This window comes from Afipia massiliensis, assembly GCF_014203115.1.
Lineage (GTDB): Bacteria > Pseudomonadota > Alphaproteobacteria > Rhizobiales > Xanthobacteraceae > Afipia > Afipia massiliensis.
The window spans coordinates 558,233-613,847 of record NZ_JACHIJ010000003.1; the positions used below are offsets into that span (position 1 = coordinate 558,233).

60 protein-coding genes (2 of these 60 cut by a window edge) are annotated in these 55,615 nt (G+C 61.6%); 33 read left to right on the forward strand and 27 right to left on the reverse strand.

Features of this window, described 5'->3' with window-relative positions; all coding sequences use genetic code 11:
- A protein-coding gene (metH, locus tag HNQ36_RS12240) for a methionine synthase (protein WP_184085397.1) crosses the window boundary here: on the reverse strand, positions 1–1,265 show its beginning. The gene continues 2,587 nt to the left of window position 1, outside the view; only the first 1,265 of its 3,852 coding nucleotides appear in the window; its start codon is at positions 1,263–1,265; its stop codon lies beyond the left edge, outside the window.
- A gap of 4 nt (positions 1,266–1,269) precedes the next feature.
- The gene (gene metF, locus HNQ36_RS12245) at positions 1,270–2,181 is read right to left on the reverse strand and encodes a methylenetetrahydrofolate reductase [NAD(P)H] (RefSeq protein ID WP_046829757.1); all 912 of its coding nucleotides are present in this window, start codon (positions 2,179–2,181) and stop codon (positions 1,270–1,272) included.
- A gap of 437 nt (positions 2,182–2,618) precedes the next feature.
- On the opposite strand from metF, the gene HNQ36_RS12250 reads away from it, so the two are divergent.
- A complete protein-coding gene (locus tag HNQ36_RS12250) occupies positions 2,619–3,638 on the forward strand; it encodes an LLM class flavin-dependent oxidoreductase (protein ID WP_184085399.1) in 1,020 nt (339 codons plus the stop codon).
- A 6-nt stretch (positions 3,639–3,644) separates the two neighbouring features.
- Here HNQ36_RS12250 and HNQ36_RS12255 read toward each other — a convergent pair whose 3' ends face one another.
- Positions 3,645–4,508 (reverse strand): prephenate dehydratase, encoded by an 864-nt coding sequence (locus tag HNQ36_RS12255; protein ID WP_019199853.1) that lies wholly within the window; start codon positions 4,506–4,508, stop codon positions 3,645–3,647.
- Positions 4,505–5,251, reverse strand: a complete 747-nt coding sequence (locus HNQ36_RS12260; protein WP_184085401.1) for a 3-deoxy-manno-octulosonate cytidylyltransferase — start codon at positions 5,249–5,251, stop codon at positions 4,505–4,507. Before HNQ36_RS12260 ends, HNQ36_RS12255 begins: the two co-directional genes overlap by 4 nt.
- A gap of 207 nt (positions 5,252–5,458) precedes the next feature.
- Here HNQ36_RS12260 and HNQ36_RS12265 point away from each other — a divergent pair, with 207 nt between their 5' ends.
- From HNQ36_RS12265 to HNQ36_RS12290, 6 genes are all read left to right on the forward strand, one after another.
- The gene (locus HNQ36_RS12265; RefSeq protein ID WP_046828646.1) at positions 5,459–6,007 is read left to right on the forward strand and encodes a c-type cytochrome; all 549 of its coding nucleotides are present in this window, start codon (positions 5,459–5,461) and stop codon (positions 6,005–6,007) included.
- A 203-nt stretch (positions 6,008–6,210) separates the two neighbouring features.
- Entirely contained in the window at positions 6,211–8,100 is a 1,890-nt protein-coding gene (locus tag HNQ36_RS12270) for an extracellular solute-binding protein (protein ID WP_184085403.1), read from the forward strand.
- A complete protein-coding gene (locus HNQ36_RS12275; RefSeq protein ID WP_184085405.1) occupies positions 8,097–10,022 on the forward strand; it encodes an extracellular solute-binding protein in 1,926 nt (641 codons plus the stop codon). The genes HNQ36_RS12270 and HNQ36_RS12275 overlap by 4 nt, the downstream gene beginning before the upstream one ends.
- 3 nt (positions 10,023–10,025) lie before the next feature.
- Positions 10,026–11,135 (forward strand): microcin C ABC transporter permease YejB, encoded by a 1,110-nt coding sequence (locus HNQ36_RS12280; RefSeq protein ID WP_184085407.1) that lies wholly within the window; start codon positions 10,026–10,028, stop codon positions 11,133–11,135.
- Positions 11,132–12,310 (forward strand): ABC transporter permease, encoded by a 1,179-nt coding sequence (locus HNQ36_RS12285; RefSeq protein ID WP_184085409.1) that lies wholly within the window; start codon positions 11,132–11,134, stop codon positions 12,308–12,310. The genes HNQ36_RS12280 and HNQ36_RS12285 overlap by 4 nt, the downstream gene beginning before the upstream one ends.
- A gap of 11 nt (positions 12,311–12,321) precedes the next feature.
- A complete protein-coding gene (locus HNQ36_RS12290) occupies positions 12,322–13,959 on the forward strand; it encodes an ABC transporter ATP-binding protein (RefSeq protein ID WP_184085959.1) in 1,638 nt (545 codons plus the stop codon).
- A gap of 126 nt (positions 13,960–14,085) precedes the next feature.
- On the opposite strand, the gene HNQ36_RS12295 is transcribed toward HNQ36_RS12290, so the two are convergent.
- Positions 14,086–14,946 (reverse strand): C40 family peptidase, encoded by an 861-nt coding sequence (locus HNQ36_RS12295; protein ID WP_184085411.1) that lies wholly within the window; start codon positions 14,944–14,946, stop codon positions 14,086–14,088.
- Positions 14,939–16,321 carry a leucyl aminopeptidase family protein gene (locus tag HNQ36_RS12300; protein WP_184085413.1) on the reverse strand — a complete coding sequence of 461 codons (1,383 nt, stop codon included), beginning with the start codon at positions 16,319–16,321 and terminating at the stop codon, positions 14,939–14,941. The genes HNQ36_RS12295 and HNQ36_RS12300 overlap by 8 nt, the downstream gene beginning before the upstream one ends.
- Positions 16,322–16,539: 218 nt before the next feature.
- On the opposite strand from HNQ36_RS12300, the gene HNQ36_RS12305 reads away from it, so the two are divergent.
- Positions 16,540–17,337 (forward strand): tetratricopeptide repeat protein, encoded by a 798-nt coding sequence (locus HNQ36_RS12305; RefSeq protein ID WP_184085415.1) that lies wholly within the window; start codon positions 16,540–16,542, stop codon positions 17,335–17,337.
- Positions 17,338–17,435: 98 nt separating this feature from the next.
- Here the strand turns inward: HNQ36_RS12305 and HNQ36_RS12310 are convergent, their stop codons facing one another.
- From HNQ36_RS12310 to HNQ36_RS12335, 6 genes are read right to left on the reverse strand one after another with little or no spacing between them, the layout of a single operon-like run.
- Positions 17,436–18,413, reverse strand: a complete 978-nt coding sequence (locus HNQ36_RS12310; RefSeq protein ID WP_046828655.1) for a type II secretion system F family protein — start codon at positions 18,411–18,413, stop codon at positions 17,436–17,438.
- A 9-nt stretch (positions 18,414–18,422) separates the two neighbouring features.
- On the reverse strand, positions 18,423–19,394 hold the full coding sequence (locus tag HNQ36_RS12315) for a type II secretion system F family protein (protein ID WP_184085417.1): 972 nt from the start codon (positions 19,392–19,394) through the stop codon (positions 18,423–18,425).
- A 9-nt stretch (positions 19,395–19,403) separates the two neighbouring features.
- Positions 19,404–20,858 carry an ATPase, T2SS/T4P/T4SS family gene (locus HNQ36_RS12320; protein ID WP_184085419.1) on the reverse strand — a complete coding sequence of 485 codons (1,455 nt, stop codon included), beginning with the start codon at positions 20,856–20,858 and terminating at the stop codon, positions 19,404–19,406.
- A gap of 22 nt (positions 20,859–20,880) precedes the next feature.
- Positions 20,881–22,143, reverse strand: a complete 1,263-nt coding sequence (locus tag HNQ36_RS12325; protein WP_184085421.1) for a CpaE/TadZ family protein — start codon at positions 22,141–22,143, stop codon at positions 20,881–20,883.
- Positions 22,140–22,877, reverse strand: coding sequence for a CpaD family pilus assembly protein (locus tag HNQ36_RS12330; protein ID WP_184085423.1), 738 nt, complete (start codon positions 22,875–22,877; stop codon positions 22,140–22,142). The genes HNQ36_RS12325 and HNQ36_RS12330 overlap by 4 nt, the downstream gene beginning before the upstream one ends.
- 21 nt (positions 22,878–22,898) lie before the next feature.
- The gene (locus tag HNQ36_RS12335) at positions 22,899–24,374 is read right to left on the reverse strand and encodes a type II and III secretion system protein family protein (RefSeq protein WP_184085425.1); all 1,476 of its coding nucleotides are present in this window, start codon (positions 24,372–24,374) and stop codon (positions 22,899–22,901) included.
- 104 nt (positions 24,375–24,478) lie between these two features.
- Here HNQ36_RS12335 and HNQ36_RS12340 point away from each other — a divergent pair, with 104 nt between their 5' ends.
- Positions 24,479–24,709: a hypothetical protein gene (locus tag HNQ36_RS12340; RefSeq protein WP_184085428.1), complete on the forward strand. Its 231-nt coding sequence runs from the start codon at positions 24,479–24,481 to the stop codon at positions 24,707–24,709.
- 43 nt (positions 24,710–24,752) lie between these two features.
- On the opposite strand, the gene HNQ36_RS12345 is transcribed toward HNQ36_RS12340, so the two are convergent.
- The 3 genes from HNQ36_RS12345 to HNQ36_RS12360 form a co-directional block, all read right to left on the reverse strand.
- Positions 24,753–25,277 (reverse strand): A24 family peptidase, encoded by a 525-nt coding sequence (locus HNQ36_RS12345; protein WP_184085430.1) that lies wholly within the window; start codon positions 25,275–25,277, stop codon positions 24,753–24,755.
- 324 nt (positions 25,278–25,601) lie between these two features.
- Positions 25,602–25,766, reverse strand: coding sequence for a Flp family type IVb pilin (locus tag HNQ36_RS12355; RefSeq protein ID WP_083992638.1), 165 nt, complete (start codon positions 25,764–25,766; stop codon positions 25,602–25,604).
- 248 nt (positions 25,767–26,014) lie between these two features.
- Positions 26,015–26,179, reverse strand: coding sequence for a Flp family type IVb pilin (locus tag HNQ36_RS12360; protein ID WP_083992639.1), 165 nt, complete (start codon positions 26,177–26,179; stop codon positions 26,015–26,017).
- A gap of 337 nt (positions 26,180–26,516) precedes the next feature.
- On the opposite strand from HNQ36_RS12360, the gene cpaB reads away from it, so the two are divergent.
- The 3 genes from cpaB (at position 26,517) to HNQ36_RS12375 (ending at position 28,658) form a co-directional block, all read left to right on the forward strand.
- Complete coding sequence (gene cpaB / locus HNQ36_RS12365) at positions 26,517–27,311, forward strand: Flp pilus assembly protein CpaB (RefSeq protein WP_184085434.1); 795 nt, start codon at positions 26,517–26,519, stop codon at positions 27,309–27,311.
- Between the two features lie 164 nt (positions 27,312–27,475).
- Positions 27,476–28,045: a TadE/TadG family type IV pilus assembly protein gene (locus HNQ36_RS12370; protein WP_184085436.1), complete on the forward strand. Its 570-nt coding sequence runs from the start codon at positions 27,476–27,478 to the stop codon at positions 28,043–28,045.
- A gap of 13 nt (positions 28,046–28,058) precedes the next feature.
- Positions 28,059–28,658, forward strand: a complete 600-nt coding sequence (locus HNQ36_RS12375; RefSeq protein ID WP_246395360.1) for a TadE/TadG family type IV pilus assembly protein — start codon at positions 28,059–28,061, stop codon at positions 28,656–28,658.
- Between the two features lie 156 nt (positions 28,659–28,814).
- Here HNQ36_RS12375 and HNQ36_RS12380 read toward each other — a convergent pair whose 3' ends face one another.
- The 3 genes from HNQ36_RS12380 to HNQ36_RS12390 all read right to left on the reverse strand — a co-directional run bounded on the left by HNQ36_RS12380 (position 28,815) and on the right by HNQ36_RS12390 (position 31,060).
- On the reverse strand, positions 28,815–29,027 hold the full coding sequence (locus HNQ36_RS12380; RefSeq protein WP_002714433.1) for a cold-shock protein: 213 nt from the start codon (positions 29,025–29,027) through the stop codon (positions 28,815–28,817).
- Positions 29,028–29,307: 280 nt separating this feature from the next.
- Positions 29,308–29,589 carry a translation initiation factor IF-1 gene (gene infA / locus HNQ36_RS12385; protein ID WP_019199878.1) on the reverse strand — a complete coding sequence of 94 codons (282 nt, stop codon included), beginning with the start codon at positions 29,587–29,589 and terminating at the stop codon, positions 29,308–29,310.
- A gap of 40 nt (positions 29,590–29,629) precedes the next feature.
- Positions 29,630–31,060, reverse strand: a complete 1,431-nt coding sequence (locus HNQ36_RS12390) for a DEAD/DEAH box helicase (RefSeq protein WP_184085438.1) — start codon at positions 31,058–31,060, stop codon at positions 29,630–29,632.
- Between the two features lie 533 nt (positions 31,061–31,593).
- Here HNQ36_RS12390 and urtA point away from each other — a divergent pair.
- The 16 genes from urtA to HNQ36_RS12470 all read left to right on the forward strand — a co-directional run bounded on the left by urtA (position 31,594) and on the right by HNQ36_RS12470 (position 45,856).
- Positions 31,594–32,913, forward strand: a complete 1,320-nt coding sequence (gene urtA, locus HNQ36_RS12395) for an urea ABC transporter substrate-binding protein (protein ID WP_184085440.1) — start codon at positions 31,594–31,596, stop codon at positions 32,911–32,913.
- Between the two features lie 162 nt (positions 32,914–33,075).
- Positions 33,076–34,632, forward strand: coding sequence for an urea ABC transporter permease subunit UrtB (gene urtB, locus HNQ36_RS12400; RefSeq protein WP_430641369.1), 1,557 nt, complete (start codon positions 33,076–33,078; stop codon positions 34,630–34,632).
- Complete coding sequence (urtC, locus tag HNQ36_RS12405) at positions 34,629–35,810, forward strand: urea ABC transporter permease subunit UrtC (protein WP_184085444.1); 1,182 nt, start codon at positions 34,629–34,631, stop codon at positions 35,808–35,810. Before urtB ends, urtC begins: the two co-directional genes overlap by 4 nt.
- A 4-nt stretch (positions 35,811–35,814) precedes the next feature.
- Entirely contained in the window at positions 35,815–36,576 is a 762-nt protein-coding gene (gene urtD, locus HNQ36_RS12410; protein WP_184085446.1) for an urea ABC transporter ATP-binding protein UrtD, read from the forward strand.
- 142 nt (positions 36,577–36,718) lie between these two features.
- On the forward strand, positions 36,719–37,414 hold the full coding sequence (urtE, locus tag HNQ36_RS12415) for an urea ABC transporter ATP-binding subunit UrtE (protein WP_184085448.1): 696 nt from the start codon (positions 36,719–36,721) through the stop codon (positions 37,412–37,414).
- Positions 37,415–37,556: 142 nt separating this feature from the next.
- Positions 37,557–38,393, forward strand: a complete 837-nt coding sequence (locus HNQ36_RS12420) for an urease accessory protein UreD (RefSeq protein ID WP_184085450.1) — start codon at positions 37,557–37,559, stop codon at positions 38,391–38,393.
- 45 nt (positions 38,394–38,438) lie between these two features.
- A complete protein-coding gene (locus HNQ36_RS12425) occupies positions 38,439–38,741 on the forward strand; it encodes an urease subunit gamma (protein WP_184085452.1) in 303 nt (100 codons plus the stop codon).
- A 9-nt stretch (positions 38,742–38,750) separates the two neighbouring features.
- On the forward strand, positions 38,751–39,056 hold the full coding sequence (locus tag HNQ36_RS12430; protein ID WP_184085454.1) for an urease subunit beta: 306 nt from the start codon (positions 38,751–38,753) through the stop codon (positions 39,054–39,056).
- A complete protein-coding gene (locus HNQ36_RS12435) occupies positions 39,053–39,406 on the forward strand; it encodes a GFA family protein (RefSeq protein WP_184085456.1) in 354 nt (117 codons plus the stop codon). The genes HNQ36_RS12430 and HNQ36_RS12435 overlap by 4 nt, the downstream gene beginning before the upstream one ends.
- 24 nt (positions 39,407–39,430) lie before the next feature.
- Complete coding sequence (gene ureC / locus HNQ36_RS12440; protein ID WP_184085458.1) at positions 39,431–41,146, forward strand: urease subunit alpha; 1,716 nt, start codon at positions 39,431–39,433, stop codon at positions 41,144–41,146.
- Positions 41,147–41,187: 41 nt separating this feature from the next.
- Complete coding sequence (locus HNQ36_RS12445) at positions 41,188–41,487, forward strand: putative quinol monooxygenase (RefSeq protein WP_184085460.1); 300 nt, start codon at positions 41,188–41,190, stop codon at positions 41,485–41,487.
- Positions 41,484–41,783, forward strand: a complete 300-nt coding sequence (locus tag HNQ36_RS12450) for a putative quinol monooxygenase (protein ID WP_184085462.1) — start codon at positions 41,484–41,486, stop codon at positions 41,781–41,783. The genes HNQ36_RS12445 and HNQ36_RS12450 overlap by 4 nt, the downstream gene beginning before the upstream one ends.
- A gap of 10 nt (positions 41,784–41,793) precedes the next feature.
- Positions 41,794–42,396 (forward strand): urease accessory protein UreE, encoded by a 603-nt coding sequence (locus tag HNQ36_RS12455; RefSeq protein ID WP_184085464.1) that lies wholly within the window; start codon positions 41,794–41,796, stop codon positions 42,394–42,396.
- Entirely contained in the window at positions 42,377–43,108 is a 732-nt protein-coding gene (locus tag HNQ36_RS12460; RefSeq protein WP_184085963.1) for an urease accessory protein UreF, read from the forward strand. Before HNQ36_RS12455 ends, HNQ36_RS12460 begins: the two co-directional genes overlap by 20 nt.
- A gap of 13 nt (positions 43,109–43,121) precedes the next feature.
- The gene (gene ureG / locus HNQ36_RS12465; protein ID WP_184085466.1) at positions 43,122–43,763 is read left to right on the forward strand and encodes an urease accessory protein UreG; all 642 of its coding nucleotides are present in this window, start codon (positions 43,122–43,124) and stop codon (positions 43,761–43,763) included.
- 440 nt (positions 43,764–44,203) lie between these two features.
- The gene (locus HNQ36_RS12470; RefSeq protein WP_184085468.1) at positions 44,204–45,856 is read left to right on the forward strand and encodes an HWE histidine kinase domain-containing protein; all 1,653 of its coding nucleotides are present in this window, start codon (positions 44,204–44,206) and stop codon (positions 45,854–45,856) included.
- A 231-nt stretch (positions 45,857–46,087) separates the two neighbouring features.
- On the opposite strand, the gene HNQ36_RS12475 is transcribed toward HNQ36_RS12470, so the two are convergent.
- Positions 46,088–46,636 carry a sigma-70 family RNA polymerase sigma factor gene (locus tag HNQ36_RS12475; RefSeq protein ID WP_046828680.1) on the reverse strand — a complete coding sequence of 183 codons (549 nt, stop codon included), beginning with the start codon at positions 46,634–46,636 and terminating at the stop codon, positions 46,088–46,090.
- Positions 46,636–46,863, reverse strand: a complete 228-nt coding sequence (locus HNQ36_RS12480) for a NepR family anti-sigma factor (protein WP_184085470.1) — start codon at positions 46,861–46,863, stop codon at positions 46,636–46,638. The genes HNQ36_RS12475 and HNQ36_RS12480 overlap by 1 nt, the downstream gene beginning before the upstream one ends.
- A 248-nt stretch (positions 46,864–47,111) precedes the next feature.
- Here HNQ36_RS12480 and HNQ36_RS12485 point away from each other — a divergent pair, with 248 nt between their 5' ends.
- Both HNQ36_RS12485 and HNQ36_RS12490 read left to right on the forward strand, forming a co-directional pair.
- Positions 47,112–47,915: a response regulator gene (locus tag HNQ36_RS12485; protein WP_184085471.1), complete on the forward strand. Its 804-nt coding sequence runs from the start codon at positions 47,112–47,114 to the stop codon at positions 47,913–47,915.
- Between the two features lie 327 nt (positions 47,916–48,242).
- The gene (locus HNQ36_RS12490; RefSeq protein WP_184085473.1) at positions 48,243–48,698 is read left to right on the forward strand and encodes a hypothetical protein; all 456 of its coding nucleotides are present in this window, start codon (positions 48,243–48,245) and stop codon (positions 48,696–48,698) included.
- A 69-nt stretch (positions 48,699–48,767) separates the two neighbouring features.
- On the opposite strand, the gene HNQ36_RS12495 is transcribed toward HNQ36_RS12490, so the two are convergent.
- From HNQ36_RS12495 to HNQ36_RS12510, 4 genes are all read right to left on the reverse strand, one after another.
- Positions 48,768–49,205 carry a hypothetical protein gene (locus HNQ36_RS12495; RefSeq protein ID WP_184085475.1) on the reverse strand — a complete coding sequence of 146 codons (438 nt, stop codon included), beginning with the start codon at positions 49,203–49,205 and terminating at the stop codon, positions 48,768–48,770.
- Between the two features lie 81 nt (positions 49,206–49,286).
- On the reverse strand, positions 49,287–49,658 hold the full coding sequence (locus HNQ36_RS12500) for an ElaB/YgaM/YqjD family protein (RefSeq protein ID WP_184085477.1): 372 nt from the start codon (positions 49,656–49,658) through the stop codon (positions 49,287–49,289).
- A 66-nt stretch (positions 49,659–49,724) separates the two neighbouring features.
- A complete protein-coding gene (locus tag HNQ36_RS12505; RefSeq protein ID WP_184085479.1) occupies positions 49,725–50,843 on the reverse strand; it encodes an AI-2E family transporter in 1,119 nt (372 codons plus the stop codon).
- Between the two features lies 1 nt (position 50,844).
- Positions 50,845–51,003, reverse strand: coding sequence for a DUF3309 family protein (locus HNQ36_RS12510; protein WP_019199906.1), 159 nt, complete (start codon positions 51,001–51,003; stop codon positions 50,845–50,847).
- Positions 51,004–51,217: 214 nt separating this feature from the next.
- Here HNQ36_RS12510 and HNQ36_RS12515 point away from each other — a divergent pair, with 214 nt between their 5' ends.
- The 3 genes from HNQ36_RS12515 (at position 51,218) to HNQ36_RS12525 (ending at position 53,049) form a co-directional block, all read left to right on the forward strand.
- On the forward strand, positions 51,218–52,054 hold the full coding sequence (locus HNQ36_RS12515; RefSeq protein WP_184085481.1) for a L,D-transpeptidase: 837 nt from the start codon (positions 51,218–51,220) through the stop codon (positions 52,052–52,054).
- 52 nt (positions 52,055–52,106) lie between these two features.
- Positions 52,107–52,769, forward strand: a complete 663-nt coding sequence (locus HNQ36_RS12520; RefSeq protein ID WP_184085483.1) for a DUF2865 domain-containing protein — start codon at positions 52,107–52,109, stop codon at positions 52,767–52,769.
- A 118-nt stretch (positions 52,770–52,887) separates the two neighbouring features.
- On the forward strand, positions 52,888–53,049 hold the full coding sequence (locus tag HNQ36_RS12525) for a Thivi_2564 family membrane protein (RefSeq protein WP_002714461.1): 162 nt from the start codon (positions 52,888–52,890) through the stop codon (positions 53,047–53,049).
- A gap of 87 nt (positions 53,050–53,136) precedes the next feature.
- Here the strand turns inward: HNQ36_RS12525 and HNQ36_RS12530 are convergent, their stop codons facing one another.
- From HNQ36_RS12530 to HNQ36_RS12540, 3 genes are all read right to left on the reverse strand, one after another.
- A complete protein-coding gene (locus HNQ36_RS12530; RefSeq protein ID WP_019199909.1) occupies positions 53,137–53,337 on the reverse strand; it encodes a CsbD family protein in 201 nt (66 codons plus the stop codon).
- Between the two features lie 70 nt (positions 53,338–53,407).
- Positions 53,408–55,078 (reverse strand): methyl-accepting chemotaxis protein, encoded by a 1,671-nt coding sequence (locus tag HNQ36_RS12535; RefSeq protein WP_184085485.1) that lies wholly within the window; start codon positions 55,076–55,078, stop codon positions 53,408–53,410.
- A 209-nt stretch (positions 55,079–55,287) separates the two neighbouring features.
- Positions 55,288–55,615, reverse strand: the 3' end of a protein-coding gene (locus tag HNQ36_RS12540; protein ID WP_184085487.1) for a malate synthase G. It continues 1,835 nt past the right edge of the window; the window shows 328 of its 2,163 coding nt (coding positions 1,836–2,163); the start codon falls outside the window, past its right edge — the gene reads right to left on this strand; it ends in the stop codon at positions 55,288–55,290.

Here is a 55,615-nt window from a genome sequence, read left to right on the forward strand (position 1 = left end):
AGATTAAGAAAGTCGATCATCGCCTGCTTGGAGTCGAGCAGGCCTTCGTCCATGTTGATGTCGATGACCTGCGCGCCGTTCTCGACCTGATCGCGCGCCACCTGAAGTGCTGCAGTGTAATCGCCTTCCTTGATCAGCTTGCGGAAGCGGGCCGAGCCGGTGACGTTGGTGCGCTCGCCGACGTTGACGAACGGGATGTCGGAGGTGAGGTTGAACGGCTCAAGGCCTGACAGCCGCAGCAGCGGCGGAATTTCCGGCACGACGCGAGGCTTGTGCGGCGCGCAGGCGTTTGCGATGGCCCTGATGTGATCCGGCGTGGTGCCGCAGCAGCCGCCGACCACGTTGACCAGACCAGCCTGCGCGAATTCACCGACGAGGCGCGCCATGTATTCGGGTGACTCGTCATACTGGCCGAACTCGTTCGGCAAGCCCGCGTTCGGATAGGCGCAGACCAGCGCATCGGCGACGCGGCCGATATCGGCGATGTGCGCGCGCAGGTCTTCCGCGCCGAGCGCGCAGTTGAAGCCGATGGTGATCGGGTTGGCGTGTTGCACCGAATACCAGAAGGCTTCCGGCAACTGGCCGGAGAGCAGCCGTCCCGATTTGTCGGTGATGGTGCCGGAGATCATCACCGGCACATGGATGCCGCGTGCCTCGGAGATTTCAGCGATAGCGTAAAGCGCGGCCTTCGCGTTCAGGGTGTCAAAGATGGTTTCGACCAGCAGCAGATCAGCGCCGCCGTCGAGCAATCCGTTGATCTGTTCGCTGTATGAAACGCGCAGGTCGTCGAACGTCACCGCGCGGAATCCGGGATTGCCGACGTCCGGCGAGATCGAGGCGGTGCGGTTGGTCGGGCCGAGCGCGCCGGCGACGAAACGCGGTTTGCCGTCCTTTGCGGTGGCGCGGTTGGCGGCGTTGCGCGCCAGTTTGGCGCCGTCGCGATTCAGCTCATAGGCGAGATCGACCATATCGTAGTCGGCCTGCGCGATGGAGGTCGACGAGAAGGTGTTGGTCGCGACGATGTCCGCGCCGGCGTCGAGATAGGCGAAATGGATGTCCTCGATCGCTTGTGGCTGGGTGAGGATCAGCAGATCGTTGTTGCCTTTGACGTCGCGGTGGAAATCCTTGAAGCGCTCACCGCGGAACGCAGCTTCGTCAAATTGCAGGCCCTGGATCATGGTGCCCATCGCGCCGTCGAGCACGAGGATGCGTTCGCGGGCAAGCGCGCGGAATTGGTCGGCGGTCGGAGATGTTTTCACGGTCATGGGATCACGCAGCTTTCTGCGCACCGTTGGGACGAATTCCCAGAAGGTGGCTGATGGCGAACACAAGATCCGCACGGTTCATCGTATAAAAATGAAAATTCTCGACGCCATGCTTGGCGAGCTTCTGCACCTGGCCGGCGGCGACGGTCGCCGCCACCAGCTTGCGCGTTTCGGCATCGTCATCGAGGCCTTCGAACTTGTCGGCCAGCCAGGACGGCACGGTCGTGCCCGCACGGGTGACGAAATTGCGCGCCTGCTTGAAGTTGTGCATCGGCATGATGCCCGGCACGACCGGAATATCGATGCCACGCGCGCGAACGCGGTCGAGGTAGCGAAAATAGAGATCGTTATCGAAGAAAACCTGGGTGATGGCGCGGCTGGCGCCCGCGTCCACCTTGGCTTTCAGCGCGTCGATATCGGCATCGAAGTCAGCGCTCTCGGGATGCTTTTCCGGATAGGCCGACACCGTGACGTCGATATCGGGATAACGCTTCTTGATGCTGGCGACGAGATCGGCCGACGTCTGGTAGCCGTCGGGGTGAGCAGCGTAAGCCGTGCCGATACCGGTGGTGGGATCGCCGCGCAATGCCACGATGTGACGGACGCCGACCTCATGATAGCGCGCGACGACATCGTCAATGTCCGCCTTGGTCGCCGCGACACAAGTGAGATGGGCAGCGGGCGTGAGTTTGGTCTCAGAGAGGATGCGCGCAATGGTCGAATGGGTGCGCTCACGGGTCGAGCCGCCCGCGCCGTATGTCACCGAAACGAAGTTCGGCGTCAGCGGCGCAAGCCGGTTGATGACCTCCCAGAGGTTGTGCTCCATCTCTTCGGTCTTCGGCGGAAAGAACTCGAAGGAAATCGCCGGACGTTTTTGCCCCTGCGATCCGGTCGGGGCGGATGTTTCGCTCGTCACGCTTCTCAACTCCACATGTCGTAAGGCGGTGCGCGGGCCGGATTGGGCTGCGGCCTCCGCGGCGCGGTGTGCCTCCGTTTCGCCCTTTGGGCCGGACCTCATCACCGTTTCGCCTTTACGGGCCAAAGTAAGCGAAACCAGCCATTTCCAACAGCCCATCCACCGGAGATTTCGTATGGGAAATTGCCCACTATAGCTATTTTACCAGAAGGAATTTACCGTCCAGCGGAGCGCTAATGGCAAAGAATTTGGCCGTTTACGCCGTATTTCCAGCTTATTCGCCGATTTTCAAGCCAAATCGAACGAGCGGGCGTGGGCAGATATCTGTAGATTTGATTAATCTGTCATATAGTTGCCCACACATCTGCGGCAAGCCGGCTGGGTGACATGCGCGCCAGCGGTTTGACCGCTGCCCGCGAGCCACTAGCTTGGGCCGCATGACCCCGCTTTCCATCCTCGACCTTTCGGTCGTCACCACCGGCACCAGACCTTCCCAGTCGCTGCGCAACAGCATCGATCTGGCGCAGCATGCCGACCGTCTCGGCTACACGCGCTACTGGCTGGCGGAGCATCACAGCCTCGCCTCGGTGGCGTCTCCCGCGCCCGAGATCATGATCGGACAGATCGCAGCGGCGACGCAGCGTATTCGCGTCGGCTCCGGCGGCGTGATGCTGCCGAACCATGCGCCGCTGATGGTCGCCGAACGATTCAAGATGCTGGAAGCGCTGTTTCCCGGCCGCATCGATCTCGGACTCGGTCGCGCGCCCGGCACGGATCAAACCACGATGCATGCGCTGCGCCAGCGGTTCGATCCGCGCGGCGGCGATGACTTCATCGAACGCCTGATCGAGTTGACGTTATGGGAAACGCGCAACTTCCCTGAGGGGCATCCATATCACAACGTGATCGCCATGCCGGACGATGCACCGCTGCCGCCGATCTGGCTGCTCGGGTCGAGCGACTACAGCGCGCAACTCTCAGCGCAGGTCGGCATGGGCTTCGCGTTCGCGCATCATTTCGCCTCGCACGACGCAGCCGACGCGATGATTCACTATCGCGCGCATTTCAAACCGTCGCATTGGCGCACTGTCCCGCATGCTATTCTGGCGATTGCCGTGATCATGGCCGAGACGGATGAAGAAGCGGACCTGTTGGCGTCCTCGGCCGATCTCAATCGCCTGCTGCGCGACCGCGGGCAATATCGTCCGTTGCCGAGCATCGAGGAGGCGCAGGCCTATCCGTATTCCGACGCCGAACGCGCCAGCATTGCGCGCAACCGCTCGCGGCTGTTCGTCGGCTCAAAGCAAACGGTAATGCAGAACATCTCGCCGCTGATCGAGGCCAGCAAGCCGGACGAGGTGATGGTGATCACGGCGACCTACGATCACGACGCGCGCAAGCGCTCGTACAGCCTGCTGGCGGATGCGTTCGGACTCGGCAGGCAGGCGGCGGCCTAATTAGCCTTATTCCGCGCCCTTTTCCGTGAACGCAACGCGGAACGGATGGGCCGGATAAACGCCGACGATCCGCAATTCCTTGGAGAAGAATTTCAGTTCTTCCAGCGCATAGGCGAGGTTCTTGTCGTCGGGATGGCCGTCGACATCGGCATAGAACTGCGTGGCGAAGAAATTGCCTTCCACCATGTAGCTTTCCAGCTTGGTCATGTTGACGCCGTTGGTGGCGAAGCCGCCCATTGCCTTGTACAGCGCGGCAGGAAGATTGCGCACCCGGAAAACAAAAGTGGTCACCAGCGGACCGGAGCCTTGCGCGGCCCAGAGCTGCTCGCGCGCCAGGATGACGAAGCGCGTGGTATTGTGGGCTTCGTCCTCGATGTCTTCAGCAAGAATGTCGAGACCGTAAATATCGGCGGCGAGGCGCGAGGCAATCGCAGCGCGGCTCTTGTCGCCGTGTTCGGCGACGATGCGCGCCGCGCCTGCCGTGTCGCCTGCGACGATCGCCTTGATGCCGAGCTTGCGGATGATGTTGCGACACTGCCCGATGGCGTGGACATGGCTTTCGACGGTCTTGATGTCTCCGAGCTTCGCGCCGCGCGGCCCCATGAGCTGATGCCGGATCGGCAAAAACCATTCGCCGACGATGAAAAGTCCCGACTGCGGCAGCAGGTGGTGAATGTCGGCGACGCGTCCGGCCAACGAGTTCTCGATCGGGATCATGCCAAGACTGGCTTCGCCTGACGAGATCGCCGCCAGTGCGTCCTCGAAGGTCGCGCAGGGCAAAGGCGTCGCGTCTGGGAAGGCTTCCTGAATCGCGATGTGCGAATTGGCACCGGGTTCGCCCTGAAAAGCGATTTTCATCGATTTGGTCATGATGGTCTTCCCGCCAGCATCTGGCGCGCAGTCTCAAGATCGTGAGGCGTATCGACGCCCAGCGGCACGGTGTCAACCACCGTGACGTCGATCCGCATGCCGGCCTCGAGCGCCCGCAGCTGTTCGAGCTTTTCGCGGGTCTCGAGCGGCGAGGGTGGCAGGGCGACAAACCGCGCCAGCGCGCTCCTGCGATAGGCATAAAGGCCGATGTGGTGATAGCGCGGACCCTCGCCATGAGGCGCGGTCGCCCGCGTGAAATACAGCGCCCGCAGCCGCGTTGCATTGACCGGCGATCCGACGACTTTCACCACGTTCGGATTGGTGTGTTCCTCGTCCTTTCGGATCACGGCGGCCAGCGTGGCGATATCGACGCTGGGATCGTCGAGCGGCGCCAGCACAGCGCGGATATCGTCGGGCGCGATGGTCGGCAGGTCGCCTTGGACATTGATGATGGTGTTGATCTGTCCTGCGCCATCGATGGTCTGGAGCGCTTCGAAGATCCGGTCTGACCCCGAGGGATGATCCGCGCGGGTCATGACGGCTTCGCCGCCAGATTTTTTCACCGCTTGCGCGATTTCCGGCGCGTCGGTTGCGACGATCACCCGTCCGATTCGCGCAGCTTCCGCCCGGCGCAGCACGTGGACGATCATCGGCAGGCCGCCGATGTCGAGCAGCGGCTTTCCCGGCAGCCGGGTTGCGGCCATGCGGGCGGGAATCAGCACCAGGGCGCGGGTTTCTGTCATTGGGGCGAGGGGCTCGGACGGCCGAATTGGTGAGGAAATGACGGGCGTTTTCAAGGGGTCGCGCGTTTATACGGGTTGCCAGAAGGCAGGCAAACCGTTATCTCGATCCCGCTACCTGTATTGCGCTGCACGCCTGTTCCCGGTAGCAATTCATGGCCGTTTCATGCGGCCAAACGTATCGACTTTCCGGCTAGGGCCTGATCGCAAATGGACTCCTTCGAACTCAACAAGATCATGGGCGCAGTGCTTGGCACCTGCCTCGTTCTGCTGGCGACCAACATGGCTGCCAATGCGATTTTCTCGCCGAAGAAGCCGGAAAAGCCCGGTTTTGAAATCGCGGTGAAGGAGGCTGAAGGCGCCGGTGCGGCTGCCGCGGCAGCGCCGAGCGAGCCGATCGAAAAGCTGCTTCAGACCGCCTCGGTCGAGAAGGGCACAGCGGCTGCAAAGAAGTGCGCGGCCTGCCACACCTTTGAAAAGAACGGCGCAAACAAGGTCGGCCCGAATCTCTATGGCCTCATTGACGACGAGATCGGCCACGGCCGTGGCGGGTTCAACTTCTCCGCCGCCATGAAGAGCAAGGGCGGCAAGTGGACCTACGACGCCCTCAACAAGTTCATCGCCAGCCCGAAGGGCTACGTCCCCGGCACCGCGATGGGCTTCGCCGGCATCAGCAAGGACAGCGAGCGGGCGGACCTGATCGCCTACCTGCGCACGCTGGCCGACACTCCGGTGCCGCTGCCGACCGCGAGCAAGTGAGCTTTCGGCGCGTGACCGAAATTTAATTCGAAAACGGCCAGGTTCGCCTGGCCGTTTTGCGTTGCAATTGCTGCTGTTTTCGAGCCGGACATTTCGCCGCAAAGAACGCGCCGCAACGGGCTGGCATCACATCCAAAAACCGACATAATCGGCCAAGACGTTGCCAGGGCAGCCCTTTTCGACCAGCAACAGGAACATTCAATTTGAGCATTTCCCGACGCGGCCTCCTCCAGAGCAGTGCTCTTGTTGCAGCGGTCCCGATGCTGAAGGCGGCGGGGCTGGATGCAGTCGCTCCCGCTCAGGCCCAAACGCAGGCCGCGCCTGAATGGAAACATGCCCTGTCGCTGTTCGGCGACATCAAGTACCCCGCCGACTTCAAGCGTTTCGACTACGTCAATCCGGATGCGCCGAAGGGCGGCATCGCGCGGCAGATTTCAATCGGCACCTTCGACAATTTCAATCTCGCTGTTGCCGGCGTCAAGGGAACGATCGCGCCTGCGGTCGGGCTGATCTACGAAACCTTGATGGCGCGGTCTCAGGACGAAGCGACCACCCAATATGGTCTGCTGGCTGAGTCGGTATCGCATCCCGACGATCATTCGTGGGTGATCTATCGCCTTCGCAAGGATGCGAAGTGGAACGACGGCCAGCCTGTCACCCCGGAAGACGTGCTGTTCTCGATGGAGTCGCTGAAGAAATACAGCCCGATGTATTCGTCCTACTACAAGCACGTGGTGAAGGCGGAGAAGGTCGGCTCGCACGACATCAAGTTCACGTTCGATGCGCCCGGCAATCGCGAGCTTCCGACCATTGTCGGTGAATTGACGGTGCTTCCGAAGCACTGGTGGGAAGGCAAGGACAGCGAAGGCCGCAAGCGCGACATCGGCGCGACAACGTTGGAGAAGCCGCTTGGCTCAGGTCCATATGCCATCAAGGATTTTGTCGCTGGCCGCTCCGTAACTCTGGAGCGGGTCAAGAATTACTGGGGCCAGAAGGCTCCGACGCGGATCGGCCAGAACAATTTCGACGAGATGCGGTTTGAGTTTTTCCGCGACACCACAGTCTCGCTTGAGGCGTTCAAGGCAGACCAGGCGGACTGGATCATCGAGTCCTCTGCCAAGAGCTGGGCGACGGCTTATGATTTTCCGGCCGTGACGGAGAAGCGCGTCGTACTTGAGGAATTCCCGATCAACGATTCCGGCCGGATGCAGGGCTTCGCCTTCAACATCCGCCGTGAATTGTTTGCCGACAAGCGCGTTCGTCGCGCCTTCAACTATGCGTTCGACTTCGAGGAAATGAACAAGCAGCTGTTCTACGGTCAGTACAAGCGCATCAACAGCTACTTCGAAGGCACCGAGCTCGCCAGTTCAGGTGTTCCGGTTCAGAGGGAGTTCGAAATCCTCAAGGAGGTCTACGGCGAGATTCCACCGGAGGTGATCGCAAAGCCGTACGAAAATCCGGTCGGCGGAGATCCTGAGAGGGTTCGTGAAAACCGGCGCCAGTCGACTCGCCTGCTGAAGGAGGCAGGCTATGAGGTTCGCGATCAGAAGCTCCTGGACAAGAACGGCAAGCAGGTTTCGGTTGAATTTCTCATCGATAGCCCGCCGTCGGAACGCATCGTTCTGTTCTACAAGCCGTCGCTGGAACGGCTCGGTATTGAGGTCACGGTTCGAACCGTTGATACCGCGCAATACCAAAATCGGCTGCGCAGCTTTGACTACGACATTGTCACGGAAGTCTGGGGACAGTCGCTGTCACCGGGCAACGAGCAGCGCGATTTCTGGGGAACCGAATCTGCTGATGTGCCCGGGTCGCGCAACACCGTCGGGATCAAGAATCCGGTGATCGACAAGCTGATCGACAAGATCATTTTCGCGAAGGATCGCGAGACGCTGGTGGCGGCGACCAAGGCGCTCGATCGCGTGCTGCTCTGGCACTACTACGTGGTGCCGCAGTTTACCTACGGATTCTCGCGATACGCGCGCTGGGATCGCTTCAGCCACGCGCCGTTGCCGAAATACGGCCGGTCCGGTCTGCCGACGCTGTGGTGGTACGACAAGGCCAAGGCCGACAAGATCGGCAGGCGTTCTTGACCGGCCTTTCGCGGCGGCGGGTTCTTGTTCTCGGCGGCAGTGCTGTGGCCGCGGCTTGGACACCGCTCGCAGCAGCGGCTCAATCCGCCGTCGAGGTCGCTCCTGAAACCCACGGCATGTCGGCGTTCGGCGACCTGAAGTACCCAGCGGATTTTAAGAACTTCGACTACGTTAATGTCGGTGCGCCGAAGGGCGGCGTGTTCTCGACCGTTCCGTCATCGCGCGCCTATAACCAGTCGTTCCACACGTTCAATTCGCTGAACAGCTTCATCCTCAGGGGCGACGGCGCGGTCGGCATGGGGCAGACGTTCGCATCGCTGATGGTGCGCTCAGGCGATGAGCCCGATGCGATGTACGGTCTCGTCGCCCGTTCGGTGCGGATTTCACCGGACAAGCTCACCTACCGGTTTACGCTGCGGCCGGAAGCACGCTTCCATGACGGCACGAAAATCACGGCGAAGGATGTTGCGTTCTCCCTGACGATCCTCAAGGAGAAGGGGCATCCCATCATCCAGCAGCAGCTGCGCGACATGACGAAGGTGGAGGCCAACGACGACGCCACGCTGACGGTGACCTTCGCGGCGCAGCGCGGCCGTGACGTGCCGTTGTATACCGCCGGACTGCCGATCTTCTCGAAGGCCTATTACGACAAGAAGCCGTTCGAGGAATCCACCCTCGATATTCCGCTCGGCTCAGGACCTTACAAGGTCGGCCGTTTCGAGGTTGGCCGTTACATCGAATATGACCGCGTCAAGGACTGGTGGGCGAAGGATCTGCCGGTGTCGCGCGGCGCGTTCAATTTCGACGCCGTGCGTTACGAGTTCTATCGCGACCGCGACGTCGCGTTCGAAGGTTTCACCGGCCGGAATTATCTCTACCGCGAGGAATTCACCGCGCGGATCTGGAGCACGCGCTACGATTTCCCCGCCATCAAGGACGGCCGCGTCAAGCAGGAGAAGCTGCCCGACGACACGCCGTCGGGAGCACAGGGCTGGTTCCTGAATACGCGGCGCGCGCAGTTCAAGGACCCGCGCGTGCGCGAGGCCATGATCCAGGCCTTCGATTTCGAGTGGACCAACAAGACCATCATGTACAGCGCCTATGCGCGCACCCAATCGCCGTTCCAGAACTCCGACCTGATGGCGGAAGGGCCGCCCTCGCCGGAAGAGCTGAAGTTGTTGGAGCCGTTTCGCGGGCAGGTGCCTGACGAAGTGTTCGGCGCGCCGTTCGTGCCGCCGGTGTCCGACGGATCGGGGCAGGATCGTTCGCTGCTGCGCAAGGCGTCGCAACTGTTGCAGGATGCGGGATATCCTATCAAGGACGGCAAGCGACGGTTGCCGAACGGCGATGCGTTCCGGGTCGAATTTCTGCTTGAGGAGCCGGCATTTCAGGCTCATCACGCGCCTTACATCAAAAATCTGGGCGTGCTCGGCATCGACGCCAGCGTGCGGCTGGTCGATCCAGTGCAGTTCCGTTCGCGCGTGGACGATTTCGATTTCGACGTCGCGATCCAGCGCTTCAGCATGTCATCCACGCCGGGCGACGCGATGCGGACGTTCTTCTCGTCGCAGGTCGCGGACATCAAAGGATCGCAGAATCTGTCGGGCATCAAGAATCCCGCCATTGATGCGCTGATCGAGCGCATCATCGCCGCCGACAACCGCGACGAACTGCGCATCGCCTGCCGGGCATTCGACCGCGTGTTCCGCGCGGGGCGCTACTGGGTGCCGCAATGGTATTCTGCCAGCCATCGCATTGCCTATTGGGACGTCTTCGCCCATCCTCCGAACATTCCGCGTTACGCCAACAGCGCCGGCGCACCGGACCTGTGGTGGTTCGATGAGGCGAAAGCCAAAAAACCTGAACAGGCTAAGCCTGAACAAGCCAAGCCCCAACAGACCAAGCCCGAGCAGGCGAAATAATCCATGAGCGCGTATATCGCCCGCCGCATCCTGCTGATGATCCCCACATTGCTGGGCATCCTGTTCGTGTCGTTCGTCGTGGTGCAGTTCGCGCCCGGAGGTCCCGTGGAGCGGGTGATCGCGCAACTGTCAGGCTCCGATACCGGCGCAAGCTCGCGTATTTCAGGATCGTCCAGCGGTGACTTCGCGTCGCGTCCGCAGGCTGGCGCGGGGTCCGACGCCGTCAGTTCGAAATACCGGGGCGCGCAGGGGCTCGATCCGGAGTTCGTCAAGAGCCTCGAAAAACAGTTCGGTTTCGACAAGCCCGCGCCTGAACGTTTCGCGTTGATGCTGTGGAATTTCGCCCGGTTCGATTTCGGCAAGAGCTATTTCCGCGACGTCAGCGTGATCCAGTTGATCAAGGAGAAGCTGCCGGTCTCGATGTCGCTCGGCATCTGGATGACGCTGCTGACCTATCTGATCTCGATCCCGCTCGGCATTCGCAAGGCGATCCAGGACGGCTCGAAATTCGATACCTGGACATCGGGCATCATCATCATCGGCTTCGCGATTCCGGGCTTCCTGTTCGCGATCTTGCTGATCATCCTGTTCGCGGGAGGCTCGTTCTTCGACATCTTCCCCTTGCGCGGGCTGACCTCGGACGGCTGGGCGCAAATGCCATGGTACCAGAAGATCACCGATTACTTCTGGCACCTCACGTTGCCGCTGATCTCGATGGCGCTCGGCGCGTTTGCCACGATGACGCTGTTGACCAAGAACTCGTTCCTCGACGAAATCCGCAAGCAGTACGTCATGACCGCGCGCGCCAAAGGCTGCAGCGAGCGCCAGGTGCTGTACGGGCACATTTTCCGCAACGCCATGCTGATCGTGATCGCGGGCTTCCCGAGCGCCTTCATCCATGCGTTCTTCTCGGGATCGCTTCTGATCGAGACTATCTTTTCACTTGATGGCCTCGGCCTGCTCGGTTTCGAGAGTGTGCTCAATCGCGATTATCCGGTGGTGTTCGGCACGCTGTTCATCTTTTCGCTGGTCGGTCTGGTGGTCAATCTGATCTCGGATCTCGCCTATATGTGGATCGATCCGCGGATCGACTTCGAGGCGCGTGAGGTATGACAATCGCTCCAGCCCCGCCGGTCGAGACCACGGCATTGTCGCCGATGGGCGAAGCGGTGCCGCCCTCGCGGCATCCGCTCGGCATATCACCGCTCAACCAGCGGCGCTGGCGCAATTTCAAATCCAACCGACGCGGCTACTGGTCGTTCTGGATTTTCTCCCTGCTGTTTCTGATTTCGCTGTTCGCGGAGCTGATCGCCAACGATCGCCCGTTCCTGGTCAAGTTCGACGGCAAGCTGTTTTTTCCGGCTTTCGTCTCCTATCCAGAAACCGCCTTCGGCGGCGACTTCGAGACCGCCGCGGATTACCGCGATCCCTATCTGCAGAAGCTGATCAAGGAAAAGAACGGCACGATTCTCTGGCCGCTGATCCGTTACTCCTACGGCACGCACAATCTCGATCTGCCGACTCCCGCGCCGTCGAAACCGACCTGGATGCTGACTGAAGAGCAATGCAAGGCCGTGGTGGAGAAGAAGGGCGTGCGAGGCTGCCGCGATCTCGAATACAACTGGCTCGGCACCGACGATCAGGGCCGTGACGTGGTCGCGCGCCTGATTTACGGCTTCCGCATTTCGGTCCTGTTCGGTCTGGCGCTGACGATCATCTCATCGGTGATCGGTATCGCAGCCGGAGGCATCCAGGGCTATTTCGGCGGCTGGGTCGATCTGCTGTTTCAGCGTTTCATCGAGGTGTGGACTGCGATCCCGTCGCTATATTTGTTGCTGATCCTGTCGTCGGTGCTGGTGCCCGGGTTCTTCGTATTGCTCGGCATCCTGCTGCTGTTCTCATGGGTGTCGCTGGTCGGCCTCGTACGCGCTGAGTTTTTGCGCGGACGCAACTTCGAGTACATCCAGGCGGCGCGCGCGCTCGGCGTGTCGAATCGCACTATCATGTTCCGGCACCTGCTGCCGAACGCCATGGTCGCGACCATGACCTTCCTGCCGTTCATCGTGTCGTCGTCGGTGATGACGCTGACGGCGCTGGATTTCCTCGGCTTCGGTCTGCCGCCCGGTTCGCCGTCGCTCGGTGAACTCTTGTCGCAGGGCAAGTCGAACGTGCAGGCGCCATGGCTCGGATTCACCGGGTTCTTTTCGGTGGCGATCATGCTGTCGCTCCTGATCTTCATCGGCGAAGGCGTGCGCGACGCCTTCGATCCGCGCAAGACGTTCAGGTGAGGGCTATTATGTTGGACACAATCAACCAGCCTCTGCTCGATGTCCGCGATCTGTCGGTGGCCTTCCGCCAGAGCGGGACCGAGAGCATTGCGGTCGACAAAATCTCGTTCTCGATCGATCGCGGACAATGCGTCGCGCTGGTCGGCGAATCCGGTTCGGGAAAATCCGTCAGCGCGCTGTCGGTGCTGAAGCTATTGCCGTATCCGACGGCGCACCATCCGACCGGCAGCATTCGCTTCAAGGGACAGGAACTGCTCGGCCTCGGCGAGAACGAGATTCGCGGCATTCGCGGTAACGACATCTCGATCATCTTTCAGGAGCCGATGACGTCGCTCAATCCGCTGCACACCATCGAGGCGCAGATCGGCGAGGTGATCTATCTGCACAGCGGCGTGCGCGGCGCGATGGCGCGGGCACGGACGCTGGAACTGCTGACGCAGGTCGGTATTCCCGAGCCCGAAACGCGTCTCGCCAGCTATCCGCACCAGCTCTCCGGTGGCCAGCGGCAGCGCGTGATGATCGCCATGGCGCTGGCGAATGAGCCGGATCTGCTGATCGCCGACGAGCCGACCACGGCGCTCGATGTTACCGTGCAGGCGCAAATCCTGAAACTGCTCGCGGACATTCGCGCGCGGCTCGGCATGAGCATGTTGTTCATTACCCATGATCTCGGCATCGTGCGGCGCATCGCCGATGTCGTCTGTGTCATGAACAACGGCAAGATCGTCGAGCAAGGGCCGGTGGAGCAGGTCTTCACCGCGGCTCAGCATCCTTACACCAAGGCGCTGCTGGCAGCGGAACCGAAGCCTGATCCTGCGCCGCCACGGCCAGAGTCCCCGGTCGTGATGTCGTCCGACGATCTGAAAGTCTGGTTTCCGATCAAGCGCGGATTGCTGCGCAAGACGGTCGGGCACATCAAGGCGGTCGATGGCGTCAGCGTATCGGTGCGTCAGGGCGAAACGCTCGGCGTGGTCGGGGAATCCGGCTCGGGCAAGACCACGCTCGGGCTCGCTCTGCTGCGTCTGATCTCCTCGAAGGGGCCGATCGTGTTTCTCGGCAAAGACATTCAGGGCCTGAAATTCAAGGAGATGCGCCCGGTCCGTCGCGACATGCAGATCGTGTTTCAGGATCCGTTCGGCGCGCTCAGTCCGCGTATGTCGGTCGGCGATATCATTGCCGAGGGACTTGGCGTGCATCAGCCTTCGCTGAAGGAAGACGAACGCGAGGCGCGCGTCATCAAGGCGCTGAAGGAAGTCGGGCTCGATCCGGCGACACGCTTCCGCTATCCGCACGAATTCTCCGGCGGCCAGCGCCAGCGCATCAGCATTGCGCGGGCGGTGGTGCTGGAGCCGAACTTCGTGGTGCTGGACGAGCCGACCAGCGCCCTCGACATGCTGTTCCAGGCTCAGATGGTCGATCTGTTGCGCGACCTGCAGCGCAAGCGCGACCTGACCTACATGTTCATTTCGCATGACCTGCGGGTGGTGGCGTCGCTTGCGAGCAACCTGATCGTGATGCGCCACGGCAAGGTGGTGGAGCAAGGCGCTGCGGCGGACCTGTTCAAGAATCCGCAGACCGATTACACGCGTGCGCTGTTCGCGGCGGCGTTCAACATCGAAGCCGCGCCGAACATCGTGCCGGATTTGTAAGGCTCGATCAGCCTCATAATGATAAGTTGCGAATTATCGTCGGTCATGGCCGGACTTGTTCCGGCCATCCACGTCTTTTCCCATTTACCATCAAGACGTGGATGCGCGGGACGAGCCCGGGCATGACTAGAGGTCGAGTCTTTTTACACTGGTCACCTCGCTGCCGGTGGCCTTGATGCGCGCGATAGCAGTCTGCGTCGGCTCGATGGCTGTCGCCATGTGGTGCGCGTTGGCATGGACCATGGTCGTGCTGTCGCGCACGATGGCGACGTGCCCCTTCCAGAAAATCAGGTCGCCGCGTTTCAGATCATGCCACTGCGATGGCGGCAGTGCCGCTCCCAACGTCGCTTCCTGCATGTCGCTGTCGCGCGGCGCGGCGATACCGGCTGCGGCAAGCGACGTCTGCACGAGGCCTGAACAATCGATGCCGAGACTTGTTCGGCCGCCCCACAGGTACGGCGTTCCGGCAAAGCGTTCGGCGACAGCGACAAAGTCTGTCTCGGCGCTGTCGAGTGGAGCGACGTGGTGGACCGGCAGATAGTGCCGCTGGCTGGTGATGGCGAAGGTGCCATCGATCTTGACGACTTCGATGCGCGCGCCGAGCGGCAGGCTCTCGACCGGCGGGAGTTTGATCGACGGGCCTGGAAAGGCGAACGTGCGCAGCGCCGTGACTTTATGCGTTGGCGTCGTACGCGGCTGCACCAGCGCGATATCGGGAATCCACCCGACATAGCCGTCGGCCTTGAGCTGACCCCAGGCCCATCCCTCCGCATCGCGATCATAGACCATGACGCGCTCGCCCTTCAGCGCCTCGGTGTCGAGCGCCGCATCGTGCGACGGTTCGCGCCGGACCGGCACGACGGGGTCGAACACCTCGAACTCGGTCCCTTCGACAAACCGCGCGGCCGTGACCTTGCCTTCGAGATGTTTTGCGGCGAGATCCTGCCGCGCGGGCGTGAGCCTAGGATCAAGTTTTGATTCACCCATAGCGCTCGCTCAGAAGCTTGTAGATCGCGCGCGCAGCCTGGCATTCGCCGCCCTCGGGACGCGCGGGCTTGGCCGACGGAGTCCAGCCGTAGATATCGACGTGCAGCCAGCTTTTGGCGCTCTCGACGAAGCGCTTCAGGAACAGCGCGCAGGTGATCGATCCGGCGAACGCCCCGCCGGGTGCATTGTTGAGATTGGCGGTCTTGGAATCCAGCCAGGAATCGTAGGGCATCCACAGCGGCATGCGCCACATCGGATCGTTCTCGATGCGGGCGTGGCGTGCGACGTCGGCCGCAAGAGTCTCATCGTTGGTGTAGAACGGCGGCAGGTCCGGTCCCAGCGCGACGCGTGCGGCGCCGGTCAGGGTGCCGAGATCGATCAGAAGATCTGGCTTCTCCTCGTCGGCCCATGCCAGCGCATCGGCCAGCACGAGGCGTCCTTCCGCGTCGGTGTTGCCGATCTCGACATTCACGCCCTTGCGCGACGGAAAGATATCGAGCGGGCGAAACGCATTCCCTGCGACTGAATTTTCGACAGCGGGTATCAGGACGCGCAGGCGAATTTTGAGCTTCGCATCCATGATCATCTGCGCGAGCGCGAGGACATTGGCTGCGCCGCCCATGTCTTTCTTCATGATCAGCATGCCGCTGGAAGGCTTCAGGTCGAGGCCGCCGGTGTCGAAGCAGACGCCCTTGCCCACGAGCGTCACTTTCGGATGCGATGCGTCGCCCCACGTGATGTCGATCAGGCGCGGCGCGCGGGTCGAGGCCATGCCGACGGCATGGATGAGCGGAAAGTTCTGCTTCAGCAGGTCGTCGCCGACAATGCACGTGTAGGTCGCGCCGAATTTCTCGGCGATCGCCTGTGCGGCTTGTGCGAGTTCATCCGGGCCCATGTCGTTGGCGGGCGTGTTGATCAGATCGCGCGCCAGAGCTGCTGCTTCCGCCATCCGCGTGATCTCGGTCATGTCGACATCGCCAGGCGGGACGAGCCGCGCGCCGGGCGCGTCGTTCTTGCGGTATCGATTGAACCGGTAGCTCCCGAGTGCGAAGGCCAGCGCCGCGAGCCGTGTGTCATGCGGTGCGTTGGCGAAGCTGTAGGTGCCCGCCGGCAGCAGGCCGGGCAATTGCCCCGGCCGGAACGGATCGCGCCATTCGCTGGACGAATCTTCGATGCCGAACAGAACGTGAGCGAGCGATCCGTCGTCCGCCGGCAATGCGAGATACTGGCCGGGCTTTGCCGTGAAAGTGTTGGCTGCGGCGAACCGCCGGGCGGTCGCGGGAAGCGTGGCGCTGACAGCGTCCCAGGTCGATTTCGAGGCGAAGGTAATCGGAACGGGACGGGCGTCGGTGGAACTTTTGAAAGCAGGGTGCATGGGCTTCCCAGATGGCGGCGGGGCGAGGCGATAGACGTTACTATAGCAGCGCGGCGCACCCGCGCGGCAGGCTCAAGACAGTGTTTTGCATGCTCTTTTGGCGAGAGGCGGCGATCGTCCTGATCGGGGGCAGGCCCGTGGGTTAACCGGACATTAGGGTTAACAGTCTATTGCTGCAGCATCCGGCTTCGCCACCCTCGACCGCGAGTCCATGCGTCATGCGTCATCCATCTCATTTCGCCCGATATCTTGGCTCTGCCGCAGCCGCAGCCATTCTCGCCGTGGGTCTTGCCGGGTGCCAGACCGCGCGTTCACCCGATGTCACCGGATCGCTGAATGCGCGTGCGGAAGCCGCGCCCGGCGGCGTGTCACGCAATGAGATCGAGGCCTTAGGCGAACGTTACCGCGCCAATCCGCGCGATGCGGCAGCCGCGCTTCAGTATGGTCAGTCACTGCGCCAGAACGGCCAGCGCCAGCAGGCCGCTGCGGTGCTGGAACAGGCGACCATCGCCAATCCCGGCAACAAGGTGCTGCTGGCCGCCTATGGCCGCGCGCTGGCAGACAACGGAAGCTTTCAACTGGCGTTCGACACCCTGACGCGCGCCCATACGCCGGCCAATCCCGACTGGCGCATCCTGTCGGTGCAGGGCACCACGCTCGATCAGATGGGCAAGCATGACGAGGCCCGCCGTTACTATGCGAGCGCGCTGAAGATTGCCCCGGAAGAGCCATCGGTTCTGTCGAACCTCGGCATGTCCTATGTTTTGTCCAAGGATCTGCCGAAGGCCGAGTTGGTGCTGCGCAGAGCCTACAATCGCGGGTCAGCCGATAGCCGCGTTCGTCAGAACCTTGGTCTGGTCGTCGGCCTGCAGGGACGTTTCGCGGAAGCCGAGACCATCGTGAAGGCCGATCTGCCAGCCGACGAAGCGGAAGCGAACGTCGCTTATCTGCGGCAGATGCTCAGCCGCGACGGCCGCTCGCAAAAGACGGCTGCGATGGAGTCCGGCAGGTCATAAGCCTGACCGTACCGGTTCAATTCTCCTGACGAGAAAACGAGATCGATGCGCCGGTTTCATCCGGCGAGGGCTGGAGAGCCTCCAGCCGCCGCGTCGCATCACTTCATGTATTCCGAGACCTTGATGCCGGTGGGGCCGAGAATGACCACGAACAGCACCGGCAGGAAGAACACGATCATCGGCACGGTCAGTTTCGGCGGCAGCGCGGCGGCCTTCTTCTCGGCCTCGTTCATGCGCATGTCCCGGTTTTCCTGAGCCATCACGCGCAGCGTCTGTCCGAGCGGCGTGCCGTAGCGCTCCGACTGTTGCAGCGCCAGACAGACCGATTTCACGCCTTCGGTGCCGGTTCGCTTGGCGAGGTTCTCGTAAGCCATCTTGCGGTCCTGCAGGTACGACAGCTCCGCGGTCGTCAGCGAGAATTCCTCGGCGAGAGCAATCGACTGGGTGCCGATCTCCGTGCTGACCCGGCGGAATGCCGCTTCGATCGACATGCCGGACTCGATGCAGATCAGCAGAAGGTCGAGCGCGTCCGGAAACGCGCGCCGGATCGACAGCTGGCGCTTGGTGATTGCGTTCTTCAGGAACAACATCGGCGCCTGCATGCCAAACCAGGTCGCGCCGATGCACATGCCGATCTTTATCGGGGTCGGCTGCTGCATGTTCGAGATGACGAACACATAAAGGATCGCGCCGATCAGGAACAGGATCGGCATGACGAGACGAAAGAACAGGAACGTGACATAGGGCGCCTGGCCGCGATAGCCAGCCATCACAAGCTTGTCTCGCGCTTCTTCCTGGGCCACCCACTTGCCGAGATTGAAATCCTCGACGACCCGCTGCACAAGCTGCTTCGGTGTCTGGCGCAGCGAGACTTTTTCGTTGCGATTCAGCCGTTCGCGTTCGCGCTGGCGCAGACGTTCACGCTCGCTGGCGACCGCCTTCATGCGCTTGGCCAGCCCTTCGCCCGCAAACATCGGCGACACCACCGCGTAGGCGGCCGCCGCTGCGGCGATGGCCGACATCAGCATCGTCATGAACCGGATGTCGTGGAACTTTTCGATGAGAAGATCGACCATGGTTCCTCGTCAGAAGTCGAAGTTGATCATTTTTTTCATGACGAGGATGCCTGTCCCCATCCACAGCACGCAGCCGGCCAGCATTAGCCGTCCGGTCGGATGGGTCCACAGCAGCGAGATGTAGTCGGGTGTCATGATGTAGACCATGATCATCACGATCGGAGGAAGCGCCCCGATGATGCCGGCCGAGGCCTTGGCCTCCATGGACATCGCCTGAATCTTCGCTGCCATCTTCCTGCGGTCGCGAAGCACCTTGGATAGGTTGCCGAGAGCTTCCGACAGGTTGCCGCCGGACTTGGTCTGAATCGCGATCACGATGCCGAAGAAGTTGGCTTCCGGCAGCGGCATCCTGTCGTAAAGACGTTGGCACGCCTCGCCGAGTGGCATGCCGATGGTCTGGGTTTCGATGATCGCGTTGAATTCGCTGCGCAGCGGCTCGGGCGCATCCGCTGCGACAACCTTGATCGAATCGAACAGCGGCAGGCCGGCCTTGATGCCACGAACGATCACGTCGACGGCGTCCGGCAAAGCATCGAGAAATTTCGCTTCGCGGCGCTTTTTGAGGAATCCAAGCACCCAGCGCGGCAATCCGAAACCGGCGGCAAGGGCGAAGCCGAGCGCCGACGGCAGGCCGGCGCCGGCGATATAAGTGGCGATCAGAGCGATCATGCCGAGACCGGCAGAGCCGATCATGAACTGCTGCTTGGTCCAGTCCATGCCCGCCTGGGCGATGCGGGTTTCGATCGAAACTTTCTTGGATGCGGCGAGCCGCTGTTCAAGCTCCTTGATCGAGTCTTCGACCTGCACGCGGCGTGTGCGCGACCGGTCGTCGATTCGCAATGAAGGTTCCGCACGTGCAAAGGACGCGCGGCGCTTCTCCGCCTGTTTCTCGCCGGACAGCAGCGGATAGATGAAAACCCAGGCGAGACCGCCCACCGTGACGGCGGAGAGGAAGGTCAGTGCCAGCGCCTGCATGTTCATGGCGCGTTCCTATATTTCGGCGACTTCGGCCGCATCGAGCGCCGCGGCGAGCCGCTTTTCTTCGCCGTAGTAGCGGGCGCGCTCCCAGAACCGCGGACGGCCGATGCCGGTCGAGCGGTGCCGGCCGACGATATTTCCGTTCAGGTCTTCGCCCATCAGGTCGTAGACGAAGATATCCTGGGTGATGATGGTGTCGCCTTCCATCCCCATCACCTCGGTGATGTGGGTGATGCGCCGCGAGCCGTCGCGCAGTCGGGCTGCCTGTACGATGACATCGATCGAGGCGCAGATCATCTCGCGAATGGTGCGCGACGGCAGCGAGTAACCGCCCATGGTGATCATGGATTCGCAACGGGACAGCGCTTCGCGCGGATTATTGGCGTGCAGCGTTCCCATCGAGCCGTCGTGGCCGGTGTTCATCGCCTGCAACAGGTCGAATGCTTCGGGTCCGCGGACTTCGCCGACGATGATGCGTTCCGGCCGCATACGCAGGCAGTTCTTGACGAGATCGCGCATGGTGATCTGGCCTTCGCCCTCGATATTGGGCGGGCGCGTTTCAAGGCGCACGACGTGCGGCTGCTGCAGTTGAAGCTCCGCGGCGTCCTCGCAAGTGATAACGCGCTCGTCTTCGTCGATGTAGTTGGTCATGCAGTTGAGCAGCGTGGTCTTGCCGGAGCCGGTTCCACCGGAAATCAGCACGTTGGCGCGGCAACGCCCGATGATCTGCAGGATCTGCGCTCCCTCGGGCGAGATCGCTCCGAACTTGACCAGCTGATCGAGTGTCAGCTTGTCCTTCTTGAACTTACGAATGGTGAGGGCGGGACCGTCGATCGCCAGCGGCGGCACGATCGCGTTGACGCGCGAGCCGTCGGCGAGGCGTGCGTCGCATATCGGCGAGGATTCGTCGACGCGGCGGCCAACCTGGCTGACGATGCGCTGGCAGATGTTCAGAAGCTGCTGGTTGTCGCGGAAGCGGATGCCGGTCTTCTGGATCTTGCCGCCGACTTCGATAAAGACTGTGCCGGCGCCATTGACCATGATGTCGGCGATGTCGTCGCGCGCAAGCAGCGGTTCGAGCGGCCCGTAGCCGAGAACGTCGTTACAGATATCGTCCAGCAGCTCTTCCTGCTCGGCGATCGACATCACGATATTTTTTATCGCGATGATCTCGTTGACGATGTCGCGGATTTCCTCGCGCGCGGACTCGACATCGAGCTTCGCGAGTTGGGCAAGATCGATGGCCTCTATCAGCGCCCCAAAGATCGTCGCCTTGACCTGATAATAGCTATCCGAGCGCCGTGCTTCGATAACGGGGGCAGGCGTGGGCGCCCGCGCAGGCGCAAGCGGAGGCGATGCAACGCTCGCCACGGCCGGCCTTGCGGCGGCGGGCGCTGCCTCATGCCCACGGTCCGGGGGCTGAACCGCCCGGACGTCGGCTTCTGATCCGCTACGCTTACCAAACACGGCGATAACTCCACGCGATAGTCTATTTGGCCCGGAGTTTTCCGAGCAAAGGCCCCAGGAACGAATTGCGCGGCTTCTTGGCTTCGCCGCGGCCGGTCAGGCGCTGCGCAATCTGCAGGAACATTTCGGAAGTCCGGTGGTTGGCCGCGATTTCCGCGATCATCTGACCGTTGTTCGCTGCCGCGCCGAAAATCTGCGGCTCGAATGGAATGGTCACGATCGGCTGGCTCTCGATGGCCTTTGCGAACTCGCTGGTGTTGATTTCTGGCCGCTTCGGAACACCTGCCTGATTGATGCAGTACAGCGGCGGTCTGTCGTTGGGCCGCGCGGCTTTCAGCGCGTCGAACATGTTCTTGGTGTTGCGCAGATTGGCGAGATCGGGAGTTGCGACGATCAGGATATCGTCGGCGCCGACCAAGGCGCGCTTGGTCCATCCGGACCACTGGTGCGGAACGTCGAGTACGATGCAGGGCATCGTCGTGCGCAGCGTATCGAAAATCGAATCGAACGCCTCAGCACCGAAATCGTACACGCGGTCGAGCGACGCCGGCGCGGCGAGCAGGCTTAGATGGTCGGTGCACTTGGACAGCAGGCGATCGACGAAGGCGGTGTCGATGCGGTCCGGAGAGAAGACTGCATCGGCGATGCCCTGCGGAGGATCCTGGTTGTAGTCGAGGCCGGCGGTTCCGAAGGCAAGATCAAGATCGGCGACGACCGAATCCAGCGCGAGATCGCGCGCGATCGCCCAGGCGACATTGTGCGCCACCGTGGACGCGCCGACGCCGCCCTTGGCGCCGACGACGGCAATGATCCGTCCCACGGCCTTGGCTTCGGGAACCGAAAACAGGCCGCAGATCGAACGAACGACGTCGAGCGGCGCGACTGGCGCGATGACGTAGTCGCTGATGCCGCGCCGCACGAGTTCACGGTACAGCACGACATCGTTGACGCGGCCGATGACGATCACGCGCGTGCCGGCGTCGCAAACCGTGGCAAGCTGGTCGAGCCCCGAAAGGATGTCGTTGCGGCCCTCGGTTTCCAGCAGGATCACGTTCGGGGTCGGCGCAGTCCGGTAAGCCTCGATGGCTGCGGCCATGCCGCCCATCTGAATCTTCAGATGCGCCTTGTCCAGCCGCCGGTCTTCGCCGGCGGACTGCACAGCCGCGGCGGTTTCAACCGTTTCGCAAAATGCCTGGACGGACACGCGCGGCGCCGGCGCGATGTGTTGCTCGGCGGCGGAAGAGCCGGTCCCGTCTTCCTGGTCTTGGCGCGCGTAACTAATCATTTGCCCACATTGCTGATTTGGTTTTTCTCTGGATCAGGATAGTTCGTGGCAGTGCTTTCGCCCTTGCGATACTTGTCCAGCACGACTGTCCGTCGGCCGGTGTAGGCAGCGGTCTCTGAGCGCGGCTGAACCAGATCCGATGGATTGGCGACCATGGCTGCGAGATTGCGCTGCGAGGCGCAGCCGAGATTGTGGTACGGGCGATTGTCGAGATAGCCCTTGTTCTTGATGGACGGGCCGAGGTCTTCCGGCCACGTGCCGCACGGACCGGCATCCGCCGTGATCCGCGGATAGTTGACGCGGATGGTCGCAAACAGCCGGGGATCGGTCGGGCGATAGTTCCTGACGGTGATGCCGCGCGGCGGCACGCCGGTCGCAGCCAGGATGGCCTTAATCTCGCGCAATGAATCGGCGGCAACACGGGCATTCGGCGTGTTCACCGGCATGTCGATGATGATCCCGCCGGTGCCTTCGCGCAGCCAGGTTTCCGCAAGGCCCGCGATGTCCGAGCGCTGTATCGAAGTAAGTCCGCCACGACCGTGACCGATGAAGACCTCCGTCGCGCGATTGGCTTCCTGAATCACGATTGGATGGCGTTGGCGATAGTCGTTCGGAACGCTGGCCGTCACAGTGTCCTGGCTCGTATGCGTGCAGGCTCCCAAAGCAGCGGACGCCCCGAGAAGGGCGGCTGCGATCCGCAGGCTGTATTTGAGATCGGGTACTCGCTTTGTCATCGATACTGTCCTTGTCCGATCTCAGTCGGTGATGAAGCCGTAAGAGCCGCGGTATTTGCGGGCCGGTTCAACGCGGCCGGGAACGCCGTAGATGCGGTTGATGGTGCCCAGCAGATCAGCCTGCGGATCAGACGAGTCGGCAAATCCGTCGTCCGGCCGCGAAAGATCCTTCTGCGCGACGGCACGAACCACGTAGGGGGTCACCAGCACCATCAGCTCGGTATTGTTGTTGACGAAATCGCGGCTGCGAAACAGCGTTCCCAGCACGGGCAGTTGTGACATTCCGGGCAGACCGTTGATCGCCTGCTTGGTCTGTTCCTTGATAAGACCGGCCATCACCATCGAGCCGCCTGACGGAATTTCGAGTGTCGTGTCGGCGCGGTTGACCTTGATCGCCGGGATCGTTGTGCCGCTGATGGACACCGAATTTTCCTGCGACAGTTCGGATACTTCGGTGCTTACGCGCAGGCTGATACGGCCTTCGCTCATAACGACCGGAATGAAGCCGAGCGAGATACCGAATTTCTTGAAGACAATCTGCGTCGAACAAATGCGCGTAACGGGATCGCACGAATTGCCGCCTGGCACGGGGAATTCGCCGCCGGCGAGGAAGTTGGCGGATTCGCCCGAGATCGCGGTCAGGCTAGGCTCGGCAAGAGTCCGGATGACACCGGCGTTTTCCATCGCGCGCAAGGTCGCCTGCACCGACGGAACGACACTGCCCGTAGAGGTTATGGTCTTGCCAAAGCCGCCGACCGCGGTGTTGCCATCCACAAGAGGACGGCCGAATGCCGTGAACGGGTTTGCATTGTTGAAGTTCACGACCGCCGTGCCGTAATTCATCGATGCAGAAAGATCGACCCCGAGCTGTTTGACGATGTTTCGCTGCACTTCGGCGACGGTGACCTTGAGCATGACCTGATCGCGGTCGCGCACCGTGATGCTGTTGACGACCTTGTCCGCGCTGCCGGCGAGGCGAGCGGCAAGATCGGCGGCCTGTTGTGCCTCGAGGGGATTGGCAGCCGAACCCGACAGCACGACGCCGTCGCCGACGCCTTCGATCCGGATGTCGGACCGCGGGAACGATTGTTTCAGCGCGGCGCGGACACCGTTGAGGTCGCGCGTAACCGCAATATCGTAAGCGGCGATCTGCTGGCCCGCCGTGTCGAAGAAGATGATGTTGGTCTGGCCGACTGCGGCGCCGATGATGTAGGCGCGCTGGGCCGAACGCACGACGGCGTTGGCAATCTTCGGGTCCGCGACGAGGACGTCCTTGACGTCACGCGGCAGGTCAATCACGACGGATTTTCCGATGCCAAGCGGCAGGAAGCGGGCGTTCAACTGGCCGCCTGCTGAAGCCGCGGCCGCTGACACGCGGTAGTCGCTCGCGATCGCGGGCGACAGAACCGGGTTCAGCGTCAGCGCGGAGACCGCGGCAAACGACAGGGCACGCACCAAGAAGGTTCGCACAGGTGCCTGATGTCCCTCTCGCCTCATCTTCCCAGTCCCCTCGACCACTTCTGTGTCGTCATAGTTGTTGAGATGCCGTAGCGAGCCACGTTGACGCTGGTGCGCTTGCCGGCTTCGGCGACGGTGGCTGGATGAAGCCACCCGCGGCGCGGTCGTTCTTGTGGATGAAACTCGAACTGGCTGTGGACGAGGGCCAGGACTGCCACCGGTGCAGCAGTGCCGCCGGCGCAGACAGCAATAGCCAGGTCGATCCGCGCGGTATTCATACGCCTTCACTTTCCACATCACGCCGCGACGGACCCGTCGCCGTGGTGGGATTTGACCAGCTAAACGTCAAAGCATGGTTAATGAGGCGTATCTAAATCGCGTTAATGAGAAGTTGCGATCGTTGTCGCGCGCGTTTGGTCAGTGGCCGACGAAGCGGGTGAGATCCACCGCCTTCATCCATTCGGTTTCCGGATAGATCATCAGCGCACCGAGAGCGAGCGCGATGCCGTAGGGAATGCCGCTGTCCTTGCGGTGGAGCCGCTGCAGCCATTCCTGCGACACCAGCGAATAAGGCAACGGCCACTGCCGGAACTGGAGCACCAGAAGCGTCAACGCGCCGCCGAACAGCGATGCATAGATCAGATAGTCGGCAAGCGGCGGAAAGCCGAACCAGAGACCGGCAGCCGCCGCGATTTTGGCGTCGCCGCCGCCCATCCATCCAAAGGCGAAGCAGGCAAAGGCGATCACCAGCACCGTCAGGCCGGCCCCGACATGCATGGTAATCTCGGACAGCGGCATGCCGCTGAAGCCTGCAAGGAGGAAGAAACCCGCCACCATGAGCAGCGAGACGCGGTTGGGGATCGTCATCGTGAAGAGATCGCTTGCCGCGGCGAAGGCCATCAATGCGGGAAACAGGAAAACGCGCGCGAGGTCGAGGATCATGGGTTTGCCGGGGTCTGTCGAAAATGAGCCGCGGGAACTCGGTCCGAATGAGCGACGCGGCAGGCTAACCGGCAGAAATGAACAATCTTAGAACGGGCGCTACCAGATGCTGGCGATCCGGAACAGCGCTGCGAGCAAGGCCAGGACGAGCGCCGCGCAGACGAGCCGGGCAGGTTCATCGCCGGACAGCGGGACGAAGATGTGCATGGAGCGTTTCTCGGTTGGAGACGGTTTCATGGACGCTTTGCGGGTTGGCGATTGGTCAGGACGCAAAAAAGGCTCCGGTTTCCCGAAGCCTTTGTTTCTCGGCGAAACAGCGATCGCTTACTTGATCGACGTGTTGATGTTGCCGAATTTGGTGTTCAAGGTCGTGCCGAGACCGTTCACGGCAGCAATGATCGCCAGCGAAATGCCGGCGGCGATCAGGCCGTACTCGATCGCGGTGGCGCCGGATTCGTCCTTGACGAAGCGAGCAACGAGCTTGGTCATCTGTAACTCCATTTGTACACGTGGCTGTAGAACTCTGGCCGTTGCGGGGGCGGAAACCACCGTGACCATGGGGTGAACCTACGTGGGAGGAATTGCAGCGCAGTTAATTCGATTGCTGAAATACCGGGGTATCAGCCTCTTCTTGCTGACGGTAAATGCTGCTTTAACGGCCCCGCGTGAATGGGGCGGTCGCGCAGATGAGGCTCCGGTTTCCCGAAGCCTCTGGTTCTCAGACCAAGCGCGTTTGCTTAGTTGATTGATGTGTTGATGTTGCCGAACTTAGTATTGAGGGTGGTGCCGAGGCCGTTCACGGCGGCAATAATCGCCAGCGAAATGCCGGCAGCAATCAGGCCGTACTCGATTGCAGTCGCGCCGGACTCATTCTTCAGGAAGCGGGTAACGAGGGTGATCATTGTTGTCTCCGTTTGCACACGTGGCTGTGGAACTCTGGGTCTTTCGCGGGGCGGAACCGCCGTTCCCGAACTGGAACCTAAACGCGTATGCAATTGCAGGTCGTTAATTTGACCGACGAAAACCGGGGGTATTTTCCCGGTTCTGGCCGGGCGGTAAGTTCCCGCCTAACGAGATACCGCAAATTGTGTGGAGCTCCGGCCATCACGCTGGGCTGTTGCTCTGCCTGACCGGGCTACGGGCGGCCTGTTTGCAGTTCATTCATCAATTAACGTCAGATTTGCCATGTCGGGCCGGTGTATGCGGCGCCGAGTTTGTGTTGCGTATGAGAGTAAATTTATGAACAGGGCGCGAATTGTCGTATTGGCGATCGCTGTCGCAGCGGGCGGCGTTGCCGCCTACCTGGCCAGTGGTTCGGATTTGGCGCCGCCAACTGCGCCGGTTGTCCAGATGGAGACCACAGACGTTCTGGTTGCCCGGAGCGATATCGGCCTCGGTCAGCAAATCACGGCGGATGACTTGCAGTGGCAATCCTGGCCTGCGAGCACGGCGAGTTCCAGTTTCATCCGCCGCAGCGATCGCGCCGATGCGACGACCCAGCTTGTAGGCTCGATCGCGCGTTCGCCGATGCTGACCGGAGAACCGATCCGCGACACAAAGCTGGTCAAGAGCAACGGGTCCGGCTTTATGGCCGCGATCCTGCCGCGCGGAATGCGCGCGGTTTCGACTGAAATCTCACCGGAAACCGGTGCGGGCGGCTTTATCCTGCCCAATGACAGGGTCGATGTCATTCTTTCGCGCCGCCGGAAAAACCCCGATGGCGCAGGAGCGGACATTGTCAATTCGACGGCCATCCTGAGCGACGTGCGCGTTCTGGCGATTGATCAAACCGTCGAGGAAAAGGGCGGCCAGAAAGTTGTCGTGGGCAAGACGGCAACGCTCGAGTTGAAACCCCGGCAGACGGAAGCGTTGGCGCAGGCTCGCCAGAGCGGGACGTTGTCGCTTGCCCTCCGCAGCCTTGTAGACGCTCGCCCCGGTGCGAAGTCGGCCAAGGATGACGAGGCCGACAACGTCGTGACCATCTATCGTGGAACCAACCGCGATACAGTCGCCTGCTCGCCGAACTGTGAATGATAGCGACGGCGCGGATGCGATCTGAGGCCGTCTCCCCAGCTCGATTCGGTTAACAACCGGTTAATCCCGCGCTGCGGGTTGTTCCTATCCGGCGCAAGCATTCAACAATCTCTGTCGTCTATTCTGGGCGGTAGTTACTTCCGCTGCCTTCCGAGGATAGCTCGATGCGTCCCCCCGCGACGTCCATGAACGCGCTCAACAAAGCCTTGCGCCGCTTCCGCCGTAACCGGCGAGGGTCCGCGGCCGTCGAGTTCGCGTTCATCGCTCCGCTTTTCTTCGCCCTGCTGTTTGCAATCATGGAAACGGCACTGATGTTTTTCGCGTCCCAGATCCTGGAGACGGGCACGCACGATTCTGCGCGATTATTGCTGACGCATCAGGCGCAGGACGCAAAGATGACGCAGGCGCAGTTCAGTGCGGATCTCTGCAATCGCGTCAAGTTTCTGTTCACATGCGACGATAGCCTCGCAAGTCCGCTCATTATCAGTGTGAAAGCCTATGCGCCTGGTGTTTCGATTCCTGCGGCGGACCTGGCCTCCCCGATCGTGGCGGGCTCTCTGACGGCGACACCGGCGTACCAGCTTTCGAAACCCGGCGACACCGTGCTTGTGCGCGCGTTCTATAAGTGGCCGCTGTTCGTGACAGGACTGGGTTACGACATCGCGAATCTCGTCAGCGGTTCGACCAAAATGCGGCTGGTGGCGGCAACCGCGGCGTTCCGCGTCGAACCTTGATGGATGTAAGATCATGAGGATGATTCCACAGTTCGGAAATGCGCGCCGGAGCCGCCGGCTGCTCGCTCGGTTCGGCAGGGACAAGCGGGGCGTCGCCGCGGTTGAATTCGCGTTCATCGCGCCGCTGATGCTGCTGCTTCTGTTCGGAATGATCGACACGGCGAGCGGTGTCTCCATCGACCGTAAGGTGACGCTGACTGCGCGGACGCTGTCCGACCTTGTCTCGCAAGGCGCGCAAGTGTCATCCACGGACATCTCGAATTTTTTCAAGATGGGCGGTGCCATCATGACGCCTTACGCCGTGACACCGGCGAACATGGAGCAGAGGATTACCCAAGTCACGATCGACGCAACGAAGAAGGTGAAGGTTGTCTGGAGCTACAACGGCACTGTCACCGGCGGCTCGGTCACGCTCACGACGGGACATGCCAAGGATACGGTCATCACGACGATCCCGGAGAAACTCCTTGTCCCAAACACGCACCTGATCTGGAGTGAGGTGAAGTATACCTTCACGCCGATCACCGGCTACGTGATCAAGACCACCGTTCCTCTGACCGAGGAGTTTTTCACGCGGCCCCGCCAGTCCAACACGGTCGACTACACCAGTTGATTGCGGGATTCCTCCGCAACGCCGCGCAACACAAGACGCGCGATGCAAGCCTTGCAAACTGCGCCCACAAAAAAAGGCCGTGCGATCCGCACGGCCTTTCGATGTTTTGTTCTCGGTGTTTGAAATTCTTTGCAGCGTGAGCTGCGAAAATTTCAGTTAGCCGGCAGCGCGAAGATTGTCGGCCGACGACTTGCCCGAACGGCGATCGGCGACGATTTCGTAGCTGATCTTCTGGCCTTCGCGCAGCGTTCCGAGACCAGCGCGCTCGACGGCGCTGATGTGAACGAATACGTCGTTGCCGCCATCGTCAGGCTGAATGAAACCGTAACCCTTAGTCGCGTTGAACCACTTCACTGTTCCCATGCTCACGCAGGTAGTCCTTCTCAAGATAGATATAGTCAAAGCCCACGGCTAAATGGGCTGGTGAGATCGAAATTTGGATGAGGTCGTCAGCGTCTAAACCGGCTGTACCGGTGGATAGCTATGTCGTCCGGCCGAAGATCGATCTCTCAATATTACGTGAAAATGGGCCCCAAAACAATCCTGACGGGTGCGGATTTTTGATGCCCGCCCAGCGTGCCCCGGGAGCTTTGGATCGCGCATGACGCGTGCCGTGCGCGATCCGTAGAGATGCGGGGAAGAGCCCCGTTTACCTGCGGCGAAACTGTCCGCGCGGCGGGGTGCCGCGGGGAGGGCCGCTGCCGGCGCGCTCGTCCTTGTGCCGGAAAATCAGGCGGCCCTTTTCGAGATCGTAAGGCGACATTTCGATGGTCACCCGGTCGCCCGCCAGTGTCTTGATGCGGTTCTTCTTCATCTTCCCGGCGGTGTAGGCGACGATCTCGTGTCCGGCATCGAGCTGGACGCGATACCGCGCATCGGGAAGAATTTCGGTCACCAGTCCTTCGAACTGGATCAGCTCTTCTTTGGCCATAGGGGTCTCCAAGTCCTCTAATTAGGTGTCGAATATCCGGTTACGAGCGCTGCGGGCGCTGGTCGCGCCTCGGTTGGTTCTGCGCTGGGCGGCTTTCACGGTGCAGGAAAGCTACCCCCTGAATACCCTCACCCTTGGCATTTTGCGATGGCCGAGATTGTTCATGACGGCCAGCTTCGTGCCGGTCGGACTGCGGCATACCTCCGCCGGGACGGCGGCGGCGGCGCGGACCCTTCGATCCGGGAGCGGCATCGTTGGAACGCGGGTTGTGCCCATTCGCCCCGGGACGACCCGGACGATGCTGGGCAGGAGCGGCTGCGGCAGAGCGCTGCTGATGTCCCGGCGTGCGGCGATCTTCCTTCGGCAGGGTGACGCGGATCAGTTTTTCGATGTCGCGCAGGTAGCCAAGCTCCTCGCCGCCGGCGACCAGCGAAATCGCGGTGCCGTCCGCGCCGGCACGCGCGGTGCGGCCGATGCGGTGGACGTAAGTTTCCGGCACGTTGGTCAGGTCGAAGTTGATGACGTGGCTGATGCCATCGACGTCGATGCCGCGGGCGGCGATGTCGGTGGCGACCAGCGTGCGGATGTCGCCGGTGCGGAACGCCGCCAGCACGCGCTCACGGTGGTTCTGGGACTTGTTGCCGTGAATGGCTTCGGCGGGAATGCCTGCCTTGACCAGGCCCTTCACGACCTTATCGGCGCCGTGCTTGGTGCGGGTGAACACCAGCGCGCGGTTGACCTGCTCGGTCTTGAGAATCTGCGCCAGAATGGCGGGCTTTGCAGAGTGATCGACCTGCAGGACCTTTTGCGTGATGCGCTCCACTGTGGACGCTACTGGCGTCACGGCGACGCGCGCCGGATTCTGCAGCATCTGCTCGGCGAGGTCGGCGATGTCCTTCGGCATGGTGGCCGAGAAGAACAAGGTCTGACGCTTGGCCGGCAGCTTGGCGACGATTTTACGGATGTCGTTGATGAAGCCCATGTCGAGCATGCGGTCGGCTTCGTCGAGCACAAGAAACTCGACCTGTCCGAGTTTCAGGGCGTTGCCCTGGACCATGTCGAGCAGACGGCCCGGTGTTGCCACCAGCACATCGACGCCCTGCATGAGCGAACGGACCTGGCGACCCATCGGGACGCCGCCGATCGTCAGCGCCGAGGTTAGCTTTATGTGCCGGCCGTAAGCGTTGAAGCTCTCGAGGATCTGGCCCGACAGTTCGCGGGTCGGGCTCAGCACCAGCACGCGGCAGGTTTTCGGCTGCGGCTTGATACGGTTTTCCAGCAGGCGATGCAGGATCGGAAGCGCGAACGACGCGGTCTTGCCGGTGCCGGTTTGCGCAATGCCGATCACGTCGCGGCCGGTGATCGCGATGGGAATGGTTTGAGCCTGGATGGGGGTGGGCGTGACGTAATTTTCTTCTTTAAGGGCACGCGAGATTGGATCGGCGAGGCCGAAATCCTGGAAGGAGGTCAAAAGGGTATCTTTCTATGAGTCGCAACGCGCGCCCGGCGGAATGCCAGGTGCGGGCGGGTGTCGGAGACACCCGCGTGTCTGGGGCGTCGGTTTTGGTTAGCTGAAGGGGCAAGCCAGAAACCGTTTGACGGGATCAGTACACGCGGCTCGCAAAGACCCGATGATTCTCAAGGTCGTGCGCTCCATATGGAACAGGAACACGGCGCTTTCAAGGTAAAATCGCTAAGGTCGGCCTCGGGCAGGCGACGAGACCCGCCATTAGACTGACCTTTCTGCCCTCAAAAACCTGCTTTAATTTTAGACATGGCGAATTTTCTGATCGTTTATTATGCAAGTGCCGAAGGGGACGTCAGCTTGGCTGCTTAGAATCGAGGCAGCAAAGATGCGTTTTTCCCGTTCGATGAATTTTATTCTTTAAAATCAGATGTTTAGTCAAATCTACGCCATGGCATAGTTCTTGCGATTCCCTTAACGCCGGCGGCCGGTGAGCCGTCGCAGAGCGTTTCACGTCTGCGTCAGGGAGATGACATCGCATGTTTACGCATTTCAACAGCGCTGCAGTTGCACCGTTCAGCCGCCGTAAATGGTTGGCCGCAACTGCGGGTCTTTTTTTGGGTCTCGTCACGGTTGGCGGAGCAAAGGCGCAGGAGACCATCAAGGTCGGCGTCCTTCATTCGCTTTCCGGAACCATGGCCATCAGTGAAACCACGCTGAAGGATACGGTGCTGTTCCTTATCGATGAACAGAACAAGAAAGGCGGCGTTCTCGGCAAGAAGCTCGAGGCCGTCGTGGTCGATCCGGCGTCCAACTGGCCGCTGTTCGCGGAAAAGGCCCGCGAACTGATCACCAAGGACAAGGTGTCTGTGGTGTTCGGCTGCTGGACCTCGGTGTCGCGCAAGTCCGTGCTGCCGGTGTTCAAGGAATTGAACTCGATCCTGTTCTATCCGGTTCAGTATGAAGGCGAGGAGAGCGAGCGCAACGTGTTCTACACGGGTGCGGCGCCAAACCAGCAGGCAATCCCTGCGGTCGACTATCTCGCCAAGGAAGAAAAGGTGCAGCGCTGGGTTCTGGCCGGCACCGACTACGTCTATCCGCGCACCACCAACAAGATTCTTGAAGCCTATCTGAAGTCGAAGGGCGTCAAGGCCGAAGACATCATGATCAACTACACGCCGTTTGGTCATAGTGACTGGCAGACGATCGTGGCCGACATCAAGAAGTTCGGTTCGGCTGGCAAGAAGACGGCGGTGGTCTCGACCATCAACGGCGACGCCAACGTTCCGTTCTACAAGGAGCTCGGCAACCAGGGCATCAAGGCGACCGACATTCCGGTCGTTGCGTTCTCGGTCGGTGAAGAAGAACTCGCCGGGATCGACACCAAGCCGCTGCTCGGCCATCTCGCCGCCTGGAATTACTTCCAGTCGATCAAGACGCCCGAGAACGACGCTTTCATCAAGTCGTGGCAGGCCTACACCAAGAATCCGAAGCGCGTGACCAACGATCCGATGGAAGCGCACGTGATCGGCTTCGACATGTGGGTGAAGGCTGTCGAGAAGGCGGGCGCGGTTGACGCCGACAAGGTGATCGACGCTCTGCCGGGCATCAAGGCGAAGAACCTCACCGGCGGCGTTTCGGAAATGCTTCCGAACCATCACATCACCAAGCCTGTGTTCATCGGCGAAATCAAAGGCGATGGCCAGTTCGACGTGGTGTGGAAGACGCCTGGCCTCGTCGCCGGCGATGCGTGGTCGAAGGAGCTTGACGGCTCCAAGGACCTGATCGGCGACTGGGTCGGCAAGAAGTGCGGCAACTTCAACACCAAGACCAACAAGTGCGGTGGTCAGGGCTCCTGAGCAACGTCACGTGGCGTGATGCATCCAAGACGCATCGCGCTCTGACCTGAACGACTAGGAAGGCGGCGGCAGTCGCCGCCTTCCTCTCACCTCTGCCGGGGTTGTCACGTGCTTTCCATTTCTCTCAATCGCTTTCGTGCGACGGTGATCGCGCTGGTGCTCATTCTCGTCTCGGGCGCACCGGTTCTGGCCGGTCCGTTTGAAGACGCCGTTGCCCAGTTCGCCAATGATTCATTTTCCGATACCGAGGCCGCCGTCGGGTCGCTTGCGACCAGCGGCAACCCGCTCGCGTTCCCGATCATCGATGCGCTTCAGGACGGCCGTCTGCTGGCCGATCCGCAGAGCAAGAAAGTCTTCGTCAAGGACAAGGCCGGCAAGATCACCGATGCCGCGACCGGCGAGGCCGCGACGGCGCCATCGGGCGCAGCCTCCGTGCGTCTCAACAACCGCTTGCGCCGCACCGTCGAAGCGGCACTCGGTGGACTGACGCTGCTGTCGCCTGATCCCGCCAAGCGGATTCAGGCGGCACAGTCCGTTTTCAAGACCCATGACGCAGCGTTCCTGCCGGTGATCGAGGGTGCCTTGCAGAAGGAAACCAACAGCGGCGCGAAGCGGGCGTTTGCCGAAGCGAAAGCCGCCATTATCCTGTTCAAGCCGGATGCCTCCGAGGCCGACAAGCTCGACGCGATTTCAGTGATCCGCGAGCGCGGCGATCAGGACGCGTTGGCCATTCTCACCGGGCTTCCTGCCGACCAGTCGTCTGCGTTGGCACGAACGTCGGCTGCCGCGATCAGCTCGATTCAGAGTAAGCTTGCGATCTGGGCCACCGCGCAGAACGCGTGGTACGGGCTGTCGCTTGGTTCGGTTTTGCTGCTGGCTGCCATCGGCCTTGCGATTACGTTCGGCGTGATGGGCGTCATCAACATGGCGCACGGCGAGATGGTGATGATCGGCGCTTACGTGACCTTTGTGGTTCAGGAACTGATCCGCACCACCAATCCCGCTCTGTTCGACTACTCGCTGCTGATTGCAGTGCCGCTCGCCTTCCTAGTGGCGGGTCTGATCGGCGTCGCAATCGAACGCAGCATCATCCGATTCCTCTACGGCCGCCCGCTGGAGACGCTGCTCGCGACATGGGGACTGTCGCTGGTGCTGCAGCAGGCGGTGCGGACCATGTTCGGCCCGACCAATCGCGAGGTTGGCAATCCGTCCTGGATGAGTGGTGCGTTCGAGATCGGCCAGATGACGATTACCTACAACCGGCTCTGGATCGTGGTCTTCACCATCGCGGTGTTTTTCATCCTGCTTGCCATGCTGCGCTTCACCAGTCTCGGGCTTGAAATGCGCGCCGTCACCCAGAACCGCCGCATGGCGGCGTCGATGGGGATTGCGACCTCGCGCGTCGATGCGCTGACTTTCGGCCTCGGCTCCGGCATCGCCGGTATCGCCGGCGTGGCGCTGTCGCAGATCGACAACGTCAGCCCCAATCTCGGACAGAGCTACATCATCGACTCCTTCATGGTCGTGGTGTTCGGCGGCGTCGGAAATCTCTGGGGCACGCTGGTCGGCGCACTGACGCTCGGCATGGCGAACAAGTTCCTCGAACCTGTCGCGGGCGCGGTGCTCGGCAAGATCGCCATTCTGGTGCTGATCATTCTCTTCATCCAGAAGCGGCCGCGCGGCCTGTTCGCGCTCAAGGGCCGGTCGGTGGAAGCATGACGCCGTATTTTCTCACCCGCTCGCTCAACAAGAGCGCGACAATCTTTCTGCTGATCGTCGCGGCGGTCGGCATTCTCGTGCCGCTGTCCAACCTGATGCTGCCGGCATCGTCGCCGTTGCAGGTGCCGACCTATCTGATGGCGCTGTTCGGCAAGTATCTCTGCTACGCCATCCTCGCGCTTTCGATCGATCTGATCTGGGGCTATTGCGGCATCCTCTCGCTCGGCCACGGCGCGTTCTTCGCGCTCGGCGGCTACGCGATGGGCATGTACCTGATGCGGCAGATCGGGTCGCGCGGCGTCTACGGCAATCAGGTGCTGCCGGATTTCATGGTGTTCCTGAATTACAAGGCGTTGCCGTGGTACTGGTACGGCTTCGACATGTTCTGGTTCGCGGCGCTGATGGTGCTGCTGGTGCCGGGACTGCTCGCCTTCTGCTTCGGCTGGCTGGCGTTCCGCTCGCGCGTCACCGGCGTGTATCTGTCGATCATCACCCAGGCGATGACCTATGCATTGCTGCTGGCATTCTTCCGCAACGATTTCGGCTTCGGCGGCAACAACGGCCTGACCGACTTCAAGGACATTCTCGGCTTTAACGTGCAGGCGCAGGGGACACGCGCGGCGCTGTTTGTGCTGTCATGTCTCGCACTGGCGGTGGCGTTCCTGATCTGCCGCATGATCGTGACCTCGAAGCTCGGCAAGGTGCTGGTCGCCATCCGTGATGCGGAGTCTCGCACCCGGTTCCTCGGCTACCGCGTCGAGAACTACAAGCTGTTCGTGTTCACGCTGTCGGCCTGCATGGCGGGTGTGGCCGGTGCGCTGTATGTGCCGCAGGTCGGCATTATCAATCCCGGCGAGTTCGCGCCGGGCAATTCCATCGAGGCGGTGATCTGGGTCGCGGTCGGCGGCCGCGGCACGCTGACCGGCGCGGCGCTGGGTGCGATTGTCGTCAATTACGCGAAGACCGTATTCACCTCCGGTGTCCTCGCGCCGTACTGGCTGTTCATGCTGGGCGCGCTGTTCATTCTGGTGACCCTGCTGCTGCCCAAGGGCATCGTCGGCACCATCAAGGACTGGTGGGGCAAGCGGCAGGACCAGCTTGACGCCAACGCGGCGAGCGCCGCGGCCGAAGACGGAGTTATCCAACCTGGGCTCGCCAAACCAGGTCTCGCGGAGTAGGCACATGAACGTTATGGACACCCGCGCCACATCGGCCATGCTCTACCTCGACGGCGTGCATGTGTCGTTTGACGGCTTCCACGCCATCAACAACCTGTCGCTGACCATAGAGCCGGGCGAGATGCGCGCCATCATCGGTCCCAACGGGGCCGGCAAGACCACGATGATGGACATCATCACCGGCAAGACCAAGCCGGATGAGGGCGATGTGCTGTTCGACGGCAAGATCGATCTGACGCGCCTCGATGAAACGCAGATCGCCGAACTTGGCATCGGCCGGAAATTCCAGAAGCCGACCGTGTTCGAAAGCCAGACCATCGAGGACAATCTGCTGCTGGCGCTGAATGTCGATCATCGTGTGCGCGGGACATTGTTCTGGCGCGAGACTCCGAGTGAAAGCGAACGCATCGACCGGGTGCTGGAGACCATTCGTCTGAAGGATTCACGCGACCGCCTTGCCGGTGCGTTGTCGCATGGGCAAAAGCAATGGCTCGAAATCGGGATGCTGCTGGCGCAGGATCCGAAGCTTCTTCTGGTGGACGAGCCGGTGGCGGGCATGACCGATGTGGAGACGCATCAGACCGCCGAACTGCTCAAAGAGATCAACAAGGACAAGACGGTGGTCGTCGTCGAGCATGACATGACGTTCGTGCGCGAACTCGGCGTGCGCGTCACCTGTTTGCACGAAGGCTCGGTTCTCGCGGAAGGCACGCTCGATCAGGTGTCGTCCAATGAGCGCGTCATCGAAGTGTATCTGGGAAGATGATGGTGATGATTTGCGCAACACACGCCGTCATGCCCGGCCTTGTGCCGGGCATCCACGTCTTTCTTCCTTGTAATCAAGGCGTGGATGGCCGGGACGAGCCCGGCCATGACGAACGAGAGAGCAGGATGCGCGAGGTAGTTCAGTGCTGAACGTCAACAACATCACTCTCTACTACGGCGCGGCGCAGGCGCTGCGCGGTGTCTCGCTGGCGGCCGAGCCCGGCAAGGTGACCTGCGTGCTGGGGCGTAACGGCGTCGGCAAGACCAGCCTTTTGCGCGCGATGGTCGGGCAATATCCGATCAAGGACGGGTCGATCACGTTCGACGGGGCCAACATCGGAGGCCTGAAGCCTTATGAGCGTGCGCGCAAAGGCATTTCCTTCGTCCCTCAGGGGCGCGAGATCTTCCCGTTGCTGACCGTCGAGGAAAACCTCAAGACCGGATTTGCACCGCTCAAGCGCGACGACCGCACCATTCCCGACGATGTCTTTTCGCTGTTTCCCGTCCTGCAGACCATGCTGGGCCGGCGCGGTGGCGACCTGTCCGGCGGGCAGCAACAGCAGCTCGCCATCGGCCGTGCGCTGGTGATGCGGCCAAAGCTGCTGCTGCTGGATGAGCCGACCGAAGGCATTCAGCCGTCCATCATCAAGGACATCGGCCGCGCCATTTCCTATCTGCGCAGCCTCGGCACCATGGCCATCGTTCTGGTCGAACAATACCTCGACTTTGCCTGCGAGCTCGGCGACAATTTTGCCGTCATGGATCGGGGAGCGGTCAAGTTCACCTGCGATCGCAGCAATCTCGATCCCGCCGAGATCAGCCGTCAGATGGCGCTGTGAGTATGATGACGTTAAGTAGATGCGCTTCGTGCCGTCACCCTGAGGTGCCGGAGCGTAGCGGAGGCCTCGAAGGGCGAAGGCGCTTCTTGACCCGCCATCCTTCGAGGCTCGCAAAAGCTCGCACCTCAGGATGACGGACCAGATGCAGAGCGGAATCATATCGTCGTCGGCGGAGACCTTCGCGGCCAACCGGGCGGTTGGCGCGGTCAAGTTCGATGTGCATGTGAAGGACGGCGCGACGCGGCGGCGCGAGCTGCATGAAGCCGGCTCCCTGCGCGTGCGGTTTCCCTCGCCGGAGCAGCAGGGACTTTCCGCCGTGTTCGTCAATACGGCCGGCGGCATCGCAGGCGGCGACCGCTTCGACATCGACATCGCGGCGGAGGCGGGCGCGCATCTGACCGTGACCACAGCCGCCGCCGAGAAGGTCTATCGCTCCCACGGTCCGGATGCCCAGGTCAACATCGCGTTGCGCGCCGGTGCCGACGCGCGGCTCGCCTGGTTGCCGCAGGAAACCATTCTGTTCGATCAAGCGCGCGTGTCGCGGCGGATCGATATTGATCTGGCGCAGGATGCGTCGCTTCTGCTTTGCGAAATCGTTGTGTTCGGCCGCGCGGCCATGGGCGAAGTGATGACACGCGGAAGCTTTGTTGATCGCTGGCGTCTGCGGATCGGCGGCAAGCTAGCCTTTGCCGAAACCATCCGGCTCGACGGCGACATTGCCGGCAAACTTGCCGCTCGCGCGGTTGCGAATGGCGGCGTCGCCATCGGCACGGCGCTGATCGTGCCGGGCGACGAGGCGATGGTCGAGCGCATCCGCGAAATGTCCGGCGCGTTCGGTGCGGAAGTTGGCGTCTCGGCATGGAACGGATTTGCAATGGCGCGCTTCTGCGCACAAGATGCGGCGCGGCTTCGCGCCGATATGATGAAAGTGCTGGGATGTGTGAGCCCCTCGGGCTTGCCGAGACTCTGGCTCAACTAACGAACCTCACTCAATTCGCTTCAGGAAAAACCGGGTACCGCACGCATGAATTTGTCTCCCCGTGAAAAGGACAAGCTCCTGGTCTCCATGGCCGCCATCGTCGCGCGGCGGCGTCTCGAGCGCGGCGTCAAGCTCAATCATCCGGAAGCCATCGCGATCATCTCGGATTTCATCGTTGAAGGCGCGCGCGATGGCCGCACGGTGGCCGACCTGATGAAGGCTGGAGCCGAAGTCATCACCCGCGAGCAGTGCATGGATGGGATCGCCGAGATGATCCACGACATTCAGGTGGAGGCGACGTTTCCGGATGGGACGAAGCTCGTCACCGTCCACGAACCCATTCGGTAAGGAATTCAGATGATCCCCGGTGAACTCTTCATCAAGGACGGCGAGATCGAGCTCAACAAGGGGCGCAAGACGGTAACCCTGACGGTGGCGAACACCGGCGACCGGCCGATCCAGGTCGGCTCGCATTATCATTTCTTCGAGACCAATCCGGCGCTGAAGTTCGACCGCAAGAAGGCACGCGGCATGCGGCTCGACATTGCGGCCGGCACAGCAGTGCGATTCGAGCCGGGACAGACGCGCGAGGTCACTCTCGTTGCGGTGGCAGGCAAGCGCACGATCTACGGGTTCCGTGGCGATGTGATGGGAAAACTGTGATGCACACATATGTTGGCGGCTGCCAGTGCGGCAAGGTTCGCTATGAGATGTCCGGCGAGATCGGCGAGGTCATCGCGTGCAACTGCTCGCGCTGCGGCAAGCTCGGCACGCTGCTGACATTCGTTCCGGCGGAGAACTTCAAGCTGCTGTCGGGCGAAGATGCGACGACCCTGTACAAATTCAACAAGGGCATCATTCAGCATCGCTTCTGCACGACGTGCGGGGTTGAGTCGTTCGCGAACGGCAAGGCGCCGAATGGGGCCGAGATGGTCGCGGTCAACGTGCGTTGCCTCGACGATATCGATCTCGATTCCCTGAATGTGAAGAAATTCGACGGCAAGAAATACTGAACAAGAAATACTGAAAGATCAGCAATGGCCACCAGAATCTCCCGCTCCGTCTATGCGGACATGTTCGGTCCGACCACCGGCGACCGCGTGCGGCTTGCCGACACGGATTTGATCATCGAGGTCGAGAAGGATTTCACCGTCTACGGCGAGGAGGTGAAGTTCGGCGGCGGCAAGGTGATCCGCGACGGCATGGGCCAGTCGCAGGTGACCAACAGGCAGGGCGCGGCTGACACCGTCATCACCAACGCGCTGATCGTGGACCATTGGGGCATCGTCAAGGCCGACGTCGCGATCAAGGAGGGTATGATCTCCGCCATCGGCAAGGCCGGTAATCCGGACATCCAGCCCGGCGTCACCATCGTGATCGGTCCCGGCACCGACATCATCGCAGGCGAGGGCAAGATCCTCACCGCCGGGGGGTTCGACTCGCACATCCATTTCATTTGCCCGCAGCAGATCGAGCACGCGCTGATGTCCGGCGTCACCTCGATGCTCGGCGGTGGCACCGGTCCGTCGCACGGCACGTTCGCGACGACCTGCACGCCAGGACCGTGGCACATGGGGCGGATGATCCAGTCGTTCGACGCGTTCCCGGTCAATCTCGGCATCTCGGGCAAAGGCAACGCCTCGCGGCCTGCCGCGTTGGTGGAAATGATCAAGGCCGGCGCCTGCGCGTTGAAGCTCCATGAAGACTGGGGCACCACGCCCGCCGCCATCGACAACTGTCTGTCGGTCGCCGACGATTTTGATGTTCAGGTGATGCTGCATTCAGACACGCTGAACGAGTCGGGCTTTGTCGAGGACACCATCAAGGCCTTCAAGGGCCGCACCATTCACGCTTTCCACACCGAGGGCGCGGGCGGCGGACATGCGCCAGACATCATCAAGGTTGCGGGCCTCAAGAACGTGCTGCCGTCATCGACCAATCCGACTCGGCCATTCACGCGCAACACCATCGACGAGCATCTCGACATGCTGATGGTTTGTCATCATCTCGATCCGTCAATCGCGGAAGATCTGGCGTTTGCGGAGAGCCGCATCCGCAAGGAGACCATCGCGGCGGAAGACATTCTTCACGATCTCGGCGCGCTGTCGATGCTGTCGTCGGACAGTCAGGCGATGGGTCGTCTCGGCGAGGTTATCATCCGCACCTGGCAGACCGCTGACAAGATGAAGAAGCAGCGCGGTTCGCTGCCGGAAGACAAGGGCAAGGACAACGACAACTTCCGCGTGAAGCGTTACATCGCGAAGTACACCATCAATCCGGCGATCGCGCACGGCGTCTCCAAGCTGATCGGCTCGGTCGAGAAGGGCAAGATGGCCGACCTCGTGCTGTGGTCGCCGGCGTTCTTCGGCGTGAAGCCGGATCTCATCGTCAAGGGCGGCTCCATCGTGGCAGCTCCGATGGGCGATCCGAACGCGTCGATCCCGACGCCGCAACCGGTACACTACCAGCCGATGTTCGCGGCCTACGGCAAGTCGCTGACCGCATCGTCGGTGGTTTTCACGTCGAAAGCGGCGATTACCGGCGGGCTCGCCAGGAAGCTCGGCATCGACAAGAAGCTGTATGCTGTTTCAAACACCCGCGACCGCATCTCCAAGAAGAGCATGATTCACAATGGCGCGACGCCGAACATCGAGGTCGATCCCGAGACCTATGAGGTGCGCGCCGACGGCGAATTGCTGACCTGCGCGCCCGCAGAGGTGCTGCCCATGGCGCAGCGCTATTTCATGTACTAGGGTTCCGGCCCTGACGAGACAACAAAAGCCGGGAGGATACCTTGATCTACGTTGTTGCGACTTTGACCATCAAGCCTGAGACGCGTGCGGACATGATTGCCGCGGCAAAAGCCTGCATCGCCGAGACCCGCAAGGAAGCCGGCAACATCGCTTACGATCTGCACGAGAGCGTGACCGATCCCACCAAGCTGGTGTTCGTCGAGCAGTGGGAAAGCGCCGAGGCGCTGGTGCCGCATCGTAAGGCCGAACACATGAAAACGTTCGGACGGGTCGTTGTGAACTGCCTCGCCGCGCCGCCGAAGATCGAGGTCATCACGCCGGCGAATGTGGAGGTCCGATGATCTACGTCGTCGCCACCACCAAGGTGAAGCCGGAAGGCCGCGAGGCCTTCATCGCCGGCGCGAAAACCTGCATCGCCGAGACGCACAAGGAGAAGGGCTGCATCTCCTACGAGCTTCATGCCAGCGTGAACGATCCCGACGTCTTTGTTTTCGTCGAGCGCTGGGAAACGCGGGACGACCTGACGGCACACAGCCGTGCGCCGCATCTGAAGGCATGGCGCGAATTGTCCGCGCCGATGAAAGCATCGCCGACCGCGATCGAGATCATCAGCGGCGGCAAAGTACAGAAGCTATGAGGTCATCACCATGATCCGCGCAACGCAGGTTCGCCCGCAGATTCGCTGGACCGAGGCCGCCGCTGACACGGTGGTTCTCGGTTTCGACGACCGGCACCGGCGGCGGATGGTGATGACCGGTACGCGCGGGCTGGAGTTCCTGCTGGACCTGAAGGAAGCCGTCGCGCTGCGCGGCGGCGATGCGCTGGTGCTGGACGACGGGCGGCTGATCGAGGTGGTGGCGGCGCCGGAGCCGCTGGTGGAAATTCGCGGCAAAGATCCGCATCATCTCGTGCGGGTCGCCTGGCATCTCGGCAACCGGCACCTGCCGACGCAGATCGTCGGCAAGGGCCTTCGCATCCGCCGCGATCATGTGATCGAGGACATGGTACGCGGCCTTGGCGCGCGCGTCATCGTCATCGAAGCGCCGTTCGATCCGGAAGGCGGCGCCTATGCCGGCGGCGGCCATGCCGCGCATGGTCATGATCATCATGATCACGACCGCCACGATCATGGTCACCACGATCATGGTGATCACAAACACGGTAGCCACGATCACGCGCATCACGATCATGGTGACGGCAAGTGTGATCACGATCACCACGGTCACGCCCATGCTCATGACCACAAATGAGCGCGGTCAGGGCGACCTCGCGTTCGAGGTAGAGGAATCGGCTGCGCTGTTTCGGCTGATGACGTGGTTGTCGCCGTCGTTTCCGGTCGGCTCGTTCTCCTATTCCAGCGGCATCGAGTGGGCGGTTGAGGCGGGTGACATCACCAGCATGACAACGTTGCAGCAGTGGCTCGCGACCATGCTGCTGGAGGGCGCGGGTTTCTGTGATGGCACATTCCTCTGCCATGCCTACCGGGCTGCGACCGCGACAGACGGGCGGATGTTGAATGATGTCGCCGAACTCGCCGCGGCGTTCGTGCCGTCGCGCGAGCGGCATCTCGAAACGACAGCGCAGGGCCGCGCCTTTGTCGAAATCGCCCGCGCAGCCTGGAATTGCGAGACGCTCGATCTCCTGGCATCGCATGTGACTGGTCCGGTCGCTTATCCGGTCGCTGTCGGCGTGCTCGCGGCGGGACATCGCATTCCACTGCCTCTGACGCTGCACGCCTTTCTGCACGCGACGACATCTAACTGGATTTCAGCCGGTGTCCGTCTCATCCCGCTGGGCCAGACCGACAGCCAGCGCGCGCTGGCAGCGCTTGAGCCTGTAATCGCAGCGACCGCAGAGAAATCGCTCGATGCGTCGCTCGATGATCTCGCGAGCGCGACGTTCCGGGCCGATCTCGCCAGCATGCATCATGAAGCGCAATACACCAGGCTGTTTCGATCTTGAGAGAGGTTTTGCCATGAGCACCAGCATGAACGGCCCGCTTCGCGTCGGCATCGGCGGCCCGGTCGGGTCCGGCAAGACCGCCCTGATGGATCTGCTCTGCAAGTCGATGCGCGAGCGTTACGAGATCGCGGCGATCACCAACGACATCTACACCAAGTGGGATGCGGAGTTTCTGGTCCGATCCGGCTCGCTGACGCCGGATCGCATCGCCGGTGTGGAGACGGGGGGCTGCCCGCATACGGCGATCCGCGAGGACGCCTCGATGAATCTCGCGGCGGTGGCCGACATGCGGGTGAAGTTTCCCGATCTCGATCTGGTGCTGATCGAATCCGGCGGCGACAACCTTGCGGCAACCTTCTCGCCGGAACTGGCGGATCTGACCATCTATGTGATCGACGTCGCGGCCGGCGACAAGATTCCCTCCAAGGGCGGTCCGGGGATCACGCGATCTGATCTGCTTGTGATCAACAAGATCGATCTGGCGCCGCATGTCGGCGCATCGCTCGAGAAAATGGACACCGATGCGAAGCGCATGCGGGGGGAACGGCCGTTTGTCATGACCAACCTGAAAAAGAGCGAAGGCCTCGATCGCATCATCCGCTTCATCGAGGTGAAGGGCGGCCTTCGGGCCGCGGTTCCTGAAGCGGCGAACTGACTGCGTTTCTGCACAGCCGCTACGCCATGCTGCATTGATATTGTCAGGAACGCTCGCGTGGCGGGCGTGTTAGCCCTGCATGAAACAGTCACTCTTGGCAGCACATGGCAGGGACTATAGCGGCGTCTTTCTTGGCGCGATTCTGCTTGGAATCGTCACGGTGGTGCTGGGGCTGGCCTTGGTCGTGGCCTGACGGCTGCGTTCTGCGGGTTTACCATGAATTCCGACAGGTATATTTTCCCGTCGCTGGAACCATCTGGCAGCGCCTACATTATTCCATTCGCGAGACATTCAGGCCGTGCCGGCCATCGACCCAGGATACGGCCGGAACAGAGTATTCATGACGAGTAGTTCGGGATCTGCGTACGACCGCCGCTTCCGCCGGGCCAGCCTCACTGGCCTGGGCTCATTTTCATCCCTTATTGCTTTCGAGTAACTGCGTGCTCCGTCTCGGCCTCATCATCGGACTGATGGCGATCATCGGAGTGGTTATCTCCGGTCTCGTGGCCATGAAGGTCTACGATCAGGAACTCTCGATCGGCCGGATTGATCTGGCCCGATCGGTCGATACCCATGCCAGCCTGGTCCAGGAGCGCCTCAGCGAACGTGAGTTGCTGGCCCGGGTCGCGGTCGGGCTGTTTCGGTCGCCATCGATCAACATGGCCAATGCGTTGCAGCCGTTGCGGTCATCGATCTACGCCTTCAAGACCGATTTCCTTGTCGCAAGCTGGGTGGCTCGCGTTCCGCGCGCCGATTTCGGCCGGGCGCAGAACGAACTGAAACTTGCCGCTTTCCCCAATCCGACAATCCGGAATGTCGACGATACGCCGCTGAATCCGGCGGCGGTGCCCGATCCGGCGACCGTCGTGATGGATGTCGAACCGCAGAACGACGAGACCAAGGCGTTCGTCGGCCGGATACTGAACAGCCATCCGGTGATCATGCCCATGCTCAACCGCGCGGTGGAGGAGGGCCGGCCGGTGTCGTCCGATCCTTTCGTGCTGCTGCGTATCGGCGGCCCGATGGGCATTGTGCTGGCGTCGCCGGTGCGGACGGACACCGGGACCAGCACTGCAGGCTTTTTGACGATTTCTTACCGGTTGGCGCCCTTGATGCTCGCCAGTGACGATCTGTCCCTGTTCTCAGTGGCGCTGCGCGATCCGAGAAATGCCTCGGACAACCTGACCTCGGATTCCGAAGGCAATGTCACGTCGGTTCCGCTGCAGCTTGACGCCGAGAACCCGCCGCTGCTGCGCGTCGTTTCATTCGGCGCGCGGGACTGGACGCTGATCTATTACGCCAAGACGAATGTCGCGACGCGCGCCCAGGAGCTCGCGGGCATCGTCACGCTGATCGGCGTGGCGCTGACCCTCATTCTCTGCGGCCTGTTCGGATATGTGTCCTATAACAACGTGCGCCTCAGCCGGGAAATCCAGACCCGTATCGACTTCGAACGCCGGCTGACCGCGGTGATCGATGAGCTCAATCATCGCGTGAAGAACATTCTGGCGGTCATCCAGTCGATCGTGACGCGGACCATGCGTCACGGCGCGGACATCGACGTCGCCCGCGACCTGCTGATCGGGCGAATTCATGCCATGTCGCATGTCGTGTCGCTTCTCAGCGAGAGTCAGTGGCAAGGCGTCAAGCTCAAGGGCCTGTTCGAGCCCCGCGCAATTCCCCATGCCGACCGGATTGCGCTGAGCGGGCCTGACGTCACCGTGAGCGCGCGCGCGGCGCAGAGCCTGTCGCTACTGTTTTTCGAACTGGCGTCCCATGCCGATGAAGGACTATCGCTGGTCGGCAAGCATCCGCATATCGTCGCGGATTGGAGCGTGAGCGAAGAGCCGGATGCGGTTTTCCATTTCCGCTGGGAAGAATTCAACACCAGTGCGGCGACCCGCCGCGCCGACAGCGAATTCGGAATTGTGCTGCTGGATCGCGTTGCTCCCGAAGCACTGGGCGGCACATCGAAGCGATACTTCACCGACGTCAGCTATGTCTACGAACTGACGGCTCCGATGGCGACCGTGGTGGACGAGACCGAGATGGATCGCACCGAGCGCATCGGTGCGCCGGTCAGAAAGCGCTGATCCGGGCGGATCGAGGAACAAACTTTCCGGCGATGGATTGAGCAGCAGACGCTGTGTCACGCAAAGGAAAGTTACATGGGACGCTATCTGCTGTTGTGGCTGCTCGGGATTCCCATTCCCGTGCTGATTTTAATCTGGGCCTTTGGCGGCCTGAACTGATCCAGCAAAAAACGCGGCCACTTGCCGGTGGCCGCGTTTTTCAGTTGCTGGCTGTGAGGCCGAGATGGCGGTCTAGCCGCCACCCCCGCCGATCACGGCGCGGATCGTGTCATCCGGTCCGAAGTCCTCGGCGCCATCGACATAGAGCAGGGCGCTCAGCTTCGAACGTGCGCGGTTCACGCGGCTCTTGATGGTGCCGACCGCGCATCCGCAGATGGCCGCGGCATCTTCATAGGAGAAGCCGGAGGCGCCCACCAGGATGAGCGCTTCGCGCTGATCCTGCGGCAGCTTGTCGAGCGCGGTTCGAAACTCCTCGAACTCGAGATGCGCGCTTTGGGCAGGCTGCGACTTGAGCGTCTTGGCATAGCTGCCATCGGCGTCTTCAACCTCCCGCCGCCGCTTGCGATAGTCCGAGCGGAAGAGATTGCGCAGAATCGTGAACAGCCACGCCGGCAGGTTGGATCCCGGCTGGAAGGAATCGATATGCGCAAGGGCGCGCAACAGCGTTTCCTGGACGAGATCGTCCGCCCGGTCGGCATTGCCGCTGAGAGAAATAGCGAACGCGCGCAGGCTTGGTACGGTCGCAAGAATGTCGTCGCGAAGTGAATCCGTGAGAGGCATTATTCCCTCCCGTCTTTTGTCGGGTCTCCAGCGATCTGTGATGCCGCTTCTTGAGAATCAAGCTGGCGGATCAGATCGGCAAAACGGTCCGGCACGCCCTGACGCACGACATCGTCGTACATCGCGCGCAACTGGTGCCCGATACGGGATTGGATTTCGGCATTGAGCCCACCTTGCTTGCCGGCGCCGGTGGATGTCCTATTTTGTGGAGGCTTCAAATCTTTCATTGGCCAGATCCGTTGTCGTCCCGTGTGCCAGCCAGTAGCTAACTAACTAGAAACACGAGAGTTTTCTGTTCCTTTCGAAGCCTTTCAGCCCCATGATCATGTACTCGTCAACGGGGGGTTCACCAGAAAGTTCCAGACCGACCGGAACTTTTCTCCGATTAAAACGTAAACAGCCGGAAGCGGGGAACCGGCGGTCGTCCGACCGCGTTACGGTCCAAATTGGAAAATGAAGATTGATTGGAGGGGGTATGTCTCGTTCTCAGCTCGTCGCTGAACATCTGCCACTGTTGCGGCGCTATGCCCGCGCGCTGACTGGAAGCCAGGCATCGGGAGATGCCTATGTGGCAGCCATGCTTGAGGCCTTGCTCCAGGACCCCGCCTTGCTGGAGGAAAAGCACGGGCCGCGCGTTGGTCTGTTCCGGCTTTTCACGCAGATCTGGAATTCTGTCTCCCTGAATGAGACGACCGACAAGGGTGCCGCGCCAGTGGCGTCCGAGCAGCGGCTGTCGAGCCTGACGGCGCTCGCGCGTCAGGCGTTTCTGCTGCTGTCGCTCGAAGGCTTTGCGGAAGAAGAGGTCGGCCACATCCTGAATACTGACGTGACACATGTTCGTGAACTGGCGGACACCGCCGGCCGCGAACTGGCTGCCGAGATTGCGACCGATGTCCTGATCATCGAGGACGAGACCTTCATCGCGATGGATCTCGAAAGCCTGGTCAAGAATCTCGGTCACAACGTGATCGGCGTGGCGCGGACCCACACGGATGCCATCGCGCTGGCGAAGTCCAAGAAGCCCGGTCTTATCCTGGCGGACATCCAGCTTGCGGATGGCAGTTCGGGCCTTGATGCCGTCAACGAACTGCTCAAGACGTTCGAGGTACCGGTGGTGTTCATCACCGCCTACCCGGAGCGCTTCCTGACGGGCGAGCGGCCTGAACCGGCGTTTCTGATTTCGAAGCCCTTCCAGCCGGCCATGGTGTCGGCGGTCGCAAGCCAGGCGCTGTTCTTCCAGCGCAACTCCAAAAGCCGGCCCAGGGCCGCGGCGTCCTGAAGGGCGACGGCGTCCTGAACACACATCCGTGACAAGAAAGCCGGAGCGCGATGATCGCGTTCCGGCTTTTTCGTGCGTTGCAGAAAGACAAAGAAAAAGGGGTGCAGCCGGCATCACCACGGCTACACCCCCGTAAAGCCGGTCGATTAGGGGCAGGGGGATTTGACCGGCTGTGGATACGACGCGCACCTCACGACAATGTTCCTGCCCGCATCAGATTTTTCTTGCGCCGTCGCCATGGTGCCGCCGGAACGAAAGCTGCGCGAGGCACGTTGTTACCGCGGAGCCGCGCAGTCGTGCGGCATGGCAACGTGTAGAGGCGGCAAGATGTCTAACCTCGCTTCTGGAACTCTCGGAGTGGTGGCAGGGATGCTGGCACTGGGTGCCGTGCATCTGGAAGTGTCGGCGGGAAACGGCCTGCTTGGTCCGGCTCAGCGCGGCGACGCGGAGATGATGAATCCGGTGCGCACTGAAGCAATCGCGCGCGCTGAAACAATCACGGTCAATGTCGATCGGTCGGCGAAGGGCGATCGCGACCCGGCGGTATCGCCCGCTGGCGGCGGCGTCACAATTTCATTCAAGGTGCCCGGGTCTTCCGACTCCTCGGTCATGGTTCGTATGCCGTCAGGCGATGCGGCGGATGCCCTGCGCAAGGCTCCGGCGTCGACCACGAGCACGGGCAAGGGATCGTCCGCAGGATCGCGGCCGGTGGCCTGCGAGCCCGTGGTCAGCGTTCTGGCACCCGGCGCAAGGCAACTCGCACCGGGCCGCTGCGTGACCTGATCGTTCGCCATGATCCAACGAAAAGAGCGCCAACCGGCGCTCTTTGTTTTTGAATTGCTTTGAATTTGTTCATTCTTCCTCGGGTTCGTCGTCGGCCGTTTGGCGGCGGCTCGCCATCAGGCCAAGGGCCACGCCGCCAATAGCGACGATGGGAATGATACGCTTCAGCCCGATCGTTCGAACGATCTGCAGGCCCGCCGCCAGCACCATCGGGTCGCTCAGCGCGGCCTGCATGGTGGATTTGGTAGCCTCGACCGGCCTCTTCCGGATCTGCCGCTTGCGAACGATGTAGGAGACGGCCGCCAGCATCGTCGCCACGAAGAACACGCCGGCGCCCGCGAGGCAGGCCTGCAGCAATCCGTATTTCTGCAGCACAAAAACGAAGGCCGCAGCGCACAGGAACGAGGTTGTGATGAACAGCAACACCGCGACGGCGATTGCCAGAGATGTCAGCCGCAGCGCACTCCCGGTGCTTTCGCGAAAGTCATCCATGAATTTCTGAAACATCGAAAATCCGATCAGTATCCGTCAACGAAAAATCCGCCCCGAGCGCCACCGGCGGGGTGCCGGTGGCCTGAAAAATCCGCGTTACCGGCGCCAGGTCACGCCGATCAGAAAGCCGAGCCCGACGGCGAGGCCGACCGCGGCCAGCGGGCGCTGCGTGATGGCGTCTTCGAGCGATTCCTCCAGCGTGCTGGCATAATCCTGCGCGGCGTCCAGCGCCTCGCCACCGCGCTTGCTGGCGTCGGACATCATCGAATCCACATTGGAGCGGGCCTGCTTGTACGTCCGCTTGGCCTGCTTGCGGGCATCGCCCTTGAAAGCCTCGATCACATCCGAAATCTGGTCTGCGAGTGCTGAGATATCGTTTTTCACGGCTTCTACATCCTTCTGAAGGCGTTCATGTGTGGCTTTGTCCGTCATGGATTTCATGGCGTCTTCGCCGTCGGTGCTGGACATCTAAAACTCCTGTGCCGCATGGCTCCGTGCAAAAACGCGCGGTTCTGGTGAAGGTTCCATTGCTGATTAGTCGCCGGGCAGCTGGGTGTCCTTGACCGGCATCAAGTGCTCCTTGAGGACCAGGCCCACGATCAGGATCGGCGATGCCAGAAACGCACCCATCGGTCCCCACAGCCATGTCCAGAAAGCCAGCGTGATGAACACCGCCAGCGCATTCAGCGCTAGCCGCCGCCCGATGATCATAGGCGTGATGAAATGCCCTTCGATAAAGGCCACGATGGCAAAGCAGGTCGCCGCGACCAGTCCGCCGCTGAGCGTTGACGCCGTAACAATGCCAACCGCCGCAAGCACCACGAACATGACAATGGGTCCGATGATCGGAATGTAGTTGAGCGTCGCGGCAAGCGCGCCGAGACCGGCGGGATTCGGCATTCCGGCGGCGGCGCAGATCAATCCGGTGGCGATGCCAAGCCCCATGTTGATCAGGGTCACCGTCAGGAGATAGCCGCCGAGATTGCTCTCGATCGCGTTCAGGATGCGCAGGGTGCGCAGCCGCGAGTCGTGTCCGTTGAAGTTCAGAACGAGCGCGCGGCGCAGGTCCGGCCAGCTTGCGATGAAAAGAACGAGGACCGCGAAGAACAGGAGGATCTCGGTGAACGTCGGGGACAGAAATTCGAGCGTCGGCTGTACCCATTCGATCTTCGGTACCGGAAAGCCGGTTTCGCCAGTTGTCGGCGTGCCGCCGAACAGGCCCTGCACCTGATGCCAGAGCGCGATCGGCCGGTCGAAGATATGGAATTTCTCCTTGAGCGACGACTGAAGCTCCGGCAGCCGGGTGGTCCACTCCATCACCGGCGCGGAAATCAGCGCCACCATGAAGGCCAATGCGGCGCAGGTTGCCGAGACGATCAGGACCGCCGAGACCGAGCGTGGAATTCCATAACGCTCGAAGAATTTCGCCGCCGGAGACAGCATGGTGCCGATCACAAGCGCTGTCACCGTCGGAAGGAAGAAGGCCCGCGCGACGTACAGCACCGCGACCACGCTGATGATGAGCAGCGCGACCAGCGAAAAAGAAACGATCTCCGCTTGTCCAATAGCCGGAGGCTGCTGCTCGTCCTGCTCGTCCGGCGAAGACTTCGCCGGACGAATCCTGTCGCGCACCTCCCGGCGTACGTCGGGCACGTCAGATTCTGCCGAGCAACAGCAGGATCACCACGATCACCAGGATGGTGCCGACGATCCCCGACGGGCCGTAACCCCAGTTTGCGCTGTGGCCCCAGCTTGGAATGACGCCGAGCAGGATAAGGATCAAAATAATGATGAGAATGGTGCCAAGAGACATGATGAAAGTCCTCGATTTTACACCGGCCCCAGCCGGCCTCCGGGACCGCTAACCGTCAGCCGGTCCCAAGGTTCCACTGTCTTGGCGTGAACCGGCACCGTGCCGGCATGCACAAACAATCGCTGCGAGGAGAGCGTCGGAACCAAAAGCCATGACCCCGCGTTCGCTCTGTATCCGCATCACACGATGCCATCGCAGAACCCCGAGGCAGGTCATGACACATTCGGTGCAGGCGAATTCAGTGTCTCCAAATTCCATCTCCCGGATTTTCACCACGTCCCTTCGATCAACTCGCGGCTTCACTGTGGCGGCGATGGCATTCCCGCTCGTCCTGGCCACCCCCGCGATGTCGCAAACGCTTGGATACGCTGGATATTCAAATGGATATTCGCAGGGCTCGTTCTGGTCGGATCGGCAAGCGCTGCCTTCGCCAAACGTGACCGAGGATGACAGCGACAGTTCTGCTGTCGTTCCCGAGCGGCTGCAACGCAAGGTCGTCTCCTACGGGACGCACGAAGCGCCCGGCACCATCGTGATCGATACCGGCAACACCACGCTCTATTACGTGCTCGGTCAGGGCCGGGCGATCCGCTACGGCGTCGGCGTCGGCCGCGAGGGCTTCACCTGGTCGGGTGTGCAGACCGTGTCGCGCAAGGCGGCCTGGCCTGACTGGCACCCGCCGGCGGAGATGATCGCGCGCCAGCCCTACCTGCCGCGCTTCGTCGCGGGCGGTCCGGGAAATCCGCTGGGCGCAGCGGCGATGTATCTCGGCTCCAGCGCTTACCGCATTCACGGCACCAACGATCCGTCCACGATCGGCAAGTTCGTCTCCAGCGGCTGTATCCGTCTGACGAATGACGATGTGCAGGATCTGGCCAGCCGCGTTTCCATCGGCACCAAGGTTGTCGTGCTGCCGAAGAGCCGCCGGATCGAAGCCGATGCTACAAAAGAGAGAGCGGCCCCGAGAGCCAACGCGCTCAAGCCGCTGCGCGTGAGCGACTCGGCTGCTCCGCGCACGTCACAAAACGTCAAATTGACCGGATTATATTGAGTGAAAGTTTGAGCAGGCCATGTACCGGATGAACCAGGCTGAAGAGGGCATCATGCGTCAGTTCAAGTTGAGTCGCCGATCGATGGCGTCCGCCGTCGCGATTGCGCTTGTCACGGTTGTGGCGGGTGCATCGGCTGCGCATGCCCGCGACTTTTTTTCCTCGTTCTTCGGCGGCATCATGAACGACAACGCGCATCCAAGCCCGCCGCCATCGATGCCGTTCGTTTCCCCGTTCGGTGACGCGCAGCCGTCGCCGGGCAGACGGGTCAATATCTATGGCGGAAGCTATGGATCGACGTCCTACTGCGTGCGGACCTGCGATGGCCGATACTTCCCGGTCGCCGCATCTGAAGGACAGACCAAGGCCGAAGCCTGCAAGAGTTTCTGTCCGGCCTCCGAGACGAAAATTTTCTACGGCGGATCGATCGATCACGCGTCGAGCGAAACCGGAAAGTCCTATTCGGATCTTCCGAACGCATTTCGCTATCGTAAGGAATTGATCGCGGGCTGCACCTGCAACGGCAAGGACCCGGCGGGACTGGCCTCGGTCAAGATCGAAGACGATCCGACCCTGCGCAAGGGCGATATCGTTGCCGGCGCCGATGGCTTGATGATCGCAGGCAGCAGCCGCCGCAGCGCTGCGCTCAATTTCACGCCGGCGCCGAAATCCGTTCGTGCGAAATTCGAACGTCTGCCGGTCGTCGCGGCGCAGTAGTTCGCGGGATGTGTTCTCTGTTCCCGGACGGGAACCAAATCTCAATGTGATCGTTGGATTTGCAGGGACACGGGACGAGTTTCTCGCTCCCTGCTTTTCGATTGCATGAGGGGTTACCATGTCTTTGCTTATCAGCGTCCTGATCACGTTCCTCGTCGTTATTCTGGTTCTTTACCTTGTCAATCTGCTGCCGATCGACGGCCGCGCAAAGCAGATCGTCCGCGCCATCGTCATCATCATCGGCATCATCTCGATTCTGAAATATCTCGCGGTGTTCTAGCGCCGGCGGCGCAGGCTGCGACGAAGTTCGCACCTCAAACAAAAAGCCCCGGCATTGCCGGGGCTTTTTGCTGCTTGTTTGTTGCGGCTACTTCAGCGTCTTGAACCAGTCGTCCACGTCCTTGTGGATCTGATCCTTGGCGAAGCCGTAGCGCTGCTGGAGCTTGCCTTCGAGCTGCTCGCGGCGGCCTTCGATGACATCGAGATCGTCATCGGTCAGCTTGCCCCATTTTTCCTTCGCAGCACCCTTGAACTGCTTCCAGTTACCTTCAACGCGGTTCCAATCCATCGATCATCTCCTCTGTGAATGTGATCGATAACGTCATGCACCGGCAACTGTTCCGCCAATGACGCCTTTGTTAAGCGGCCTTCACGCTGCCGAGGAACACGCGAACCTCGCTCTGCAACTCGTTGGACTGTTGCGACAGTCGCCCGGCTGCGCCGAGCACTTTCTCTGCCGCAGAGCCGGTATCGGTCGCAGCCTGTCGCACGCCCCCGATGTTGGCGGTCACTTCGGCGGTGCCGGCAGATGCGCGTTGCACGTTCTGCGCGATTTCCTTGGTTGCGACAGATTGTTCCTCCACCGCGGCAGCGATGGCGGCGGAGATCTTGCTGATGTCGTCGATCGTCGTTCCGATGCCCTGGACCGCAGCGACCGCGTCGCGCGTGGCGATCTGGATCTGGTTCACCAGCGATGAAATCTCCTCGGTCGCCTGAGCGGTCTGGGTGGCGAGGCTCTTCACTTCGGTTGCAACCACGGCAAACCCGCGCCCCGCGTCACCCGCCCGTGCGGCTTCGATCGTGGCGTTGAGGGCGAGCAGGTTGGTCTGCGATGCAATGGTCTGGATCAGCGTGACCACTTCGCCGATCTTCTGGGCGCCTTCGGCCAGCGTCTGAACGGTCTGGTCGGTGCGCTTGGCGTCAGCCACCGCGGTGCTTGCGATGGTTGCCGATTGGGTGACCTGACGGCTGATTTCACCGATCGACGACGAGAGTTCTTCCGCTGCTGCGGCGACCGATTCGACGTTCAGCGATGCGGTTTCCGCAGCGGAGGCAACGGCGGTCGACTGCTGGTTGGTCTCCTCGGCGGTCGCCGACATCGATTGGGCGGTCATCTGCATGTCGCTCGACGCCGTCGACAGAAGCTGAACGAGATTGCCGACTTTCGTCTCGAACTCCAGGGTCAGCCGCTCCATCTGCGCGGCGCGACGTTCCTTGGCGGAACGTTCGTTGCGCTGTTCGGCTTCCAGTCTCTCGCGCTCGATGCCGTTCTGCTTGAAGATCTGCACCGCGCGGGCCATGTCGCCGATTTCGTCCTGCCGGTCGATGTTCGGCACCTCAGCCTTGTAATCCTGCTCGGCAAGGCGCGTCACGACGGCGCCAAGCTGCGTCAGCGGGGCGACCACGCGGCGGCTGAACACGAAATAGAGGATCGCGATGAAGGTGACGGCCGACAGGATGGTCATGACCTGGGCGATGAAGCCCATCCAGCGCGCGCGGGACTGTGCGCTTTCCGTCTCCAGTCTGGCGCGGGTGTTCATCTTGGTCTGGAATTCGTCGAGCGGCTGCACGATCACAGCCTTGTTGCGATCGTAGTTCGCGTCGAACATCAGCTTGCGGGCCTGCTCGAGGTCGCCCTTCTGCACCGCTGCCATGGCGGCTTCCTCGATCTTGATGAGGGCATCCGAGTTGGCCTTCGCTTTTTCGATCAGGTCCAGTTCTGCCTTTGGCGCGCCGAGCTGGGTCAGGCGCTGAACGACGCGATCACGTGTCTTGGTTTGGTTCACCTCGCGCCAGTAGGCGTCGTGGTGCTTCTTCTCTCCGAAGATGGTGTAGCGGCGCGCTTCGTTGGTCAGGAGGTCCGAGCCGGCTGCGAGATCGTCGCCCAGCTGCTTGAACTCGGCCTGCCGGGAGACTGCCTGTCGTTCGGATTCGATGCTGGCGTCCGCAAGCCAGAGACTGGCGCCGGTGATTGCGGCCAGTCCGACGGCGACCATAGAAGACAGCTTCGTGGCAAGCGATGCACGCATCGATTTCTTCTTCCTTGTTTGAAAGCCTGCATTCGCGCAGGGAAGGGCGGGATCATCTCAGAGTGGCAGACGCGCCGCCTGCCACCGAATCGATCATTCACGACGCGCTGTTAAGATGGCGTAAACCGTAAAACGCATTGGTGATAAGGTCCGCTCAAACAAAAACCCCGGCGCAAGGCCGGGGTTTTCGTCATGAAAGTGTCGTGGTGTCAGCCCGCGAGCTTCGCTTCCTTGCGTCGTGCGTGCAGGATGAACTCGGTGTAGCCGTTCGGCTGCTCGCGGCCCTTGAAGATCAGATCGCTGGCGGCCTGGAAGGCGACGCCGTCGAATTTCGGCGCCATCGGCTTGTAAAGCGCATCGCCGGCGTTCTGCTTGTCCACGATTGCGGCCATGCGCTTCAGGGATTCCATCACCTGATCCCGGGTGACGACGCCCTGATGCAACCAGTTGGCGAGGTGCTGCGCCGAGATGCGCAGCGTGGCGCGGTCTTCCATCAGGCCGACATCGTGAATGTCCGGCACCTTGGAGCAGCCGACG

Excerpts from the sequence above, each read along its gene's own strand:
- HNQ36_RS12345 (WP_184085430.1), bottom strand. The coding sequence starts at position 25,277 with ATGATCCTCGACCTCGCGCGCGTTTTCCTGTTTCCCGCATTGATGGCC.
- HNQ36_RS12420 (WP_184085450.1), top strand. The coding sequence starts at position 37,557 with ATGCAGAGCGGAATCATATCGTCGTCGGCGGAGACCTTCGCGGCCAAC.
- HNQ36_RS12475 (WP_046828680.1), bottom strand. The coding sequence starts at position 46,636 with ATGCCTCTCACGGATTCACTTCGCGACGACATTCTTGCGACCGTACCA.
- HNQ36_RS12370 (WP_184085436.1), top strand. The coding sequence starts at position 27,476 with ATGCGTCCCCCCGCGACGTCCATGAACGCGCTCAACAAAGCCTTGCGC.
- HNQ36_RS12490 (WP_184085473.1), top strand. The coding sequence starts at position 48,243 with ATGTCTAACCTCGCTTCTGGAACTCTCGGAGTGGTGGCAGGGATGCTG.
- HNQ36_RS12300 (WP_184085413.1), bottom strand. The coding sequence starts at position 16,321 with ATGCACCCTGCTTTCAAAAGTTCCACCGACGCCCGTCCCGTTCCGATT.
- HNQ36_RS12355 (WP_083992638.1), bottom strand. The coding sequence starts at position 25,766 with ATGACCAAGCTCGTTGCTCGCTTCGTCAAGGACGAATCCGGCGCCACC.
- HNQ36_RS12510 (WP_019199906.1), bottom strand. The coding sequence starts at position 51,003 with ATGTCTCTTGGCACCATTCTCATCATTATTTTGATCCTTATCCTGCTC.
- cpaB (WP_184085434.1), top strand. The coding sequence starts at position 26,517 with ATGAACAGGGCGCGAATTGTCGTATTGGCGATCGCTGTCGCAGCGGGC.
- HNQ36_RS12525 (WP_002714461.1), top strand. The coding sequence starts at position 52,888 with ATGTCTTTGCTTATCAGCGTCCTGATCACGTTCCTCGTCGTTATTCTG.
- HNQ36_RS12530 (WP_019199909.1), bottom strand. The coding sequence starts at position 53,337 with ATGGATTGGAACCGCGTTGAAGGTAACTGGAAGCAGTTCAAGGGTGCT.
- ureG (WP_184085466.1), top strand. The coding sequence starts at position 43,122 with ATGAGCACCAGCATGAACGGCCCGCTTCGCGTCGGCATCGGCGGCCCG.
- HNQ36_RS12535 (WP_184085485.1), bottom strand. The coding sequence starts at position 55,078 with ATGCGTGCATCGCTTGCCACGAAGCTGTCTTCTATGGTCGCCGTCGGA.
- HNQ36_RS12310 (WP_046828655.1), bottom strand. The coding sequence starts at position 18,413 with ATGGTCGATCTTCTCATCGAAAAGTTCCACGACATCCGGTTCATGACG.
- HNQ36_RS12425 (WP_184085452.1), top strand. The coding sequence starts at position 38,439 with ATGAATTTGTCTCCCCGTGAAAAGGACAAGCTCCTGGTCTCCATGGCC.
- HNQ36_RS12330 (WP_184085423.1), bottom strand. The coding sequence starts at position 22,877 with ATGACAAAGCGAGTACCCGATCTCAAATACAGCCTGCGGATCGCAGCC.
- HNQ36_RS12280 (WP_184085407.1), top strand. The coding sequence starts at position 10,026 with ATGAGCGCGTATATCGCCCGCCGCATCCTGCTGATGATCCCCACATTG.
- HNQ36_RS12315 (WP_184085417.1), bottom strand. The coding sequence starts at position 19,394 with ATGAACATGCAGGCGCTGGCACTGACCTTCCTCTCCGCCGTCACGGTG.
- HNQ36_RS12520 (WP_184085483.1), top strand. The coding sequence starts at position 52,107 with ATGCGTCAGTTCAAGTTGAGTCGCCGATCGATGGCGTCCGCCGTCGCG.
- HNQ36_RS12295 (WP_184085411.1), bottom strand. The coding sequence starts at position 14,946 with ATGGGTGAATCAAAACTTGATCCTAGGCTCACGCCCGCGCGGCAGGAT.
- HNQ36_RS12375 (WP_246395360.1), top strand. The coding sequence starts at position 28,059 with ATGAGGATGATTCCACAGTTCGGAAATGCGCGCCGGAGCCGCCGGCTG.
- HNQ36_RS12250 (WP_184085399.1), top strand. The coding sequence starts at position 2,619 with ATGACCCCGCTTTCCATCCTCGACCTTTCGGTCGTCACCACCGGCACC.
- HNQ36_RS12285 (WP_184085409.1), top strand. The coding sequence starts at position 11,132 with ATGACAATCGCTCCAGCCCCGCCGGTCGAGACCACGGCATTGTCGCCG.
- HNQ36_RS12485 (WP_184085471.1), top strand. The coding sequence starts at position 47,112 with ATGTCTCGTTCTCAGCTCGTCGCTGAACATCTGCCACTGTTGCGGCGC.
- urtA (WP_184085440.1), top strand. The coding sequence starts at position 31,594 with ATGTTTACGCATTTCAACAGCGCTGCAGTTGCACCGTTCAGCCGCCGT.
- HNQ36_RS12325 (WP_184085421.1), bottom strand. The coding sequence starts at position 22,143 with ATGATTAGTTACGCGCGCCAAGACCAGGAAGACGGGACCGGCTCTTCC.
- HNQ36_RS12460 (WP_184085963.1), top strand. The coding sequence starts at position 42,377 with ATGCTCATGACCACAAATGAGCGCGGTCAGGGCGACCTCGCGTTCGAG.
- HNQ36_RS12340 (WP_184085428.1), top strand. The coding sequence starts at position 24,479 with ATGAAGCCACCCGCGGCGCGGTCGTTCTTGTGGATGAAACTCGAACTG.
- urtC (WP_184085444.1), top strand. The coding sequence starts at position 34,629 with ATGACGCCGTATTTTCTCACCCGCTCGCTCAACAAGAGCGCGACAATC.
- HNQ36_RS12515 (WP_184085481.1), top strand. The coding sequence starts at position 51,218 with ATGACACATTCGGTGCAGGCGAATTCAGTGTCTCCAAATTCCATCTCC.
- HNQ36_RS12495 (WP_184085475.1), bottom strand. The coding sequence starts at position 49,205 with ATGTTTCAGAAATTCATGGATGACTTTCGCGAAAGCACCGGGAGTGCG.
- urtD (WP_184085446.1), top strand. The coding sequence starts at position 35,815 with ATGAACGTTATGGACACCCGCGCCACATCGGCCATGCTCTACCTCGAC.
- HNQ36_RS12265 (WP_046828646.1), top strand. The coding sequence starts at position 5,459 with ATGGACTCCTTCGAACTCAACAAGATCATGGGCGCAGTGCTTGGCACC.
- HNQ36_RS12455 (WP_184085464.1), top strand. The coding sequence starts at position 41,794 with ATGATCCGCGCAACGCAGGTTCGCCCGCAGATTCGCTGGACCGAGGCC.
- HNQ36_RS12500 (WP_184085477.1), bottom strand. The coding sequence starts at position 49,658 with ATGTCCAGCACCGACGGCGAAGACGCCATGAAATCCATGACGGACAAA.
- HNQ36_RS12430 (WP_184085454.1), top strand. The coding sequence starts at position 38,751 with ATGATCCCCGGTGAACTCTTCATCAAGGACGGCGAGATCGAGCTCAAC.
- HNQ36_RS12360 (WP_083992639.1), bottom strand. The coding sequence starts at position 26,179 with ATGATCACCCTCGTTACCCGCTTCCTGAAGAATGAGTCCGGCGCGACT.
- HNQ36_RS12255 (WP_019199853.1), bottom strand. The coding sequence starts at position 4,508 with ATGACCAAATCGATGAAAATCGCTTTTCAGGGCGAACCCGGTGCCAAT.
- HNQ36_RS12305 (WP_184085415.1), top strand. The coding sequence starts at position 16,540 with ATGCGTCATCCATCTCATTTCGCCCGATATCTTGGCTCTGCCGCAGCC.
- HNQ36_RS12480 (WP_184085470.1), bottom strand. The coding sequence starts at position 46,863 with ATGAAAGATTTGAAGCCTCCACAAAATAGGACATCCACCGGCGCCGGC.
- HNQ36_RS12335 (WP_184085425.1), bottom strand. The coding sequence starts at position 24,374 with ATGAGGCGAGAGGGACATCAGGCACCTGTGCGAACCTTCTTGGTGCGT.
- HNQ36_RS12450 (WP_184085462.1), top strand. The coding sequence starts at position 41,484 with ATGATCTACGTCGTCGCCACCACCAAGGTGAAGCCGGAAGGCCGCGAG.
- HNQ36_RS12260 (WP_184085401.1), bottom strand. The coding sequence starts at position 5,251 with ATGACAGAAACCCGCGCCCTGGTGCTGATTCCCGCCCGCATGGCCGCA.
- infA (WP_019199878.1), bottom strand. The coding sequence starts at position 29,589 with ATGGCCAAAGAAGAGCTGATCCAGTTCGAAGGACTGGTGACCGAAATT.
- ureC (WP_184085458.1), top strand. The coding sequence starts at position 39,431 with ATGGCCACCAGAATCTCCCGCTCCGTCTATGCGGACATGTTCGGTCCG.